This window comes from Streptacidiphilus alkalitolerans, from assembly GCF_042511045.1.
GTDB lineage: Bacteria > Actinomycetota > Actinomycetes > Streptomycetales > Streptomycetaceae > Streptacidiphilus > Streptacidiphilus alkalitolerans.
Map to the genome: position 1 here is coordinate 390,507 of NZ_JBHEZX010000007.1, position 51,375 is coordinate 441,881.

Sequence of the window (51,375 nt, forward strand, 5' to 3'; positions counted from 1 at the left end):
CCCTGGCCCTGCCGGTGCGCTCCGCCGTACTGGACGGGGAGGTGCTCGCGCTGGGGCCCGACGGCCGCCCGCGGCCGTTCCAGGAGACCGCCGCCCGCACCGCCTCCCGCCAGGACGTCCAGGCGCTGCGGGAGCGGGTGCCGCTGAGCGTCTTCTTCTTCGACCTGCTGCACCTGGACGGCGCGGACCTGCTGGACCGGCCCGGCGAGCAGCGCTTCGAGGCGCTGACCGCGCTGCTGCCCGCGGAGCTGCGGGTGCCGCGGCTGGTCACCGCCGAGGACGGGGCCGCCCTGGCCTTCTTCGGGGACGCCCTGGCCCACGGCCACGAGGGCGTGGTGGTCAAGGACCCGGCGACCCCCTACGCGGCCGGCCGGCGCGGGGCCGGATGGATCAAGGTGAAGCCCCGGCACACCCTGGACCTGGTGGTCCTCGCCGTCGAGTGGGGCAGCGGACGACGGCAGGGGCTGCTCAGCAATCTGCACCTCGGCGCGCGGGCGGACGGCGCCGAGGGGCTGCCGGACGGGCTGGGGGAGTGGGTGATGCTCGGCAAGACCTTCAAGGGCCTCACCGACGAGATGCTCGCCTTCCAGACCCGTGAGCTGCTGGAACGCGAGGTCGACCGGGACAGCTGGGTGGTCCGGGTCCGCCCCGAGCTGGTGGTGGAGGTCGCCTTCGACGGCCTGCAGCGCAGCCCGCGCTACCCGTCCGGGCTGGCCCTGCGCTTCGCCCGGGTGCTGCGCTACCGCGAGGACAAGGGGCCGGACGAGGCCGACACCATCACCACGGTCAGGGCGCTCGCGGCCCAGGAGGGGCTCTGAGCCCTGCCCGGCTCCTGTCCGGCTCCGGTCCGGCTCCGGTCCGGGTGCGTAGCACCGGCCCCAGGGGGAACGTATGTCCCATGAGCGACATTCCGATCGACGACGCCCCGCACTCCCCGCACACCGCCCATATCGTGGTCCGCCCGCCGGTACGGGACGAGAAGCCGCCCTACCGCCGGGTCGAGATCCTCGGCACCGTGGTCGGCAAGGCGTACGGCGTCGAGGACGTGACCGAATTCGCCCGCCGGGCGGGTCTGGACGACGTGGACCTCGCCAACACCGACTCGGTGCGCTGGGAGGGCGGTGGCCCCGGCTTCTGGGGCGGCGACGCCGGGGAGTGAGCCGCGCCCGCTCCCCGGGCCCCGACGTCGCCCGCGGCTCAGCCCTTCGCCAGCGCCGCGCGCAGTTCGGCGCTGTTCAGCCGCGGGCCGTAGGCGGGCTTGTCGCGGTCGTAGCGGGCCCCCTCGGACAGCGGCCCCACGTCCACCACGTCGAAGCCGAACTCCTCGATCAGGTCGGTGACCCGCTTCTTCGCCTCCTGGTCGTCGCCGGCGACGGGCAGCGCGCGCCGGTCGGCGGTGCCGGGCGGGGTGGCGTGGCCGAGGATGTCGGCCGAACCGATGTTGTTGAACGCCTTGACCACCTTGGAGTCGGGCAGGTGGGCCTGCAGCAGTCCGCTGACCGTGGCCCGGCCCTCGTCGATGGCCTCGTTGTGGCCGTCGCGTTCGAAGTAGTAGTTGTTGGTGTCGATGACGACCTTGCCGGCCAGCGGTTCGGCCGGGACCCGCTGGTACGCCTTGAACGGGACCGTCACCACCACGATGTCCCCGGCCGCGCCGGCCTCGGCCGGTGTCGCTGCGCTGGCCCGCGGCCCCAGCTCGGCGACCAGCTCGGCCAGGGTCTCCGGCCCGCGTGAGTTGCTGAGCACCACGTCGTAGCCGTGGGCGATGGCCTGGCGCGCGAGCGCCTGGCCGATGTGCCCGCTGCCGATGAGTCCGATGGTCACCATGGTCTGTCTGCCTCCGGGGTTGTCAGATAGCCGCTTCGATCAGCGTACGGGCGAGCTCCCCCGAGGAGGCCGGATTCTGGCCGGTGTACAGCGTACGGTCGCTGACGGTGTGTCCGGCGAAGGCCGGCCCCTCCTGGTAGTCGGCCCCGAGCTGCACCAGCCGGTCCTGGAGCAGCCACTTCGCCCGGTCGGCCAGCCCGGCGGCGCGCTCCTCGGCGTTGCTGAAGGCGGTCATCCGGTAGCCGGCGAAGGGCCAGCTGCCGTCCTCGCGGCGGGCGGCGAGCAGTGCGGCCGGGGCGTGGCAGAGGATGCCGATCGGCTTGCCTGCGTCCAGGGCCTCGGTCAGCAGCCGGCCGGACACCTCGTTGACGGCGAGGTCCTCCATCGGGCCGTGGCCGCCCGGGTAGAAGACCAGGTCGTAGTGGTCCAGCTCGACCTTCTCCAGGGCGTGCGGCTCCTCCAGCTCGAAGCGGATCGACTCCAGGTAGCCGGCGATCGCGTCGGCGCGCTCCTGGCCGCCGTTGGCCTGGGCGGACAGGCTGCCCTTGTCGACGGTGGGGACGACGCCGCCGGGGGTGGCCACGGTGATGTCGAAGTCCGCCTCGCGGAAGATCCGGTGCGGCTCGGCCAGCTCCTCGGCCCAGTAGCCGGTGGGGTGCTTGCTCCCGTCGGCCAGGGTCCACTCGGTGGCGCCGGTGACAACGAAGAGGACAGAGGTCATGGTGCTGCGCTCACTTCTCTCGACCGATTTCCTCCATCATGTCCTGCTGGTCAGTGATTGTCGCGGGCGCGCCGCCTGACCACGCCGCGGACGAAGGCGGCCTGCCCGACGTGCTGGAGGTCGTCGGAGACCACGCTGACCAGCCGGACGCCGAGGGTGACCGGAGGGTCCCAGGAGTCGTCCACCACCCGGTCCAGGTCCTCGTCCGCCAGGGTGTCCAGGTAGCGCAGGGTCTGTGCGTGCACGGCGCTGTGGTACTGCGCTAGCAGGTCGGCGGTGATGCCCCGGAAGGCGGCCACGTCGGCGCTGGACTGGCCGTAGCCGTGGGCGTCGCGGGGGTAGGGGAGGTCGAAGCGCTTCAGCCAGTCGTGCGTGTGCCAGACCTGGGTCAGGCCGGCCGCGTCGGCGATGTGGTCGTCCTGCACCCGGGTGAGGTGCCAGACGAGCCAGCCGATGGAGTTGGCGTCGGCGTCCACGCGGGCGGCGAGTTCCTCGGGGCTCAGGCCGTCGAGGGTGTCCTCGACGGTCTCCTTGATCCGGTCGAAGGCGTCGGCGAGCGGGACGATGCTGGGTGCGGTCATCCTTGGACCCTTCCCGGACGGGTCCGGATTCATACTCGTGTACTGTGACGGGCGTCGGCGCCGGTGCGGCGCCTGACACCGTGTCCGCAGAGCCGTTCCGAGGAGGTGAGACCCATTACCGCTGCAGCAGGCTGGGTGCCCTCACCCCGCGGTTCGTGTGCCACGACCGCGCGGTCCCACCGACCCGTGTGACCGGGAGGGCGCCCTCAGGCGTCCCGAAAGGCTCACCCCATGTCGGTCTCCCGCTCTCCCTCCCCCTCCTTCCCCGCCATCGTCACCAGGCTGCGCGCCGCCGGCTGCGTCTTCGCCGAGGACGAGGCGGAACTCCTCATCTCCACCGCCTCCGGCCCGGACGAACTCGCCGTGATGGTCGGGCGCCGGGCGGACGGCCTCCCGCTCGAGCAGGTCCTCGGCTGGGCCGAGTTCTGCGGGCTGCGGATCGCGGTGGAACCCGGGGTGTTCGTGCCCCGCCGCCGCACCGAGTTCCTGGTCGACCAGGCGGTCCGGCTGGGCCGGCCCGGCGCCGTGGTGGTCGACCTCTGCTGCGGCTCCGGCGCGATGGGCGCCGCCATCGCCTCGGCGCTCGACCGGATCGAACTGCACGCCGCCGATGTCGAACCGGCGGCGGTGCGCTGCGCCCGGCGCAATGTGCTGCCCCGCGGCGGGCGGGTGTACCAGGGCGACCTCTACCGGGCGCTGCCCGCGGACCTGCGCGGCCGGGTGGACATCCTGGTGGTCAACGCGCCCTACGTCCCCACCGAGGAGATCGGCCTGCTGCCGCCGGAGGCCCGGGAGCACGAGCCGCTGGTGGCCCTCGACGGCGGGGCGGACGGGCTCGACGTGCAGCGCCGGGTCGCCGCCGAGGCGGCGCAGTGGCTGGCGCCGGGCGGCCGTCTGCTGATCGAGACCAGTGAGCGTCAGGCGCGGCGCACGGTCGAGGCGTTCGCGCGCGGCGGTCTGGAATCCCGGGTGGTCGCCTGCGAGGAGCGGTACGCCACTGTCGTCATCGGGACGAAGCGGCCGGACAGGCTCTAGCATCGGGCGATGTCGTCCATACGCGTGGCTCGTGGGGCTGGTGCTGTTGTCGCCGGGGTGGTGTTCGGGCTGCTGCTGGCCGGGTGCGGTTCCGGAGGTCCGCCGTCGGGGACGGCGGCCGGTTCCGCTGCGGCCGGAGCCGGAGGCGTGGTGGGCACGGCGGTGGCGACGCCGCCCGACCCGGGCGCGAGCGCGGGGCAGAGCAGCGCCAGTGCCAGCGCCAAGCCGACCCCGAGTCCGAGTGCGAAGCGGAAGGTCGCGGCGCTGCCCCGGGCCGGCAACCCGGGCGGCGGAGCGTCCGTCCCGGCGGCGGCGCAGGCGGTGGACACCTCGCACCCGACCCGTACCGTCGGCAGGGGAACGGCCGCCAGTTGCACCTCGGCGGCGGTGGTCGCGGCGGTCGCGGCCGGGGGAGTCATCACCTTCTCCTGCGGCCCCGACCCGGTGGTGATCACCATGGCGGCCACCGCCAAGGTCAGGAACGCGTCCTCCCGGGTGGTCCTCGACGGCGGCGGCAAGGTCACCCTCAGCGGGGGCGGGCAGCGGCGGATCCTCTACCTGGATACCTGCGACCAGGCCCAGGGCTGGACCACCTCGCACTGCAACGACCAGAGCACACCCCAACTGACGGTGCAGAACCTGACCTTCGCCGACGGCGACTCCACCGGGGACACCGCCGAGGGCGGCGGCGGGGGCGCCATCCTGGACCGCGGCGGACGCCTGAAGGTGATCAACTCCCGCTTTGTGCGCAACCGTTGTGACCGCACCGGGCCGGATCTCGGCGGAGCGGCGATCCGGGCGCTGGACCAGTCCGGCGGCCTGCCGGTCTACGTGGTGGACAGCACCTTCGGCGGGGCCCCGGGCCAGGGCGGCGTCTGCTCCAACGGCGGTGCACTGAGCAGCATCGGCGTGTCCTGGGTGGTGCTCAACAGCGTGCTGAGCTACAACTCCGCCGTCGGCAACGGCGCCAACCCCGCGCGCAGCGGCACGCCCGGCGGCGGCAGCGGCGGGGCGGTCTACACCGACGGCAACCGCTATACCGTCACCGTGGCCGGCTCGGTGATCGAGCACAACACGGCCAAGGAGGGCGGCGGCGCGATGTTCTTCGTCAGCAACGACCGCACCGGGACCCTGACTCTGCAGGGCTCCACCCTGAAGTCCAACCCGAGCGCGGGATTTGAGACGGCCGGCTACCCGGGCATCTTCTTCCTCGGCTCCGGCCGGCCGAGCGTCCAGCACTCCACGCTCGGCTGAGGACGACGGGATGATGGCTATCGGGGATCCCTGACGGTATGTCTGATCATCCTGACAACTTCGCTGACGAACCAGTATGATGACAGGCATGGACGTCCTCGCCAATGCGCTCGCCGCGATGCGGGTCGGGCCGACCCGCATCGCGCGCACCGGGGCCTGCGCGCCCTGGGGTCTCGGTTTTCCCGCGGTCACCGGGGCGACCTTCCACGTACTGCTGAAAGGCAGTTGCTGGCTGCTCCCGGCGGGCCCCGTGGCCACCGGAGTCGCCCCGGTCCGGCTGGGTGCGGGCGACGTGCTGTTCCTGCGCGACGGCAATCCGCACGCCCTCGCCGACGACCCGGCCAGCCCGGTCGTCCCGTTCGCCCCGAGCGACTGGTCCGCCTCCTCGACCATCAGCCGGGTGGAGATCGACGGGCCCGGGCCGCGCTCGCTGCTGCTGTGCGGCGCCTACCAGCTCGGCCGGACCCGCCCGCACCCGCTGATGGCCGAACTGCCCGAGGTGCTGCACCTCCCCGCGCAGCCCACCCGGCATCCCGAACTGCGGGCGATGACCGAGCTGTTGGCGGCGGAGCTGTCCGCCGAACTCGACCAGGCCCGACCGGGCCGGGACGGCATCGTCCCCGCGCTGGTGGACGCGATGCTGCTCTACATCCTGCGGGCCTGGGTGGTCGACCGGGCCGCCGAGGCCGCGCTGGGGCTCGGACCGGCCGGCTGGCCCAGCGCGATCACCGACCGGGCGGTCGGCCGCGCCCTCCAGGTCATCTACGACGACCCGGCCCGGCCGTGGACGGTGCAGCAGTTGGGCGCGCACGGCGGGCTGTCCCGGTCGGTTTTCGCCCAGCGGTTCACCGCGATGGTCGGCGAACCGCCGCTGACCTGCCTGACCTGGTGGCGGATGACCATGGCCGGACGGCTGCTCAGGGACTCCGACATGCCGCTCTCCGTGGTGGCCCAACGGGTGGGCTACTCCTCGGAGTTCGCCTTCTCCAAGGCCTTCAGGCGGGAGTTCGGCACCGCGCCGGGACGCTACCGCCGCGAGCCCGCCGTCGAGATCTGAATGGGACGGTTCGTGGACCGGATCGGAACAAACCGATGGAACCCGTGCGGAACCGTCCGGGTTCGCTATTCTGTCTGAGCGGATGTCAGCAGCCGCTCGTTCGGGCGGCGCGGTGTGCGCGAACACATGGGGGGACCATGGACAGCTGGGACGACTACCTCGCACCGGGCGACGGCGACGTCAGCACCGAGCAGATCGTCGAGGCACAGAGCGACCTCGGCGAGGCGGCCCTGCAGGAGAACTTCGCCGAGCAGGACGCCGGAATGTCAGATTTCTACGCCAACTGGGCCTCCGAGGACGTCCAGGAGGCCAACTTCGACTCCTACATCACCGGTGACGAGCCCGACTACTCGGCCGCCATCGAGGACGCGAGCACCTCGCTCGACTACGCGGACTCCTCGCTGGACGAGTCCGCCGCAGCCGACGGCTACGTCGCCGACGCCGCGGACGACCTCTCGTCCTGACGCCGCCCGGTCCTGCTGAATCCGTATGGTTGGAGCGGCTGTGCCCTCGATCACCCTCGACGCCGAACGCCGGGTCGCCGCCGACGCCGGACGGGTCCGCACCGCGGCCGTCGACGTGCTGCGGCGGCTCGGATTCCGGGTCACCTCGGAGATGGCCACGGTGGTGGAGGCACAGCGGGGTTCCGCGGTCCGCTCGGCGATGCTGATGCCGGATCAGGTTCCGGTGGGCGCCAGGCTGCAGTTCACCCCCGAGGCGGGCGGCAGTTCCTGTGCGGTGCATCTGACGGACCGTTCGGTGTCGGCCGTGGTGCTCGGGGTGCAGGGCCCCTACCAGGCGGCCTTCCAGGCGCTGCTGCTGGCGCTGGACCAGGCGCTGGCCCAGCTCGACCCGAAGGCCGCGGCGCTCGGGTTCGCGGAACCGCGCTGGTGGGTCCGCGGCCCCAACGTCGAGGCGCTGGAGCGCGGCCACGCGGTGGGCCAGCGCCTGGTCGGCGGGGCGGCGGCGCGGATCTCCGAGCGGCTGTCCGGTGGACCCCGGTCCACCGGGCCCTCGTCCTGGAGCGGCTACGACCAACTGGTCGTCAGCTCCTCGGCCGGCACCGTGACCATGGACATGAACACCGCGCGGACGCTGCTGGCGATCCCGGTGATGATCAGCTCCCGGCCGGGGTCGCTGCCGCCGCCGCTGGCCGCGAAGGTGGAGCAGCTCGCCGCGCTGGTCGAGAGCCGGCTGGGCGCCGGCGGGCGGGGCACCCTGCTGGTGGAACTGCCCGAGGACCAGCGCAAGACCTTCGAGTTCCTGCACCAGCAGTTGGGCATCCGCTCGCAGCTGCCGGTCCGGACGCTGTGCGTCTGCCGGGACTGCCGGCACCCCAAGGTGGTGAACCTCGACCTGCAGCGGCTGCGCGAGAAGAACCGCAATCTGAAGATGCTGGCCTCGGTGGTCAGCATGTCCGCGGGGCGCGGGGAGCCCAACCCGTTCATGGTCTTCGGCACGGTGTTCCGGCAGGCCAAGCTCGACCCCGACTTCATCTGCGGGCGCTGCGAGAGCACCGAGGCAGACGAGCAGCCGGTCACCTTCTGCCCCGACTGCGGGGACCTGCGGAAGGAGCCGGTGCTGGTCAGCTGCGCCAAGTGCAGCCACGACTTCCGGCTGTTGGTGAAGGGGGCCCCGATCTGGCAGAAGGCGGCGGGGTCGGCTGCGCCTGTGCCTGCGCTTCCGCCGCCGCCCCCGGTACTGCCGGCGACGCCGCCGGGCGTGGGCATCGGCAAGCGCTTGGCAGCCCTGTCCCGCCCCGCCGCGCTGCCGCCGGCGCCACGGCCCGCATGGAACCGCCGACCTGAGGCCGCGCCTGCACCTCCGCCAGCGCAGCGCCCCTCACCTGCGGTGCACCCCGCACCTGTGCCGCACCCTGCGCCCATACAGCGCCCCGCGTCCGTTCCGCCGCACCCTGCACCTGCGGTGCAACCTGCGCGGGACCCGCGACTTGAGGCTGCGCCTCCGGCCGCGCCGGTACCCGCGCCCGCGCAGCACCCCGCGCCCGCGCAGCACCCCGCGCCCGCGCAGCACCCCGCGCCCGCGCAGCACCCCGCGCCTGCGCAGCACCCCGCGCAGCGACCGGCGTCCGCGCAGCGTCCCACGCCCTCGCCGCAACCCATGCCCGCACCCCACCCCGGGCCCGCCCCGCACCCCGCTCCGCGGAAGGTTTGTGCTGTCTGCGGGGGGAGTTTCCCCACCCTCTGGTGGGTTCAGGTCGCCGAAGGCCCCTCGCGGCGGACTCTGGCCGTCTGTGCGACCTCGCCGCGCTGCTCGCCGCCGTCCCTCGTACCGCCGGTCCGCACATCGCCGTGACGTGAGGACCAGCGGCCGGGAACCAGAACAGTGTTAGAGAACGACCTCGTCCAGCTTCCCGGTGGCCACGTCGAAGACGAACCCGCGGACCTGGTCGGTGTGCGGGACGAACGGGCTGGACTTGATCCGGGCCGCGGACTGCCGTACGTCCGTCTCCAGGTCGGCGAACGCCTCTGCGGCCCACGGCGGCTTGATGCCAGTCTCCTCGCGGATGGACTCGCGGAAGCCGTCGTCGCTGAAGGTCAGCATCCCGCAGTCGGTGTGGTGGATCAGGATGATCTCGCGGGTGCCGAGCAGGCGCTGGCTGATGGCCAGCGACCGGATGGCGTCGTCGGTGGCGACGCCACCGGCGTTGCGGATCACATGCGAGTCGCCCTCGGCCAGGCCGAGCACGCCGTAGACGTTCAGCCGCGCGTCCATGCAGGCCAGCACCGCGGTGTGGCGCGCGGGCGGCAGCGGCAGCGGACCCTCGAAGGTGGCTGCGTAGGCGGAGTTGTTGGCGAGGTACTGCTCGGTTTCCGTACGGGTTTGTGACATGAGTGTCTCCAGATGCTCGCTCGGGAGGCGCGCGGGGAGCGCGCTGTCGCTGCCGGTCCTGCCAAGCCAGAGGGTTCAGCGATGGCGAAGAGGGCGACACGCGGCACTGGAGATGCGTCCGAAGTCGACATGCCGACGGCGCACGAGCACGTTCATCCACCCAGAGTAGTGCCAATCGGACAGGATGGAGCCGGTTTCGACACGGTCTCGTCGCGGTTCAGCCGACGACCGGCCCGAGGCCGGTGGACGTCCCTCCAGCTTCCGCGGGGCGGCTACGCCACCACCGGCCGCCGAGGCGGAGGGTGAGGCCGGCCAGCGGCAGGGCCGCGAAGAAGGCCAGGCCGAGGATCCAGAGGTAGGGGTCCTCCGCGCCGAGCCGGTTGTTCTCCAGGCGGTCGGCCGCCGCGACATTGGCCGGGCTGGTGTCCGGTACCCAGTGCGCGGAGAACTGCAGCAGACCCTCGACCGTCGTCGCGAGCAGCAGTCCGGTGAGGACGACCGCGCACAGCACCGCGACCCCGAACTGTCGCGGTTGGTCTAGCCACTTGACCGAGATCAGGAACGCCGCAAACCCCCCGGCGAACAGGGCGAGCAGCGCCCAGCCGGGTGTCCTGGGCAGCGGCGGGGCCAGCAGCACCGGCGTCAGCACGGCCGCGCCGGTCACCACCGCGACCCCGCCGCCGACGATCAGGGCGCGACCGCCGACCGCGGCCCGACGCGAGGTCGCCGCGGCGAGGGCGACGGTGCAGCAGACCAGTACGGCGCCGAAGAGCGGCACCCCGTGGACGGTCTTCTCATGCAACTGGTCGTTTCCGGTCGCAGAGTCGAAGCTGTGGGCCAGGAACAGGCCCTCGGCCAGCACCATCCCGTAGCCGACCGCGCGCAGCAGTCGCGCGGGCCACTGCTCGGCCACCCGGCCGACCAGCACCGAGGCCGCCACCCCGACCGCGATCACGGCGATCACGCCGAACCGCAGCGGCGCATAGTGCAGCCGCAGGGCGAACCCCACCCCGGCGACGGTCATCGCCACCGCGAGCAGGTTCCAGACAGACCGTCCGAGCGCAAGCAGGCGTCGCAGCATGGCCGGACTCTAGCGCCCGCCGCCCGCCCTGGCCATGGATAGGGTCTCGGGCATGAGATCACCTGAGGAACTGGACACCCTCGACTGGGCTTCGCTCACTCATGCCTACGGCCCCGCGGAGGACGTGCCCGAGCAGGTGCGTTCGCTGTACTCAGACGATCCCGAGGAGGTGGACGAGGCGCTCTACGAGCTCTACGGCAATGTGTGGCACCAGGGCTCGGTCTATCCCGCCAGTGTCGAGGCCGTCCCGTTCCTTGCCCATGCCGCCGTCAATGCCCGGTTCAAGCCGGCCTGGGTGCTGATGCTGTTGTCCGAGATGGCCGCGCACGAAGCGCCGGACGGGTCGGTCGAGCAGCGGGTGCGGGCACAGGTCGCGGCAGTGGTGCCGGACCTGCTGCCGTGTCTGCGCGATCCCGACCGTGCGGTGCGGCGGGCCGCCGTGCGGGTGGCGGTCGCGGAGACGAGTCCGAGCCCGCAGGTGGTGGAAGAACTGCTGCGCCTACTGCGGCAGGACCCGGTGGCGGAGGTCCGCGCGGACGCGCTCACCGCCCTGGCCCGGACTGACCCCGATCCGACGGCGTTGGCCGCGCGGGAGGCTGATGCCCTGGGTTCCGGGGACCCGGTTCTGCGCAGGGAAGCCGCGCTGCTCGGCCTGGAGCGCCTCGGACAAGGGCCCTACCCGCCGCACCTGGTAAGGATCCTGGCCGAGGCCGAGGCCGACTCCGGCGAGGACGGCTTCCCCTTCCCCGGCCTCGGGACCGGCGACGAGCGCGTCAGCGCGGTGCTGGACACCGACGCGGACACGGCCCTGACCGTTGCCCGGCACTGGATCGCGCAGGGCGATGTGGCGGCCCGCGGCTCCTTCCGCGCGGACCGGATCGCATGCGACTGGCGCGACCGCGAGCACGACGTCGTCGCCCTCCTCGTCGAGGCACTCCCGTTGCTGGACGATCCGCAGCACCTGGCGCTGCGTCTGGAGGCGATAGCACGCTGGCTGCCCAAGGCAGCGGAGCCCGATGCCGCGCTCCGCGACACCCTGCTGCGCCACGCCACCGGCGCGCACGAACGGGCCGCAACCGCCGCCCGGCTGGCGCTGGCGCGCTGCGGCGACGACCGCTTCCTGCAACAACCCGCCCTGCGCGACGCCGAGACCCGGCACCTCGGCGAACTGCTCTCGGCCCTCACCGCGCAGGACGCCGCCTCGCTCCTCCCCGAGCTCAAGGACCTGCTGCGCACCCGTCGCGCCCCGGTCCTGGTCGCCCGCCGCCTCGGCGACTGGGGTGTCCACGACCAGGAACTGCTCGACCTGCTGACCGAGGCGTCGACCGGCAGCGACGAACTGCTAGGCGTCAACGCGGCCGTCGCCCTGGTCCGGTTGGGCGGCGGTGACCCCGCCGAGCCGCTGGAACTGCTGCGCCGCCGCCTGGAGAGCGGCAAGCAGGTGCACTGGTACCTGGACGAGTGCGGGCGGCTGGCCGACCGCGGCCTCCCACTCGTCCCGCGGATCGAGGAGCTCTGCCACAGCTCGCACAGTTGGACCAGAATGGCCGCGGCCGAGGCCCATTGGCGCATCACCGGCGACCCGGCGCGGGCCACCCCGATCCTGGTCGCGCTCGCCGACGCCACCCCGGTCGGCCTGCGCGCACTGCTCGCGCTCGCGGAGATCGGTGCCACCATCCCGGAGCAGCTGCGGCCCCGGCTACGGCACTGGGCCTTCTCCCCGCGCCGCCTGCTGGCCACGCACTGGCCCCCGGACCTCCCACATCCCGACGACCAACTGCGGGACACCTGCCTGCAGTTGCTGAGTCGCTGAGCGAAAAGGCCGCCGCCCCGGGGCAGTGATCGCCCCGGGGCGGCGTCAGGTCAGCTCGGGTCAGCTCAGGGCAGGGTCCACTTCTGGGCGTTGGTGCTGTTGCAGGTGTAGATCTGGAGCTGGGTGCCGATGACGGTGGTCGAGCCGGGGTCGTCGAGGCACTTGCCGGACTGGGGGTTGACCAGCGAGCCGGACGAGCCGACCGTCCACTGCTGGGCGCCGGTGTTGTTGCAGGTGTACCACTGGACCTTGGTGCCGTCCGCGGTGCCGCTGTTGCTGACGTCCAGGCAGCCGCCGAGGACCTTCAGCGTGCCGTCCGTCCCCACCGTCCACTGCTGGGCGCTGCTGCTGTTGCAGGTGTAGAGGTCGATCGGGTTGCCGTTGCTGGTGGCGGCGTTGAAGTCGTCGGCGCACAGTCCGGTGCCGACGCCCGAGGTGATCTGGCCGATGTGCGGGGTGCTGCTGCCGCCTCCGGCGCTGAAGCCGATGGCGAAGACGTGCAGCGCGCCGGTGTTGGTGTCCGAGGGGAGTCGGACACTGGCGACGGTCTTTCCCGCCGTCAGGGTGACCGGGGCGCTTGCGAAGAGGTAGGTCTTGACGGTGTCGGAGGTGGTGCCGGCCTGGTTGCGGTAGGCCAGGGTGGCCGCCACCGTGCTGCCGGAAAGGGCGGTCGCCGAGCCGCCGTTGAGGGTCCAGTCGGAGAGGGCCAGCGGGAAGGACTGGGTGCTGCCGTCGGTGTAGTTGACGGTCGCGGTCCCGGAGGACGGGCCATTGCTGGAGGAGCCGAGGAAGGAGATCGCCCCGGAGCCGGAGGCGGCCACGGTCTGACCGTTCGCCAGGTAGTTGTTGCGCTGCCCGGGTGCGGGCGAGGGCCAGCTGAAGGTGGTCCCGCCGGCGCTGACCGCGCCGCCCGGGTTGATCCCGGCGTTGGACAGTGCGGTGGCCGAGTAGCTCCAGCCGCCGCCGTCGAAGTTGGCGGTGGAGGAGGCGTTGTCGGCGGAGGTGCCGACGTCGGTGTAGGTCGGGTTGCCGGGGTAGGAGGGCGGGGCGGCCGAGGCGGCCGAGGCCCAGGAGGTGTTGGCGGTGGTGCCCAGGGTGAAGCCGAGGGTGCCGCCGCCGCTGATCGCACCGGCTGGTGCGTAGGCGTTGTTCCAGGCCGCGCCGTTCCAGGTGGCGGACTGGACGTAGGGGGCGTTGTCGGCGGCGCCGCTGCCGTTGATGGTCAGCGTTCCGCCGGCCGGCAGGGTGACCACGGCCTGGGTGAACATCGGCGAACCGAGCGCCAGGTCGTTGGTGCCCGGGGTCTCCGGGTACAGGCCGAGCGCGGACCAGACGTACCAGGAGCTCATCTCGCCGAGGTCGTCGTTGCCGGCCAGCCCGCCGGGGGCGTCGGTCCAGATCTGGTCCTGGACCTGCCGGACCACCTTCTGGGTCTTGTACGGCTGGCCGATGTAGTCGTACTCCCAGGGGATGTTGAGGCTGGGCTCATTGCCCAGGTCGGTGTGCCCGCTGCCGCCGGTGAGCGAGGACAGGTCGGTGTCCAGGAAGGCGGCGAGCTTGCTGTCGCCGCCCATCGCGGTGGCCAGGCCGTGCACATTGAACGGCACCATCGGGGTGTACTGCCAGGAGTCGCCCTCGACGAAATTGCTGCCGGAGGTCGCCGAGAACCCGGAGGTCCATGGGCCGCGCAGGTCGCGCGGCTGGACGAAGCCGCTGCCGTAGCCGAACAGGTTGCGCCAGTCCTGGGCCCGGTTGGCGAAGGAGGCCTGGTGGGCGGTGTCGCCGAGCGCGCCGGCCAGGGCGGAGATGGCGAAGTCGGCGGAGTTGTACTCCAGCGTGGTGGAGGCCGGGCCGTAGAAGTTGCAGCAGCCGTAGCTGCCGTCGCTGGGCAGATAGCCCAGCTGCTCAAGGTAGTTGAGGCCGGGACGGTTGTTGTTGGCGTTGGTGCCCTCGGCGACCATGTCGGTCAGTGCGGTGGCGGTGTCGAAGTTGGTGGCGCCGAAGGCGTGGTAGTCGGCGATGATCTCGTCGGCCGGGTCGCCGACCATGACGTAGCTCTCGCCGTTGTCCTCGGACCACTTGGGGAACTGGCCGGTCTGGGCGTAGTCGTCGACCATGGACTGGGCGGTGTCCGAGGCGGCCTGCGGGGCGACCAGTGCCTCCAGTTGGGCCTGGGAGCGGTAGATGTCCCAGCCCGAGTAGTTGGCGTAGGCGGCGCTGTGGCCGGCGTCGACGGTGTGGGTCTTGGCGTCGAAGCCGTAGTACTGGCCGTTGCTGTCGCTGATCACATTGGGGTGCAGCAGCGAGTGGTACAGCGCGGTGTAGAAGACCGCCTGCTGGGCGGCGGTCCCGCCGTCGGTCCGCACCCGGCCGAGCAGCGAGTTCCAGGCGCCGAGCCCGGCGCTCTTGACGCTGTCGAAGTCCCAGTTGGGGTTCTCGGTCGTGCGGTTGGCCACCGCGTTGGCGGTGGAGACGTAGGAGATGCCGACCTTGGCCTGCACCACCGCGTTGCTGGTGGTGTTGAAGGTGACATAGCCGTCGTTGGCCGCGACCTGCGGAGTGACCGCCTTGGCCGCGGGCGCGGCGCCGTGCAGGGTGGGCTTGTTCTTCGGCTCCGGCGCGCTGGGCTTGGCCTTGGCGGCCGGCGTGGTGGCCGGGGATGCCTTGACGGCCGCGGTCCCGTTGGTGGCGAAGGGGTGGTCGAAGACCATGTCGAAGTAGACGGTGTAGCTGTTGCCCGCGCCGCAGAACTTCCCGCTGGTGACCTGGCCGCTCACCTCGGTGCTGCTGACCACGTTGAACTGGGTGTTGGAGTCCCCGTTCTGACTGTTCGCCAGTTTGAAGACCAGGTTGGACTGGGTGGAGGACGGGAAGGTGAACCGGGCCATCCCGCTGCGGGTGGTGGCGGTGAGCTCGGTCTTCACCCCGTTGTTGAGGGTGACCGCGTAGGACCCGGGTGTCGCCGACTCATTGCTGTGCGAGAAGGCGTCGGTCGCGCTGGTGCTGACGGCGCCGACGGTCGGCAGCACGGGTATGTCGCCCCCGGCGCCGCAGCCGGGCCCGGCGATATGGGTGAGGCTGAAGCCGGTGATCGAGGTGTCCTTGTACTCGTAGCCGCCGCCGTCCGGACGGGACGGGGTGTCCGGGCTCCACTGCACCATGCCGAACGGTGCGTCCGCGCCGGGGAAGTCGTCCGCCGCGTTGGAGGTGCCGATGAACGGGTTCACCAGCGAGGCCGGTGCGGTGACGAGTGCGGCCGGCTTCGCCGCGGCGAGGGCGGGGGCCGCGGTGGCGCCCCAGGCGAGCAGCGTGCCCGCCGTCAGCAGGGCTAAGGCGGACCGGTGCGTTCCACGGAGTCGTGGCATCTGGTCGTCCCTTCATGACAACGTTGTCTACGTTCGGAACATGCCAATAAGCTGAACCCAACGTGTCGCGCTGTCAAGACACCGGACAGCAGTGGCCGGCATCAGTACGGCCCGGGGATCTCGCCGGAGCCCCGTTGCACCAGTTCGGTGGGCAGCACCACGGTGCGGGTCGGCGAACTGTCGCCGTGGATCCGGGCGAACAGCAGGTGCGCGGCGGTGCTGCCCATGGTGACCGGGTCCTGGGCGATCACGGTCACCGGCGGGTCGAGTTGCGGTGCGAGCTGGAAGTCGTCGAAGCCGACCAGGGCGGTGCCGGGCGGCAGCGCGGCCCGCACGCCGAGCCCGACGATGCCGTTGCTGGCCAGCACGGCTGTCGGCGGATCCGGGTGGGCCAGCATGCCGGTGACGGCCTCGGCGGCGTCGGTGCCGACCCGCAGCCCGTGCCGGACCACGGCCGGGTCGGCCGGGATCCCGGCCTCGGCCAGCGCGGCCAGGTAGCCGGCGTAGCGGTCCTCGATGGTGGAGATGTCCAACCGGTCGCCCAGGTAGGCGATCCGGCGGTGGCCGTGGGCGATCAGGTGCTGGATCGCCCTGCGGGCCGAGCCCTGGTTGTCGACCACCACGGCGTCGGTCCGCAGCCCGGCGGCCGGGCGGTCCGCGCAGACCACCCGGGTGCCGGTGGTCATGGCGTTGCGCAGGAAGCGGTGGCTGCCCGCCACCGGGATCAGGATCAGCCCGTCGATCCGGCGCGAGGTGAACGCCGAGACCACTTCGCGCTCCCGGTGCAGGTCGTCGCGGGAGGAGCCGATCAGCACCACGCTGCCGTGCTGCCGGGCGACGTCCTCGGCGGCGGAGGCGAGGCCGGCCATGAACGGGTCGGCGACATTGTCGACCAGGATGCCGATGGTCTGGCTGAGCTGCCCCTTGCGCCGCAACTGCCGTGCCACGTCGTCGCGTTGGTAGCCCAGCACGCGGATGGCGCGGTGCACCTTGGCGGCGGTCTCCGGCATCACCCCGGGCTCGCCGTTGACGACCCGGGACACGGTCATGGTGCTGACGCCGGCCCGCTGGGCCACGTCCTTCATCGTAGGCCGGGCGATCACGCTCCGGGCCCCCCTCCGGAGCAGTCGGCGTCCGTCGAGTGGTAACGATACAACGCGGAACAGCTCTTGCAAGCCTCTTGACGTCGCCTCAGATCAGGGTTGACCATCGGAGCGCTGTTAACGATACCAAGCGAATCAGACACCGATGGGATGGCAAGGATGCCGATACCGGAACGCGAGCCGCTGCTCGCGGCCCGTGCGGTGGTGAAGCGGTTCGGGCAGGTCCAGGCGTTGCAGGGGGCGGACTTCACCGCCTATGCGGGCGAGGTGGTCGCGCTGATCGGCGACAACGGTGCGGGCAAGTCGACGCTGGTGAACGTGCTGTCGGGGGTGGTTGCGCCGGACGGCGGCGAGATCACCATCGACGGGGTGCCGGTCAGCTTCGACGGGCCGATGGCCGCCCAGCGGCACGGGGTGGAGACGGTCTACCAGGACCTCTCGCTGGCCCCGCACCTGGACGCCGCGGCCAACCTCTACCTGGGCCGGGAGTTGTTCCGGGGCGGGCTGCTGCGCCCGTTCCACGTCCTGGACCGCCCCGCCATGCGGAAGGCGGCGGTCCAGGCGTTCGCCGAGCTCGGGGTGACCCTGCTGGACGTGGACGCCCCGATCGGCTCGCTCTCCGGCGGGCAGCGGCAGTCGGTGGCGGTGGCGAGGGCGGTGGCCTTCGCCGACAAGGTGATCTTCATGGACGAACCGACCGCCGCGCTGGGCGTGGTGCAGCGCGGCCGGGTGCTCGACACCGTGCGCCGGGTCCGGGACCGGGGCGTCAGCGTGGTGCTGATCAGCCACAACATGCCGGAGGTGCTGTCGGTGGCGGACCGGGTCGAAGTGCTGCGGCTGGGCCGCAGGGTGGCCTCGTTCACGGCGGCGGACACCTCGATCGAGGAGCTGGTCGGCGCCATGACCGGGTCGCTGGACGAGCAGAGGAGCGCCTGATGACCTCCGTGGAGGAGCAGACCACCGTCCCGGCCGCGAAGGACTCCTCGCGCCGACTGCCGGACTGGGCCCGGCGGGTGCTGCGCCGCAACGAGGCGTGGACCTTCGCCATCCTGGTGGCGCTGGTCGCCTACTTCTCGATCTCCGCGCCGGGCAAGTTCTTCACCGTCTACGACATCACCCAGATCGCCGTCAACGCCGCGATCTACCTGGTGCTCGGGGTGGGGATGACCTATGTGATCATCACGGCCGGGATCGACCTGTCGATCGGCTCGGTGCTGGTGCTGGCGGCGGTGGCGGCCGGTGAGTACAACATCCACCACGGCGCGGCCGGCGCCGGCTGGGGCACCGTCGCCGTCTGCATCGTGATCGCGCTGGCGGTGGGCACGGCCTGGGGCGCGCTGCAGGGCGCCCTGGTCGCCACCGGGAAGATCCCGGCGCTGATCGTCACCCTGGGCGGGCTCGGCGCCGCGCTGGGCCTGGCCGAGATCGCCACCGGCGGACAGGACCCGTCCGGGGCGGTGGCGGCGCATCTGCAGAACAGCCTGGGCTACGGGAAGGTGCTGGGCATCCCCTGGCTGGTGGTGCTGGCCGCCGTGGTCACCGTGGTGTTCGGGCTGCTGCTCGGCGGCACCAGGTTCGGTGTGCACACCTTCGCCATCGGCTCCAACCCGGCCGCCGCGCGCCGGGCCGGCATCCCGGTCGGCCGGCACCTGGTGAAGGTCTACGCCCTGATGGGGCTGCTGGCCGGGCTCGGCGCGGTGATGTGGCTGGCCTCGTACGGGACCACCTCGATCGCCGGGCACTCCACGGACAACCTCAAGGTCATCACTGCCGTGGTGCTGGGCGGCACCAGCCTGTTCGGCGGGCGCGGCTCGGTGCTCGGCACCGTGATCGGCGTGTTCATCCCGGCGGTGCTGACCACCGGGCTGATCGTCGTCGGCGTCCAGCAGTACTGGCAGGACGTGGCGGTGGGGGCGGTGCTGGTCGGTGCGGTCTACCTGGACCAGATCAGAAAGCAAGGACGCGAGCGGATCTGACCCGCCCGGACACCTGGACACGGACACCTGGACGAAGGGAACGAACCATGAGGACGACGGCAAGAGCAGGACTGGTACTCGGTGTTGTGGTGCCGCTCGCGCTGGCGGGGTGCGGCAGTTCCGGCTCGGGCGGCTCGGGCGGCGGCTCCGGTACGGCCGGTAAGAGCATCACCCTGATCACCGGGGTGAAGAGCGACCCGTTCTACATCACCATGACCTGCGCGGCCCAGGCCGAGGCCAAGGCCAAGGGGGTCTCCTTCAAGGCCGACGGCTCGGCCCAGTGGGACGTCTCGGTGCAGAAGCCGCTGATCGACTCGGTGGGCGCGGCCAAGCCGTCCGGGCTGATGATCTCGCCGGTCGACACCGCGGCGCTGACCCCCTCGCTGAAGCAGATCCAGTCCTCCGGCACCAAGGTCGCCCTGGTCGACACCTCGGTCACCGACCCCTCGATCGGCATCACCCGGATCTCCTCCGACAATGTGAAGGGCGGTCAGGTCGCGGCGGACGCGCTGGCCAAGGAGATGGGCGAGAAGGGCTCGGTGATCGTGATCAGCGTCAAGCCGGGCGTCTCCACCACCGACGACCGGATCAAGGGCTTCACCCAGGAGATGGCGAAGTACCCGAACATCAAGGTGATTCCGACCCTCTACGACAACGACCTGCCGGCCACGGCGGCCTCGCAGATCCAGTCCACCCTGGCCGCCCACCCGGACCTGGGCGGGGTCTTCGCCGGGAACACCAACACCGCGCAGGGCATCGCCACCGGGCTCAAGCAGGCGAACAAGGAGGGCGCGGTCAAGGTGGTCGCCTTCGACGCCGAGCCGGACGAGGTGACCGCGCTCAAGGCGAACACCATCCAGGTGCTGGTGGCCCAGGACCCGGCCGCGATCGGCACCCAGGCGGTGGACCAGCTGGTGGACGCGTTCAACGGCAAGCCGGTCACCGCGTCGATCGGTACCACCATGGTCGCCATCACCGCGCAGAACATCAATGACCCCGCCGTGGCCAAGTACCTCTACAAGGGCGGCTGCTGACGCGGGCCGGCCCCGGCCGGGCTCCGCCCACGAGGGGGGCGGGCCCGGCCGGGGCCGGTGCGGTCACCGGGACCGGCTGCGGGGGCTACCAGCCCACGGCCACCTCCAGCCACTGCGGGTCGCTGTGCGAGATGAACGAGGACTGGCCGGCCACGTCGTCGTACGGGAAGCCGTAGGCGAGGTTGTTGATGTCGTTGTCGTGCCAGAACTTCGCGTAGTAGTTGGCCGGGGCAGCCTTGTAGTACTGGGTCGGGTCGGCCTGCTGGGCCGCGGTGAGACCGGCCACGTGGCGGTTCAGCGCCGCGCAGTCGTTGGGGTCGTTGGCCAGGACGCCGGCGCATCCGAAGATGTCCGAGGTCGGGGCGTTGATGCCGATCGTGCTGGCGTAGGAGGTGAAGTAGTTGGCGTTGACGCCGCCGGTCCGGAAGCTGGGGTCGCTGCCGGGGGCGATGATCCGGTACGGCGCCTGGGTCTGTGCCAGCACCTGGAACGGCTGCGGCACGGCGTTGATGAACCGCTGGAAGGTGACCGCGCGGTCCTCGGCGAAGGTCGACTGGTTCTCGCCGACCTGGACGTCGTAGCCGTCCTTGGCGTGCAGCCGCATCGCGAGCTTCAGGCCGAAGGCGTCCACCCGGGTGGTGTTGCCGTTGAAGACGTTGGCGCCGACGGTGAACTCGATGAAGTCGTAGTACAGACTGGTCGGCGAGCCGAGGTAGAAGTACATCCGGCCGGCCGAGTTGGCGGGCATGTCCAGGTAGGGCTGGTCGGCGATGGAGTGGGTCTGGCCGTTGAAGCTCCAGTACACCTGGCTGTCCGGGTACTTGCCGTTGGTGCGGTTGAGGATCTTGACCTCGACCACGTTCTGCGCGGCCGGGATGGTGCTGGTGTCGCCCCAGAAGCCGTTGGGGTCGGAGCTGGCCGTCGCGGTCGCGCTGGCGCTGGTGGTCGGGCCCGAGGTGCCGGTGTGCACCTGGAACTCCCACAGCGAGTAGCCGTAGGCGGTCCCGCGGGCGGTGCCGTTCATCCGGATGTAGCGTCCGGTGCCGGTGGTGTTGAGGGTCTGGGTACCGCCGGTTCCGGTGGTGGTGGAGTAGATGTTGGTCCACCCGCCGGTGCCGGTGTCGGAGACCTGGATCTGGAAGCTGCTCGCGTAGGCGGCCTCCCACTGCAGGACCACCTGGCAGATGCTCTGGCTGGAGCCGAGGTCCACCTGGACCCACTGCGGGTCGCTGAAGGCGCTGGACCAGCGGGTGCCGGTGTTGCCGTCGAACGCCGCGCTCGCCGGGGTGCCGGCGTTCTCGGTGGAGGAGGCGGTGGCGGTATGGTTCAGCGCGGCGTTGGTGGTGCCGCAGGTACCGGGCGTGGTGCCGCCCACCGTGCCGTAGACCTGGAACTCCCACAGCGAGTAGCCGTAGGCGGTGGCCCGGGCGGTGCCGTTCATCCTGACGTAGCGTCCGGTGCCGGTGACATTGAGGGTCTGGGTGCCGCCGGTTCCGGTGGTGGTGGAGTAGATGTTGGTCCAGCCGCCGGTGCCGGTGTCGGAGACCTGGATCTGGAAGCCGGTGGCGTAGGCCGCCTCCCACTGCAGCACGACCTGGCTGATGGACGCGCTGGCGCCGAGGTCCACCTGGATCCACTGCGGGTCGCTGAAGGCGCTGGACCAGCGGGTGCCGGTGTCGCCGTCGACCGCGGCGGAGGCCGGGAAGGTCGCGTTCTCAGTGGACGAGGCGGTGGCGGGCTTGCCCTGCGAGAGCAGCGTGCTGGCCGCTCCCGCCGGGGACTGGGTGACCACCAGGGCGAGCGCCGCGAGCAGCGCGCCGACCAGGACGACGATCAGCAAGGACCGGCGCCTGGCGTGGTGGTCGGGCTGTCGGAACGTCAGTAAAGGGGTATGACTGCTGGACACGAGGGTCTCCTGACCGTGGGTGGAGGGCCGCGCGGAGCTGGACATGCAAGTGTGAGAGCGCTCTCAGCGAATGATGTCTACGCTCTTGACTCCTTGCTGTCAACGGATCTGACCAAGAGTCCGGTCCCGGAACCGGGAGGGGCGGGGCTGCGCCCGCGAGGGCTGCTGTGCGAGGCTCGGCCCATGCGCTACATCATCATCGGAGCAGGGGCGATCGGCGGCGGCATCGGCGGGCGGCTGCACGAGAACGGGCACGAGGTGGTGCTGGTCGCCCGCGGCCCGCACCTCGCCGCGCTGCGCGAGGGCGGGCTGCGGTTGAGCACACCCGAGGGCACCAGGACGCTGCCGGTCCCGGCCGCCGGCGGGCCCGAGGAGCTGCGGCTGACCCCGGAGGACGTGCTGTTGCTGGCGGTCAAGTCCCAGCACACCGCCGGGGTCCTGGACACCTGGGCGGGCCTGCCGGTCACCGGCGGCGGAACCTCGGACGAGCTGCTGCCGCTGGTCTGCGCGCAGAACGGGGTGGAGAACGAGCGGCTCGCCCTGCGCCGGTTCCGGCAGGTCCACGGGATGTCGGTGTGGATGCCCGCCACCCATCTGGAACCCGGCCGGGTGGCCGTCCCCGGTGCCCCGTTCTCCGGCATCCTCACCCTGGGCCGCTATCCGCGCGGGAGCGACCGGACCGCCCGGGAGATCTCGGCCGACCTGGAGAAGTCGCGGTTCCAGGCCCCGGTCGACGAGGACGTGATGCGCTGGAAGTACGGCAAGCTGCTCGGCAATCTGGCCAACTCCGTGGACGCCCTGGCCGGGTCGCACCCGGACGGGCCGGGGGCGGAGCTCGCGCGCCGGGTCAGGGCCGAGGGCGAAGCGGTACTGACCGCCGCCGGGATCGACTACGCCGGTATCCCCGAGCAGTTGGAGCGCCGCGGCGAGCTGATCCGGGCGGTGCCGCTGGACGGGGTGGAGCGCGGCGGCAGCTCCTCCTGGCAGAGTCTGGCCCGGGGCACCGGATCGATCGAGGCGGACTACCTCAACGGCGAGATCGTGCTGCTGGCCCGGCAGCACGGGGTGCCGGCCCCGCTGAACGAGGCGCTGCAGCGCCTGGCCACCGCGTACGCGCGCCAGGGCCGCGCACCGGGAAGCCTCCCGGCGGCGGACCTGGCCGCGCTGCTCGCGCTCTGAACCGGCGTCAGGCCGCCGTGCCGGACTGCCCCCGGCGGTAGACGACCCAGGTCAGCGCCAGGCAGAAGGCGTAGCTGAGCAGGAAGGCCAGGTAGGCCGCGTTGCCGTTGTGGGCGCTGAGGAAGGACTGCCGGATGGCGAGGTTGACCAGCACCCCGCCGAAGGCGCCGATCGCCCCGGCGACGCCGATCAGCGCGGTGGCACTCCGCTGCGAGGTGCGTTCGGCCTCGGCCGGGTCGGCGCCGCCCAGCACCGCGGCCCGGGCCTTGGCCTGGAACACGGCCGGGATCATCTTGTAGGTGGAGCCGTTGCCGATGCCGCTGAAGACGAACAGGGCGATGAAGCCGGCCACGAACAGCGGTAGTGAGTGCTGCTCCGAGGCGGTCAGCACCACCCCCGCGCCGACCGCCATCGCGGCGAAGTTCCAGCAGGTCACCGTCGCCCCGCCCCAGCGGTCGGCCATCCTGCCGCCGACCGGGCGGACCAGTGAGCCGAGCAGTGGGCCGAGGAAGGTCAGATAGGCGGCCTTGATCGGGGTGTCGAACTGGTCGTGGAACTGCACCTGCAGCACCTGGCCGAAGGCGAAGCCGAAGCCGATGAACGAGCCGAAGGTGCCCACGTACAGCACCGACATCACCCAGGTGTGCGGTTCGCGGCAGATGTCGCGCAGCGCGTGCCTGCGGTTCGGCGGGGCCTCGAAGTTGTCCATCCGCAGCGCCGCGCCCAGTGCCGCCAGCACGATCAGCGGCAGGTACACCAGCGGCAGCAGCCGGGGGTGGGCGGCTCCGGCGGTGGCCAGCACCAGCAGGCCGACGAGTTGCACGGCGGCGACGCCGAGGTTGCCGCCGCCGGCGTTGATGCCCAGCGCCCAGCCCTTGAGCCGCTGCGGGTAGAAGGCGTTGATATTGGCCATCGAGGAGGCGAAGTTGCCCCCGCCCACCCCGGCCACCGCCGCCAGCAGCAGCAGGGTGCCGTAGGAGACGCCGGGCTTGAGCAGGATCCCGGCGAGCACGGTCGGGACCAGCAGCAGCAGGGCGCTGACGATGGTCCAGTTGCGTCCGCCGAAGCGGCCCACGGCGGTGGTGTAGGGCAGCCGCAGCACCGAGCCGACCGCGGTGGGGACCGCGGTGAGCAGGAACTTCCCGGCGGCGTCGATGTGGTACTGCGGCCCGAGGAAGAGCACCAGCACCGACCACAGGCTCCACACCGAGAAGCCGATGTGCTCGGAGAGCACCGAGAACACCAGGTTGCGCCGGGCCACGGCGGCTCCGGTGCGCTCCCAGAAGGCCGGGTCCTCGGGCTGCCACTCAGCGATACTGCGGGACCGCGGGCGGGGTGGGGCGGTGGCCGCCGTGGCCGGGTCGTGGACTGTCGCGCTCATACGGGCCTGCCTCAGGTGGGGGGATGCGGTGCTGACGACAACTCACGCTAGGGAGCCGAGATTTCGCCTCCCGTTCGGTGCGGACACCGGGGCGCTACGGCTTGCGCACGTCCGCCGCCGGGTCGTGTGAGGACCTGATCGGCCAGGTGCGCAGGGTGGAACTGCTGCCGTCGGGCGCGAAGTCCTCGTCCAGGCAGACCCCGTTGCGCAGGTCGAAGGCCTGTTTGTACATCGGGGAGATCAGCACCGGCACCGGGCCCCGGCTGCCGATCAGGCCGCGGGAGAGCACATAGGCGCCGCTGAACGGGTCGCGGTTGTCCAGGGCGTAGAGGGTGCCGGCCCGGTCCCGGAAGGCGGCGACCTGCTCGCCGCCCAGCAGCAGGGCCACGCCGCGGCCGGGTTGCAACCGGTCCAGGTCGCAGACCGGCACCCAGTGCTCGCCGTCGTGGATCTCGATCCGGGCGGCCGTGTGCTGCCGGGTCGGCCGCTCGGTCGTGGTCAGGGTCATCGGGTGCGTACCTCCAGGGAGGCGCCGGCGATCAGCGGCGCGGCGGTTGCTGCCGAGGGCAGGGTGTGGCCGTCCTCGTCCGGACGGGCCGGACGGATCTGGTCGCGCTCGGGAACGAAGCGCACGGTGGGGTCGGGGGTGCCCGGGGCGTTGGCGAAGGAGACGAAGCGGCTCAGCCGCTCCGGGTCGGCCAGGGTGGCAGCCCATTCGTCCTGGTAGGTCTCGACATGACGGGCCATCAGCTCGTCCAGGTCGGCGCAGATGCCGAGCGAGTCCTCCAGCAGCACCGCCCGCAGGTGGTCCAGGCCGCCCTCCAGCCGGGCCAGCCAGGGAGCGGTGCGCTCCAGCCGGTCGGCGGTGCGGATGTAGAACATCAGGAAGCGGTCGATGGTGCGGATCAGCGTGTCGTGGTCCAGGTCCTTGGCCAGCAGCTCGGCATGACGGGGCGTCATCCCGCCGTTGCCGCCCACGTAGAGGTTCCAGCCCTCGGCGGTGGCGATGATGCCGAAGTCCTTGCTCTGCGCCTCCGCGCACTCCCTGGCGCAGCCGGAGACCGCCGACTTGAGCTTGTGCGGTGCGCGCAGACCCCGGTAGCGAAGCTCCAACTCGATGGCGAGGGCCACCGAGTCCTGCACCCCGTAGCGGCACCAGGTCTCGCCCACACAGGACTTGACGGTGCGTAGGGCCTTTCCGTAGGCGTGGCCCGACTCGAATCCGGCGTCCACGAGCCGGGTCCAGATCAGCGGCAGCTGGTCCACCCGGGCGCCGAGCAGGTCGATCCGCTGGCCGCCGGTGATCTTGGTGTACAGGCCGAAGTCGCGGGCGATCTCGCCGATGGTGATCAGCCCGTCCGGGGTGATCTCGCCGCCGGGGATCCGCGGCACCACCGAGTAGGAGCCGTTGCGCTGGAGGTTGCCGAGGTGGTGGTCGTTGGTGTCCTGCAGCGCGCCCTGCTCGCCGTCCAGGATGTGCCCGCGGTCCAGGCTGGCCAGGATGGAGGCGGCCACCGGCTTGCAGACCTCGCAGCCCTCGCCGCTGCCGTGCTCGTCCAGCAGCCGGGAGAAGCTGCTGATGCCCTTGACCCGGACGATCTCGTACAGCTCGGTCCTGGTGTGGGCGAAGTGCTCGCAGAGGCCCTGTTCGACCTCGACCCCGGCCGCGGCCAGTTCCTCCTTGACGATGTTCTCGACCAGCTTCACACAACTGCCGCAGCCGGTACCGGCCCTGGTGCACTTCTTCACCTCGGGCACGGTGCCGCAGCCGCTGTCGCGCACCGCCCCGGCGATCACCGCCTTGGTGACGTTGTGGCAGGAGCAGACCACGGCCTGGTCCGGCAGCGCCAGCGGGCCGATCGGCGCACCGAGCCCGGCCGGCAGCACCAGCTGCTCGGGGCTGGCCGGCAGCGCGGCCCCGCTGAGCGCCAGCGGGCGCAGCACGTCGTAGGACTCGGTGTCGCCGACCAGGACCCCGCCGAGCAGCCGGCCGTCCGGGCCGACCACCAGCTTGCGGTAGATCCCGGACCGGCCGCTGGTGTAGACGACGTCCAGCGCGCCCGCGCCGCTGCCGTGGGCGTCGCCGAAGCTGGCCACGTCCACGCCGAGCAGCTTCAGCTTGGTGGAGGTGTCGGCGCCGGTGAAGCTGCCGAGACCGCCGCTGAGGTCCTTGGCCGCCGCCTCGGCCATCGCATAGCCGGGCGCGACCAGGCCGTAGACCCGGCCGTCGGCGGCCAGGGCGCATTCGCCGATGGCCCAGACGTGAGGGTCGGCGGTGCGGCAGCGCTGGTCCACCACGATCCCGCCGCGCTCGCCGACCGGCAGGCCGCAGTCGCGGGCCAGCTGGTCCCGGGGCCGGATCCCGGCCGAGAAGACCACCAGGCCGACGTCCAGCACGGTGCCGTCGGAGAGGGTCATGGTCCGCGCCGAGCCGTCCGGGCCGGTGTCGATCCGCTCGGTCGCGGCGCCGGTGTGCACCACCACGTCCAGTTCCTCGATCTTCCGGCGCAGCATCTCGCCGCCGCCCTGGTCCACCTGAAGCGCCATCAGCCGGGGCGCGAACTCCACCACATGGGTCTCCAGGCCCAGCGCCCGCAGCGCGCCCGCCGCCTCCAGGCCGAGCAGCCCGCCGCCGACCACCGCGCCGACCGAGGCTCCGGCGGCCCGGTCCCTGATCGCCTCCAGGTCCTCGATGGTGCGGTAGACGTGGCAGCCCTCGGCGTCGTGCCCGGGGATCGGCGGAACGAACGGGTACGAGCCGGTGGCCAGCACCAGGACGTCGTAGCCGATGCTGCGGCCGGACCGGGTGGCGACCGTGCGGGCGGAGCGGTCCACCGCGGTGGCCGGGTCGCCGAGGCACAGCTCCAGGCTGTGCCCCGCCTCCCGCAGCCCGTCCAGGAACCCGGCGGAGCAGAGCGACAGCTCGTCCGCCCCGGTGCCGGAGAACCAGGAGGTCAGATGCACCCGGTCGTACGCCGGACGCGGCTCCTCGGCGAGCACGGTGATCCGCCACGGGGTGCCCTGGCTGTGCTCGGCCAGGGCCTCCAGGAAGCGCTGGCCGACCATGCCGTGTCCGACCAGGACGAGGTGCTGCGGGGTCATCGGCGGACTCCTCGGGGAGCGGTGAGCGAGGTACGGGTACGAGCCATGTCACTCAGCGTCAACGGGCCCGGTTACGCGTCCGGGTCGCCGGTGTTGCCGCAGAGGTACAGGTGCCTCACAACGGCCCCTGGCCCGGGTGACCTGCCGGACATCTCGCGTAACCGGTGGCCTCGTCCGCTAACGGCGGTGTGATCACCGCGCAATGAGGGCGTAACGCCGCTGCTGGAGCCTTCACAGCATGGCAACTGGTCACACATCCGACACCGGGCCGCCGGGGCCCCGCGCCCCGGACGCCCCGTGCGGCGACATCCCGCTCGGCCCGCTCACCGGATTCACGGTCGGCGTGACCGCCGCGCGCCGCCGCGACGAGCTCACCGCGATGCTCAAACGGCGCGGAGCCCGCGTCGTCGAGGCACCCACGGTACGCATCCTCCCGCTGGAGGACGACAGCGCGCTGCGGCGGGCCACCGAGCGCTGCCTGGCCGGCCCGCTCGACTACGTGGTCGCCACCACCGGCGTCGGCTGGCGCGGCTGGATGAGTGCCGCCGACGGCTGGGGCCACGGCCGGCGGCTGGCCGAGGTCTGCCAGGACGCGGTGGTGATCAGCCGCGGCCCCAAGGCCACCGGTGCGGTCCGGGCCAGCGGCCTGGGCGAGAGCTTCTCGCCGGAGAGCGAGGCCAACGACGGCCTGCTCACCTGGCTGCTTGCCCGTGACCTGCGCGGACGCCGGATCGCGGTGCAGGAGCACGGCGCACCGCTGGACGCCTTCGTGGCCGCGCTGCGCGAACGCGGCGCGGACGTCACCGCCGTCCCGGTCTACCGCTGGGGACCGCCCGAGGACCCGGAAGCGGTACGGCGGCTGGTCGAGCAGACCGTCCGCCGCGAGATCCAGGCGATCGCCTTCACCAGCGCCCCCGCCATCACCGGCTTCCTCGACTCCGCCCGCAGCCAGGAACTGCACCGGGAGGTGCTGGACGCGATGCGGGTCGGCGCCGCGGGCGGGGGAGTGCTGCCGGTCTGCGTCGGCCCGGTCTGCGCCCGGCCGCTGGAGGAGCACGGGATCCACGCGGTGCAACCGGACCGGGGGCGGCTCGGCTCGATGGTCCGCACCATCGCCGAGACGCTGCCCAGCGGGAACCGCCGACTGCGGTTCGGCGAAGCCGAGTTGGTGCTGCAGGGCAGCGCCGTGCTGGTCGACGGGGAGTGCCTCTGGCTGTCCCCGATCCAGGCCGCGCTGCTGCGCGCCCTCTCCGACCGGCCGGGCCATGTGCTCAGCCGGGTCGAGCTGCTGCGCCGGGTGTGGGTCGGCAGCAGCGCCGACGAGCACGCCGTCGAGGTCGCCGTCGCCCGGCTGCGCGCGGTGCTCGGCCCGTACGCCGGGCTGGTGCACACCGTGCCCAAGCGCGGCTACCGGCTGGCGCTGACCTCCTGAGCTCCTGAGCTGCGCGCCCGCGGTGTTCACAGGCCGTTCCGGTGGCCGTGAGCCGGATGTAACCGCCGGTGGTCGGCCGGTGTGATCCAGCCGCAACGGGGTCTTCCTAGGGTGCGGACTGCATGTGGGAGCGGCCCACCTGTTCCAGAGAGGGGCCACCGGTGACCACCCAGGTGAGGACGGTCTGCTCGTACTGCGGAGTCGGCTGCGGCCTGGTCCTGGACGTCAGCACGGACGCCGCCACCGGCCGCCGCACCGTCACCGGCGCCGCCGGGGACAAGGCGCACCCGGCCAACGCCGGACGGCTCTGCACCAAGGGCGCCACCAGCGCCGACCTGCTCGCGGCGGGCGGCCGGCTGGACACCGCGCTGGTGCGGGCGGAGCGCGGCGCGGCGCCCGAGCCGACCGGCACCGACGCGGCGATCACCAGGACCGCCCGGCGGCTGCGGGAGATCCTCGACGCCCACGGGCCCGACGCGCTGTCCTTCTACGTCTCCGGCCAGATGACGCTGGAGGCCCAGTACCTGGCGAACAAACTGGCCAAGGGCTTTGTCGGGACCAACCAAATCGAGTCCAACTCCCGCCTGTGCATGGCCAGTGCGGGCAGCGGCTACAAGCTGTCGCTTGGCGCGGACGGCCCGCCCGGCTCGTACCAGGACTTCGAGCACGCGGACGTCTTCTTTGTCATCGGCGCCAATATGGCCGACTGCCACCCGATCCTCTTCCTGCGGATGATGGAGCGGGTCAGGGCGGGCGCCAAGCTGATCGTGGTCGACCCCAGGCGCACCGCCACCGCCGCCAGGGCCGACCTCTTCCTGCAGCTGAGGCCCGGCACCGACCTGGCCCTGCTGAACGGACTGCTGCACCTGCTGGTACGGGACGGCCGCACCGACCCCGGCTTCATCGCCGAGTGCACCGAGGGCTGGGAGGCCATGCCGGACTTCCTGGACGACTACCCGCCGGAGGCGGTGGCCGCGATCACCGGCATCCCCGAGGCGGACCTGCGCCGGGCCGCCGAGTGGATCGGCGCGGCGGGGGAGTGGATGAGCTGCTGGACCATGGGGCTGAACCAGAGCACCCACGGCACCTGGAACACCAACGCCCTGTGCAATCTGCACCTCGCGACCGGGGCGATCGGCCGTCCCGGCAGCGGCCCGTTCTCGCTCACCGGCCAGCCCAACGCCATGGGCGGACGGGAGATGGGCTACATGGGACCCGGCCTGCCCGGACAGCGGACCGCCCTGGTCGCCGAGGACCGCGCGTTCACCGAGCGGCTGTGGGGAGTGCCGTCCGGGACGCTGCGGGCCGAGGCCGGGCAGGGCACGGTGGAGCTGTTCGAGCGGATGGCCGGGGGCGGGATCAAGGCCTGCTGGATCATCTGCACCAACCCGGTGGCCTCGGTGGCCAACCGACGGACCGTCATCGCCGGTCTTGAGGCCGCCGAGTTCGTGGTCACCCAGGACGTCTTCGCCGAGACCGAGACCAACGCCTACGCCGATGTGGTCCTGCCCGCGACCATGTGGGCCGAGGCGGAGGGGGTGATGGTCAACTCCGAGCGCAGCCTCACCCTGCTCGAACCGGCGGCGGACCCGCCCGGCGAGGCGCTGCCGGACTGGCAGTTGATCGCCCGGGTGGCGAGCGAGATGGGCTTCGCCGAGGCGTTCGACTACAGCTGTGCCGAGGAGGTGTTCGAGGAGATCAAGCGGGCCTGGAACCCGAAGACCGGTTACGACCTGCGGGGAGTGAGCTACCAGCGGCTCCGCGGGGCGCCGGTGCAGTGGCCCAGCGCGACGGCGGAGGACAGCGGGCGCAACCCGATCCGCTACCTCAACGACGGTGTGCACCAGGCCCTGCGCGAGCACCCGGACGGGACCCGGCCGCGGCTGGCCTTCCCCACCGCGAGCGGCCGCGCGGCCTTTTTCCCCCGGCCGCACCTGGATCCGGCCGAACTGCCGGACGACGACTTCCCCTTTGTGCTGAACACCGGGCGGCTGCAGCACCAGTGGCACACCATGACCAAGACCGGGAAGGTCGCCAAGCTCAACAAGCTCAGCCCCGGCCCCTTCGTCGAGATCCATCCGGACGACGCGGCGGCGCTGGGCCTGGTGGAACGGGACGAGGTCGAGATCGCCTCCCGCCGGGGGAGAGCAGTGCTCCCGGTTGTGATCACCGATCGCGTCCGCCCCGGCAACTGCTTCGCGCCGTTCCACTGGAACGACCTCTTCGGCGAGTACCTGAGCGTCAACGCGGTCACCAGCGACGCGGTCGACCCGATCTCCTTCCAGCCGGGCTTCAAGTTCTGCGCGGTGTCGCTGACCAGGGTGGCCGCGCCGGTCCAGGCGGTGACCGCGTCGGGCCCCGCCGCCGAACTCGGCGGCCTGCTGGGCCTCGGCGAACCGGCGCCGCCGCAGTTCACCGGCGCGGAACGCCAGTACCTGTCGGGATTCCTCACCGGCCTCGGCGGCAGCCCGCCGGCCGGGACCGTCCCGGTGCTCCCGGCGCTGGCGCCGATCGCCCCGGACCGGGCGGTCTGGGTCAACGGCCTGCTGGCCGGCCTCTTCTCCCGGACCGGACCGGCCTCCGGCCCCGCAGCCGCCCCTGCGGCCGTTGCCTCCGCTGGCACCGGATCCGATGCCGGTTCCGGCCCTGCGGACGGACGGGAGGTGCTCGTCCTCTGGGCCTCGCAGACCGGCAACGCCGAGGAGGTCGCCGCAGCCGCCACCCAGCGGCTGTCCGAGGCGGGATGGCGTCCGCGCCTGGTCGACATGGCCGACTGCAGCCCGGAGTCGCTGCCGCCGGGCACCGTCGTCCTCTTCATCACCAGCACCTTCGGCGACGGCGGGGCGCCCGACAACGGCACCGCGTTCTGGGAGTCCCTCACCGCCCGCGACCACGCCGCCGTCAGCGGCCTGCGCTACTCCGTGCTCGCCCTCGGCGACTCCAGCTACGCCGACTTCTGCGGCCACGGCCGCCGGATCGACCAGCGGCTCGGCGAGCTGGGCGCCACCCGGCTGGCCCCGCGCACCGACTGCGAACCCGCCTACCAGCAGGCCGCCGAGCAGTGGCTCGACCAGGTCCTGGCCGCACTGGCCGGCCCGGCCGGGCCGGCCGGCACCACCGGGACCGCGGCGGCCCCGGTCCGCGCGAGGAGCGGGAGCGGCTACACCAAGACGTCCCCCTTCGCCACCCTGCTGGTCGGCAACCGGCTGCTCAGCCTCCCCGGGTCCGCCAAGGAGGTGCGCCAGTTCGCCTTCGACACCCGGGGCGGCGACCTCGGCGACCTCGGCTACGAGGCCGGTGACGCGCTGGGCGTGTGGCCCGCCAACTCCCGCCGCCTGGTGGAGGAGTGGCTGTCCGTCACCGGCCTCGACCCGGACCGGCCGGTCCCCGTGCCGGGCCTCGGCGACATTCCGCTGGGCGAGGCCCTGCGCACCCGCTTCGAGATCGCCAGGATCACCCCCGACCTGCTCCGCTTCGTCGCCGACCGTAGCGCGGACCGGGAGTTGCGGCAGCTGCTGCGCCCGGACAACAAGGGCGAGCTCGCCAAGTGGGCCTGGGGCCGCCAGGCCGTCGACCTGATCCGGGCCCGTCCGGTCCGGGCCTCCGCGGCGGACTGGTCCGGGGTGCTGAACGCCCTGCAGCCGCGGCTCTACTCGATCTCCTCCAGCCCGCTGGTGCACCCCGACCAGGTCCGGCTGACCGTCTCCGTGGTCCGCTACAGCGGTTACGACGGGGCGCCGCGGACGGGGGTCTGCTCCGGCTACCTGGCCGACGCGGCGGACGACGGGCCGGTCCCGGTCTTCCTCCGGCGCTCGCCCCGCTTCCGTCCGCCGGCCGACCCCAGGACGCCGATGGTGATGGTCGGCCCCGGCACCGGGGTGGCCCCCTTCATCGGCTTCCTGGAGCAGCGCCGGGCCCGTGGCGACACCGGCCGCAACTGGCTCTTCTTCGGCGAGCAGCGGCAGGCGACCGACTTCTACTACCGTGAGGAGCTCGCCGACTTCCAGCGGTCCGGCCACCTCGACCGGCTCGACCTGGCCTTCTCCCGGGACCAGCGGGCCAAGGTCTACGTCCAGGACCGGATGCGCGAGCACGGCCTCCGGCTCTGGGAGTGGCTGCAGGACGGCGCCCACTTCTACGTCTGCGGCGATGCGGCCCGGATGGCCACCGACGTGGACCGGGCCCTGCGCGACATCGCGGTCGCCCACGGCGGCCTGGACGAGGCCCGGGCCGCCGCCTACCTCAAGCAGCTGGCCGCCGACCGCCGCTACGTCCGCGACGTCTACTGATCCTCCGTCAATACGTCCCACACGTCACCGGGTCGGCGGCAGCCAGCCGTTCTGGACGGCGTGGACCCCTGCCTGGAACCGGCTGTGGGCCTCCAGGTCGTTCAGCAGCTCGGCGGCGATGCGACGGGCGGTGCGCGGGGAGACCCCGAGCCGCTTGGCGATGGCCTCGTCGGTGAGACCCTGGGCGAGCAGGCGCATGGTCTCGGCCTGCTGCGGGGGCATGCCGTGGATGTCCCGGGCAGGTGGCGCGCCCAGCGGGGTGGCGGAATCCCAGATGCTCTCGAACAGGGCGCACAGCGCGGTGACCGTGCCGACCCCCTCCAGTACCACCGCGCCGGCCCGGGCGTCCGCGGTGTCGATCGGCAGGACCGCGCGGCGCCGGTCCGAGATGATCATGCGGATCGGCAGGGTGGGCGCGGTGCGCACCTGGCCTCCGTGCCGACTCAGCCACTCGACGTGGTCCAGCGTGGTCTGGTGGTTGCGGGCGCTGTCGAGGTACACCGTGCGCATGGCCACGCCCCGCTCCAGCAGCGCCCGGTTGGGCTCGCGACTGGCGGCCAGATCGGCCTCGGTGTGGGCGCCGCCGGGGGCGAAGGTCATGATCTGCTGACAGGTCTCCGCGGCGATCCGCTCCAGCTGGGCCCGGATCTCCTCGGGCCCGTTGAGCCGCTGCGAGTCAGGGTCCGCGGCGCGCTGCGGCAGGTTGGAGCATTCGGCGATGAGCCGCGCGGCGGCGGCTCTGGAGGCCTCGACCCGCATCTGCTGGGCCGCCAGATCGACCTGCTGGCGGGTCAGCAGCACCTCCATCGCGGGCTCCGGGTCGATGGCCCGGAAGCCGATGTCCTCGTGGACCGAGGGCTGGATCAGCGCCAGCGCGTTCAGCTGGTACAGGTGCTGGTGCAGCTGGGTTTCCGGCATCTGCAGCCGCTGTCCCAGGGCTGCCACGTTCTCCTTGGGATGGGCGAGCATCGCCCGGTAGACCCGCTCGGCTTCCATGTCCAAGCCCAATACCTCAAGCACGAAGACCGCCCAATCATTCGCGTATGGCATATGTGAACGAATGGTAGGGGTGGGCGGGTTGTCCCGCTGCCGACCCTGGACGAAATATGCCATTGCATGATCCGTCCAGCAGCGTTCCCTTCCATCGGTACTGATTCGGAGTCAGGGTGGAGACGTGGAGGGGGGAATGAGACTTCTCGCTAAGGAGGAAACGCTGTGCCTGCCGTCCGAGCAGCCAGAAACCTCGCCGCCGCACTCGCCCTCAGCGCCGTACTTGTCGGCGGGGCCGCGATCCGGGCGAACTCCCCGCACTCCTCCGCACCGACCGGCGGAACCGCGGTCGCGGACGCCGGACCCGCGCCCGCCGGCTCGCCCGCACCGTCCGACTCGCCGACCCCCGGCGACGTCACCTGGGGCGGCTGACCGGACCTGAACGGCTCCCGGCCCATCGACCCCGCGAGACCCCGCGAGACCCTGAGAAGGAGGTGCTGCCGTGTTAGGACTCCACCACGTCTACGCCGGTGCTGACCCGGACTTCTACGACCATCCCGCGGGCCGTGCCGACGACCACCGCTTCGCCGCCGCGGACCGGTCGGCTCCGGCCGGCTGGAAGCTCAGCGAGAGCGGGACCTGGGTGTACCTCACCCGCCCCGGCACCCGCCTCCCGGACCAGGGCTGGAAGGTGCACGTCTCGGCGACCACCGAGGGCGCCGAGCAGACGGTCGAGCTGGTCAGCGACTACTGCCTGCGGACCGGCGTGGCCCACAAGTTCCTGCCGAACCGGCGGATCCACCTGCTCAACAACAGCAAGTACGCCCGGCGCGGCAGCAGCGGCAAGCTGCTGACCCTCTACCCGGCGGACGACCGGCAGCTGCGGCAGGTGCTCGACGAGCTGTCACCACTGCTGAAGGACCGTCAGGGGCCCTACATCCTGGGCGATCTGCGCTGGGCCGACGGACCGCTGTATCTGCGCTACGGCGGATTCGTGCAGCGCTGGTGCACGGCCGAGGACGGCAGCCGGGTGCTCGCCCTGGCCGATCCGGACGGGGTGCTGGTACCCGACCGCCGCGACCCCTGCTTCCGGGTGCCGCCGTGGCTGACCCCGCCCGACTTCGTCTCCGAGCAGATGCGCGCGGCCGACGCGACCGGCGCCGGCGTTTCGCTGCCCTACACCGTCGAACGGGCGCTGCACTTCTCCAACGGCGGCGGCATCTACCTGGCCCGCGATCCGCTCGGCGGGGAGCAGGTGGTGCTGCGCGAGGCCCGTCCGCTGGCCGGGCTCGACGGCGCGGGAGTGGACGCGGTGACCCGACTGCGCCAGGAGGCCGCCGCGCTGCGGCAGTTGGCCGGACTGGACTGCGTCCCGAAGCTGCTCCGGGAGTTCACCGTCTGGGAGCACCACTACCTGGCCGTGGAGTACATCGAGGGAGAGCCCCTCTGGCAGTTCATGGTCCGCAACAACCCGCTGACCCGGCCCGGGGCCGACCGGGCCGCGATCGACGACTACACCGCCCGGGTGCTGGACATCGTCGACTGGCTGCAGCAGGCCGTCGACGCCGTCCACGCCCGTGGGCTGGTCTTCGGCGATCTGCACCCGGCCAATGTGATGCTGCGCCCGGACGGGCGAATCTGCCTGGTGGACTTCGAGGTCGCCCACCGTCCGGAGGTCGACCGGGCGCCTAGCATGGGATGCCCCGGCTTCGTCGCCGCACACGCCGCCACCGGTACCGCCCGCGACCAGTACGCCCTGGACAGCCTGCGGCTGGCCCTGTTCCTCCCGCTGACCGTGCTGCTCGACCTCGACCCGGCGAAGTTGGACGAACTGGTGGACGCGATGGCCGGGTTGTTCCCGGTGCCGTCCTCCTACACCGAGGGCGTCCGGCGCGGACTGCGACGCCCGCAGCAGCCCCGGCCCCGGCCTTCGGAGCCGTTCACCGGCGCGGCCGGTCCGGAACTGCGGCAGGCCCTGGTCCGGGCCATCAGCTCCAGCGCCACCCCGGGCCGTTCCGACCGGCTGTTCCCCGGCGACCCGGCCGGCCTGCACGACGGCGGCTACACCCTGGCCCACGGCGCGGCCGGCGTGCTGCACACCCTTGCCGTCGCCGGCTGTCCGGTCGACGAGGAGCACCTCGAGTGGCTCTGGCAGGCCGCCCGGCGCTCCCCTGATCCGCGCCCCGGGCTCTACGGAGGACTGCACGGGGCCGCACTGACCCTGCAGGCCCTCGGCCGTCCGCAGCAGGGCCTGGAACTGTTGGACCGGGCCGCCGGTACCCGCAGCGCCTCGCTCCACGACGGCCTGGCCGGAATCGGCCTGACCCTTCGTCAACTCCTGTCCAATACAGGCGATGCCGGATTGCGCGAACCGCTCGCCGCAGTCGCCGACCGGCTCGTCCAACAGCTGGAGCGGCCGACGGAGCCCTGCGGCAGACCCGGGCTGATGCACGGAGCCGCCGGCATCGCCGCCTTCTTCCTGAACTGCTACCAGCAGGACCGTGATCCGGCCCAGTTGGACCTGGCGGCGACGGCCCTGCGGGCGGAGCTGACCCACTGCCGGACCAGCCCGCAGGGTGCGGTCAACCTCCAGGACGGCAGCAGGCTGCTGCCCTACCTCGGCGGCGGCAGCGGCGGGGTGGGCCTGGTCATCGGCCAGTACCTGCGGTACCGCCATGACGAGCAGTTCGCGCAGGCCCTGCAGGGCACCCTGCTGGCCGCCCGGGCCCCCTTCGTCATCCACAGCAACCTCTTCAACGGCCGGGCCGGCCTGATCGCCCTGCTGGCGCGGCACCGTGCGGACCCCGCCGCCGAGGCGGCGCTGCAACGGCACCTGCGCCTGCTGTCCTGGCACGCCATTCCGCACCGGGACGGACTGGCCTTCCCCGGCGAGCAGTTGCTGCGGCTCTCCATGGACGTCGCCACCGGAACCGCGGGTGTGCTGCTCGCCCTGTGCGCGGCCGACGGGCCCGACCTGGAACTGCCGGGACTGGCGGATCCACCTGAGCAGCAACGCATCGAGCAGTACCCACGGCTGAGCGCGGTCCACTGACCCCCGGCCCCACCGACTCTCCCGGGCGACCGTCCGGGAGCCGCAGAAGCACCACCGACACCAGGAGGTTTCCCATGTCCGAAATCCTGAACCTGCAGGACCTGTCCGTCACCGAGCCCGAGGGCGGCGAGATCGCCGAGTGGAGCACCCTCAGCGGCGTCTGCCACACCATCAACGCCGAGTAACAGCGCTCCCGCTGCGAACCGTGAGGCGGCCGGTACCCGACCAGAGTCCGGGTACCGGCCGCCTCGGCCGCAGGCCGCCGCCGCGCCAGGGAGGGATCCTCGTGGAAGAACGCCCGCTCGTCCCGCTGCACCGCAACCGTGACTACCAGCGCCTGTGGATCGCCCACGCGTTGTCCGGCTTCGGATCCCAGGCCTCGTACATCGCGCTCCCGCTGGTGCTGCTGGCGGCCACCCACTCGGCCACCGACTTCGGCCTGGTGACCTTCGCCGAGGTCTTCGCCTCGGTGTTCGCGGGACTGCCGGCCGGTCTGCTGGTGGACCGGCTGCCCCGCAAGGCGGTGCTGGTGTGCTGCGACCTGGCCCGCACGCTGGTCTTCGCCCTGTTCACCCTCGCGGTCGTGTCCCATCGGGTCTCTCTACCGCTCGCGCTCGCCGTCGCCGTGCTGAACAGCGTCTTCAGCGCCCCGTTCAGCCCGGCCGCCTCCGCCGCACTGCGGCACGTGGTCCCCAGGGAGCAGCTGACCGCTGCCGTCTCGCTGAGCCAGGCCAGGGCCGCCGCCGCCACCCTGGCCGGCCCGCTGCTCGGCGCCGCGCTCTACACCATCGCCCCCGCGCTGCCCTTCCTGGTCGACGCCGGCTCCTACCTGGCCTCCGCCGCCTGCCTGAGCCTGGTGCTGCTGCCGACCGGGCCACCCGCGAAAACGAAAGCAGGGACGGCGGCGGAACCGGGGCCCGGGCTGCTGCGGGATCTCACCGCCGGCCTGGCGGAGGTGCGCCGGAGTCCGTTCCTGCGCTACACGCTGGTCAACGCCGCCCTGGTCAACCTTGCCTTCGCCGGCATCGTGCTGACCCTGATGACCGAGGGGGCTTCCAGTTCCTCCGGCGGGCTGCACAACGGCCTGCTGATCGCCGTCTCCGGCGCGGGCAACCTGGTCGGCTCGCTGTTCTGCGCCCGGGCCGGGCGCGCCTTCTCTCCCCGCACCCTGGTACTGGCCGTCTGCTGGAGCACCGCGCTGCTGACCCCGCTGCTCGCCCTGGACACCGGCCTCGCCCCCGCCGCTGTAGTGATCGCGCTGTGCTGCCTGGCCACCCCCGCCGCCAACGCGGTCATCTCCGCCGCCCGGCTGCACACCGTCCCGGACCACCTCCAGGGCCGGGTGCAGGCCGCTTGCGGCTTCATCCCGCTGCTGGTGGTCCCGTTCGGACCGCTGGCCACCGGAATCCTGCTGGACCATGTGCCGGTCGGCGTGGTGCTGCTGCTGAACGCCGGCCTGCTGCTCGCCCTCGCGCTCTACAGCACTCTCAGCAGCGGCCTGCGGAACATCCCGGACCTGCGCCCGCCCCCCGCGCCCGCCGTCCCGTCGGACGGTCCTAGCGCGGCAGCCAGGCCTCGGGGGATTCGGCCAGCTTCCGCACATGGGCGGGCAGCCGACCGCTGAGGGCCTGGGCCAGCGAGGTCTCGTCCAGCACCCGGCGCAGGCTGGCCCGGGCCGCGACCCAGACGTCGGGGAGGTGCTCGGCCGCCCCCGAGTAGGCGGTCTCGTGCGGGCGCAGGCCGCGGACCTCGGCCAGCGGCCCGTCCACCGCCCGGATGATCGAGCCGAGCGAGATCTCGGTGGCCGGACGGGCCAGCGTGTAGCCGCCGTCGGCGCCGCGCTGGCTGCAGACCAGCCCGGCCCGGCGGAGGTCGACCAGGATGGTCTCCACGAACTTGCGCGGCAGCCCCTGGTGGTCGATCAGGATGGTGGCCTTGACCAGCTCGGGCCCGTGGGCAGCCAGCTCCAGCATCGCGCGTACCGCGTAGTCCGCCTTGGCTGAAATCTGCACACCTGGGATGCTACAGCCCGGGGGCCTGCGGCTGCTGCCCGTGACTACGGCTTGCGGGCGAGCGCGCAGATCTGCGGCAGCGGATCGGGGTCCTCGCCGTCCTCGGGGTCGGGGTGCCACTGGGTGCAGTAGACGATTCCGGGCTCGACCAGCTCGAATCCCTGCAGCAGCTCGGCGACCTGCTCCAGCGAGCGCAGCTTCATCGGCGCCACCGTGCGGGAGTACTGCTCGGCGGCCCGGCCGACCCGCTCGGCCGACTCCCGCTCCTGGCGGTGGCTGGCGTGGGAGAGCGCCAGATAGCTCCCGGAGGGCATCGCGTCGCGGTAGGCGGCGACCAGGGCCGCGGCCTCGGCGTCGTCGGGGACGAAGTGCAGCACGGCGCTCATCAGCACCGCCAGCGGCTCGCCCAGGCCCAGCAGCAGCAGCCGGTCGACCTCCGGGTTGCCGAGCACCGCCCCGGCGTCGCGCAGGTCGGCGGCGACGATCAGCGCCCGGTCGTTCCCGGCCAGGATCTCCTGGCTGTGCGCGACGGCGACCGGGTCGCTGTCCACGTAGACGATGCGCGCGGTGGGGTCGACGGCCTGGGCGATCTCGTGCACATTGCCGGCGGTGGGGATGCCCGACCCCAGGTCGAGGAAGTTGCCGATGCCGGAGTCGACCAGGTAGCGCACGCAGCGCCGCAGGAAGGCCCGGTTGATCCGCATGATCTCGGGGAGTTCCGGCATGGTCTCGATGACCTCGCGCGCCGCCTCCCGGTCGGCGGGCAGATTGTGGTTCCCGCCGAGGTAGAAGTCGTAGATCCGGGCGATGCTCGGTCGTTCCGGGTCGACTCCCTCGGGAATCCACTTCTGGTCGGTCATGTCGTCCTCTCCGTCGGCCTGCCGACAGGTCACTCGTCGGCGGCCGAGGGCTCGGGATCGAGCTCGAACCAGACGATCTTCCCGGTGTCGGTGCGGTTGGTGCCCCAGCGCTGCGCCAGCGTACTGATGATCGACAGCCCGCGCCCTGACTCATTGAGATGATGCGCGGTCCGCGGTACCGGGAGGGTGTGCGAGTCGTCGTGGACCTCGCAGGTCAGCGTGTCGGTGTAGAGCAGGCGCACACCGATCGGACGGGAGGCGAACCGCACGCTGTTGCTGATCAGCTCACTGACCAGCAGTTCGGCGGTGTCGGCGAGGTGCCCGAGGCCCCAGCCGCCCAGGGTGCGCCGCAGCAGCCGCCGGGCCTGGCCGGCCGCCCGCGGCACCGGCTCCAGCGCCCAGGAGGCCACATGGCGGGCCGGGATCCCGTGGAACCTGGCCATGAGCAGCGCGGCGTCGTCCTCGCGCGGGGTGCTGCCCAGCGCGTCGACCACGGCGCTGCAGGCCAGGTCGAGCGGCACCGGGTGGTTCGGCACGGCGGCGCGGAGGATCTCCAGGCCCTCGTCGATGTCCCGTCCCGGGGTCTCGACCAGGCCGTCGGTGTAGAGCGCCATGGTCTCGCCGTCGGCGATCTGGAAGTCCACGGAGTCGAAGGCATGGCCGCCGACGCCGATCGGCACGCCGGTGGGGATCTTCAGCAGCCGTCCCGGTTCGCCGGGACGGGCCAGCACCGGCGGCAGATGGCCGGCGTTGGCGAGGGTGCAGCGCCCGGTCACCGGGTCGTAGACCGCGTACAGGCAGGTCGCCAGGTGGGTGTCGGAGAGCCGCCGGGCGGTCTCGTCCAGGTGCCGCAGCAGTTCGTGCGGGGGCAGGCCGAGCATGGCGAGGGTCTGCACGGCGGTGCGGAGCTGGCCCATCATGACCGCCGACGCGACGCCGTGGCCCATCACATCGCCGACGACGAGGCCTATCCGCTTGCCGGGCAGCACCATCGCGTCGAACCAGTCCCCGCCGACCTGGATCACGTCATTGCTGGGCAGGTAGCGGTAGGCGATGTCGACGCCGGGGAGTCGCGGGGCGAGCCGGGGGAGCAGGCTGCGCTGCAGTTCCACCGCGAGTTCGAGCACCGACTCGCCGGTCCGGTCCGGGCCGTTCTCGTCGGGCCGCGCGTGCTGCAGTTCGTCCGCGGCGGGCTCCGCGGGCTGCGGGAACAGTTCGAGCATCGCCGGAACTCCTCCCGATCGCGTTCTGGCTGCGCCCTGTAAGTAGCACCTTACGTTCCACTCAGGCCGAACGGGGAGCCAGTTCTGATCAGATCACATCAGATTTTAGCAAATATGACGACGCGCCCCGGCCGCCGATGGCGGCCGGGGCGCGGTCCCCGGATGGGGGTCGGGTCAGGCCGCGTAGGCCTGCAGTTCGGACAGCTGACCGGCCGGCCAGCCGCTGTTGGCGGTGAAGGTTACCCGCAGGTAGCGGTTGCTGCTCGCCGGGAAGGTGATGGTGACGGTGTTCCCGGTGGCGGGGTCGAAGGTGTACGCGGCGGATGCCTTGAGTGTGGTCCAGGACGAACCGTCGGTCGAGCCCTGGACGGTGAGGGTCTGGCTGCGGGCTGCCCAGGCGGTGGCCGGGGGCAGCTTCAGTACCACCCGGCCGATGCTGGTGGAGCAGCCGAGGTCGGTCTGGATCCACTGCGGGAAGGCGTTGTTGTTGCTCTCCCAGTAGCTGTTGGCGTCACCGTCGACGGCGTTGCCGGGACCGTAGTTCTGGGTGTTGCTGGAGGCCGTGGCCGTCTTGCCCTGGGCGACGTTGCCGCTGCCCGCGGAGCAGGTCGGGGTGGGCGTCGGTGTGGGGGTCGGCGTCGGTGTGGGCGTGGGGGTCGGTGTGGGCGTCGGGGTCGGGGTCGGGGTGCTGGTCGCGCCGTTGCCGAAGATCTGGAAGTCGGACAGCTGCGCGGCCGGCCACGCCGTGTTGCCGGTGAAGGTGAGCCGCAGGAAGCGGACGGTGCTGGCCGGGAGGGTGATGGTGGCGGTGTTCCCGCTGGCCGGGTCGAAGGCGTAGTCGGCCGGCGCGCTGATCGCGCTGAAGTTGCTTCCGTCGGTGGAGCCCTGGACCGAGACGGTCTCGGTACGGGCGTTCCACGCGGTGGCCGGGGGCAGCTTCAGGACGACCTTGTTGACGCTGGTGGAGCAGCCGAGATCGGCCTGGATCCACTGCGGGAAGGCGTTGTTGGCGCTCTCCCAGTAGCTGCTGGCGTCAGCGTCGACGGCGTTGCCCGCACCGTAGTTCTGGGTGCTGCTCGACGCGATGGCGGTCTTGCCCGAGGCCAGGTTGCCGCTGCCGGTGGGGCAGGTGGGCGTGGTCGTCGGGGTCGGCGTCGGGGTCGGCGTGCTGGTCGGGGTCGGGGTGGGAGTCGGCGTCGGGGTGGGCGTGGGGGTCGGGGTGGGCGTCGGGGTGCCGTTGCCGCCACCGCCGGTGGGCACGCCGCCGTAGGTCCAGACCGGGGCGGGCCAGTTGCCGGAGCAGGTGGTCCCGGTGTTCCAGCCGGAGTTGCCGCCGCCGTCGGTGATCACAAAGCTGGAGCCGACGCAGTTCTGGATCGGGGTGGCGGCCTGGGCGATGTTCTTGGCCTTCACATTGGTGAAGGTCATGTTCGCCGCGACCTGGGCCTGGACGGCGTAGGTGCCGGCCCCGTCGATGTTCACATTGGTGAGGTTGATGCCGCTGACCGGGCCCTCGATGGTCTGGATCGCCTCGTAGGAACTGTCCAGGATGTCGGTGTCGGTGACATTGATGGTGGCCCCGGAGATGGGCCCGTTCAAGCCGTCGAACCAGATCGCGCCGACTCCGAACTGCCAGTTGAAGTCGCTGTTGCCGGTGCGTATCAGGGTATTTCGAGCAGCGGTGATGGTTCCGGCGACGGCTGTGCCGTTGCCTGCCGTGACCCCCGGGTAGCGGTTGGCGATGTGCAGGCCGCCGCCGTTGGTGATGGTGTCCGCCATCACGTTGTCGGAGATGGTGAAGTTCTTCCCGCCGTAGGTGACGATGTTGTTCGCCAGGATCGGCAGCACCATGGTGTTGTGGGTGAAGCTGTCGCCCACGTTGGGCACCCGCTCCGGCCAGGACGCCAGGCCGTCGTCACCGGTGTTGCGCAGGAAGGTGTTGGTGACAGTCGAGTTGGTGACGCCGGTGTGGAAGTTCACGCCGTCGGCGGTCTGGTCCAGGATCCGGCTGTTCTCGATCTTGAAATTGTCCATCGGGCCGTCCATCCAGGCGCCGACCTTGGTGTGCTGGATCCACAGGTCGTCGATCACCGAGTTGGACATGGCCCCGCCGATGGCGTTGACTTGGTCGTCGTCCACCCGCTCCTGGATGTCGCCGATGATGGCGAAGTCCTTGAGCACCACGTTCTTGCTGGGGCCGCCGGCCTCCTGCGGCCGGATCGCGCCGCCGTAGCCGCCGCCGGCCACGTACTTGCCGTAGATGCCGGCCGCGCGGTTGCGGTTCACCGGGTCACGGCCGCCGAGCACGGTGTACCAGGGACCGGCGCCGGCCAGCGTCACCCCGTCCACGATCACATGGTCGTAGAGGGTGTAGTTGCCCTGCGGCAGGTACACCGTACGGCCCTGCGCCTGACCGGCGTTGACGGCGGCCTGGATGTCGGCGGTGGAGTCGGTGGCCCCGGTCGGGTCCGCGCCGAAGTCCGCCACCGCGTCAATGGCCCCCGCGGGCTTGGCGATCGCGGGCGCGACGTTCTCGAAGTCGGCCAGGTCGATGGTGAAGGTGGGGGACTGGGCGGTCGAGGACACCTGCAGCCGGATCTTGGTCCCGATCGGCAGGGTCGAGCCGAACATGGTCCGGGTCTCGTCGAAGAAGTGGTGCGGGTTGGTGTCGCCCGGGTTGTTGTTGAACGGGTAACCCCCGTAGTACCAGCTGTACTTGGAGGTGACCGGAACGCTCTTGAGCAGGTTGCCGTTGGCCAGCAGGTCGATCGAGGCATTGCGCCCCTTGCCGTCCGCCGAGTCCGGCAGGCTGTACCGGAAGTCGATCGAGTTGGCCGGTGCGGTCAGGGTGAACTCGACGTACTGCCCGGTCGCGCTGAGGGTGACCGCCTGCCGGCCCGAAGCCTCGGAGGCGAGGTGCCCGTACAGCCGGTCGGGACCGATCACGGTCCCATTGGTGGCGGCGTACTCGGCCTCCTGTTCGATGAACGGCACTGTCGCACCACGGCCGCTGACGGCCAGTGGGGAGAGGGTAGGAACACCTGCGGCGTGAGCGGGGGCGGCGGTGGCGATCACTCCGGTCACCAGGCCCGCGCAGGCGAGCGCGGCCGTGGTGAGCAGCGCGATGCCGCGCGAGAGGTGCGGACGTCTCAGGGGCGTCTGCATGGCTGATCCACATCCTTATGGGCAGCGGGGTGGGGGTGGGGCTGCCGGTACGGAGGCTTCCGTCGCGTGACAGTAAGGTTTCCGCCGGGTGAAGTGAGAGTAGGGGCTACGTTTCATTAAGTCCATGGTGCAGTGCAAAAACGAGACGTAACGTCAGTAAGTTTGCGACTTGTGCAAGTTGCTTGCAGTGTGCAGTCCCTGGTGAGGGTGGGGTCGACCCCTCTGCGGCCTGCTTCCTCGCCGTTTGGGCCCGGCCAAAAGTCGTCCCCGACGCCACCTCTTGCACAGGCCTCCCGCGCATCAAATGTGAGCCTGCTCTGTGCGATCCATTGACGCAACCAGGTCAGCTCTGTAACTTCCTGATCGCCGGATGCAAAATACTCGCAGTCATACGCTAACCACCAAGCCGCCACCTGCAATTAGCGATGCGTAGCGCAAGTCCCCGGACTCCGCGCCCTGCCTTCTCCGCCCCACCCGGAGAGCCATGTGATGCCGACCCCGCCTGCGCACGGTCGCTCGCCACCCCCGTGCGTGCGCCTGCGTCCGTACTACCCACCCGTCGAACAAGCAGCTGAAGTCACGCAAATGCAGAGGATGAGCATGCGAAGTAGTGGAAGGTCCTCAAGAGCCAGGACCGTGGTCCTGGCCCTGATCGGGCTGCTGGTCGCCATGGTGCCGGTGCTGAACATGGCATCGGCCTCGGCAGCGGGCACCAACCTGGCGTCCGGCAAGACCATGAGTTCCAGCAGCAGCACCCAGTCGTATGGCGCAGGCAATGCCAATGACGGAGACCAGTCGAGCTACTGGGAGAGCGCCAACAACGCGTTCCCGCAGTGGCTGCAGGTCGACCTCGGCGCATCGGTCAGCGTCAACCAGCTGGTGCTGAAGCTCCCGCCGGCCACGGCCTGGAGCACCCGGTCGGAGACCCTGACGGTCCAGGGCAGCTCGGACAACAGCAACTTCTCCACCCTGGTCGCCTCGGCGGCCTACACCTTCAACCCGTCCACGGCGAACACCGTGACCGTCACCGTTCCGACGGTGACGACACGCTACGTACGGCTGCTGATCACCGCCAACACGGGCTGGCCGGCCGGCCAGATCTCCGAGTTCGAGGTCTACGGTCCCGCCGCCGGCGACACGACTCCGCCGTCCGCGCCGACCGGTCTTGCGTACACCTCGCCCGCCTCGGGTCAGATCAAGCTGACCTGGAACGCGTCCACCGACAATGTCGGGGTGACCGGGTACGACCTGTACCGCAACGGCGTGCTGGCCACCACGGTGACCGGGCTGACCTACACCGACTCGCAGCCGGACACGGCGACGGTCTCGTACTACGTGCGGGCCCATGACGCGGCGGGCAACCAGTCGGGCAACAGCAACACGGTCACCCGTACCGGCAGCGCCCCGGTGGACACCACTCCGCCGACCGCCCCCGGCAACCTGGCCTACACCTCCCCGGCCTCCGGCCAGATCAAGCTGACCTGGACCGCGTCCACCGACGACACCGGGGTGACCGGGTACGACGTGTACCGCAACGGCGCCCTGGCGACCACGGTGACCGGGCTGACCTACACCGACTCGCAGCCGGACACCGCCACGGTCTCGTACTACGTGCGGGCCCATGACGCGGCGGGCAACCAGTCGGCCAACAGCAACACCGTCACCCGCACCGGCTCCGGCGGCGGCACGGGCACCAACCTGGCGGTCGGCAAGCCGATCACCGGCACCCCGGCCACCTTCACCTTCGTGGCCACCAACGCCAACGACGACAACACCGCGACCTACTTCGAGGGCGCGTCCTACCCCAGCCAGCTCACCGTGCAGCTCGGCTCCAACGCCGATGTCAGCTCCGTGGTGGTCAAGCTGAACCCGGACTCCTCGTGGGGCACCCGGACCCAGACCATCCAGGTGCTGGGCCGTGAGCAGAGCGCGACCGGCTTCACCACCATCGCCGCCGCGCAGAGCTACACCTTCAACCCGGCCACCGGCAACACCGTCACCATCCCGGTGACCGCGCGGGTGGCGGACGTCGAGCTGTCGATCACCAGCAACAGCGGAGCCCCCGGCGGCCAGGCCGCCGAGTTCCAGGTGATCGGCGTGCCCGCGCCCAACCCCGACCTGACCGTCACCAGCTCCACCTGGAGCCCCACCGCACCGGTCGAGACCGACCCGGTGACCGTGTCGGCGACGGTCAAGAACAGCGGCACCGCGGCTGCGGGCGCCACCAACGTCAACTTCTACCTGGGCACCACCAAGGTGGGCACCGCGGCGGTCGCGGGCCTCGCTGCGGGTGCGTCCAGCACCGTCAGCGCCAACATCGGCACCCAGACGGCCGGCAGCTACGCGCTGACGGCGAAGGTCGACGAGGCGAACGCGGTCATCGAGACCAATGACGCCAACAACTCCTACACCAACCCGACCAACCTGGTCGTGGCCCCGGTGCAGAGCTCGGACCTGGTGTCCGGTGCCGTCACCTCCAGCCCGAGCACTCCCTCGGCCGGAAACGCCGTCAACTTCGCGGTCACGCTGAAGAACCAGGGCACGGTCGCCACCGCCTCCGGGGCGCACGCGATCACACTCACCCTGCTCGACAGCAACAACAGCGTGGTCAAGACCCTGACCGGCAGCTACTCCGGCAGCCTGGCTCCGGGTGCCTCCAGCACCCCGGTCGCCATGGGCTCCTGGACCGCCGTCAACGGCAAGTACACCCTGCACACGCAGATCGCCGTGGACGCCAACGAACTGCCGATCAAGCAGGGCAACAACACCTCCGACACCTCGTTCTTCGTCGGTCGTGGCGCCAACATGCCCTACGACTCCTACGAGGCCGAGGACGGCATGATCGGCGGCGGGGCGGCCGTGGTCGGTCCCAACCGCACCATCGGCGACCTGGCCGGCGAGGCCTCCGGCCGCAAGGCCGTCACCCTCAACTCCACCGGCTCCTACGTCCAGTGGAACACCACCGACCCGACCAACACCCTGGTCACCCGCTTCTCCATCCCCGACGCGGCGGGCGGCGGCGGCACCACCGCCACCCTGGACGTCTACGTCAACGGCACCTTCGCCCAGACCATCACCCTCAACTCCAAGTACGCCTGGCTCTACGGGGCCGAGACCGGGCCCGGCAACGACCCGTCGGCCGCCGGACCGCGCCACATCTACGACGAGGCCCATGTCATCCTGAACACCCCGGTTCCCGCCAACAGCGTGATCCGGCTGCAGAAGGACGCCGCCAACACCTCGCAGTACGCGATCGACTACATCAACACCGAGCAGGTCGCCCCGGTCGCCAACCCGGACCCGACCAAGTACCTGGTGCCGGCCGGCTTCGGCCAGCAGGACGTGCAGAACGCCCTGACCACCGTCGCCAACTCCAGCACCTACACCGGCGTCTACCTGCCCGCCGGGCAGTACCAGACCACCGGCAAGTTCCAGATCGGCCAGAAGGCCATCAAGGTCGTCGGCGCCGGACCCTGGTACACCCAGTTCAGCACCGACCAGACCCAGGCCAACACCGACGCCGGATTCTCGGTCCAGACCACCGCGAGCGGATCCACGCTCTCCGGGTTCGCCTTCTTCGGGAACTACACCTCCCGCATCGACGGCCCGGGCAAGGTCTTCGACCTGACCGACGTCACCAACCTGACGGTCGACAACGTGTGGATCGAGCACACGGTGGTCGGGATCTGGGGCACCCACGTCAGTGGCCTGACCGCCACCAACATGCGCATCCGCGACACCTTCGCGGACGGCATCAACCTCACCAACGGCAGCCAGAACAACCTGGTCAGCAATGACGAGGCGCGGTCCACCGGTGACGACAGCTTCGCGCTGTTCGCCGCCACCGACCACAACAGCTCGGACCTGTCCGGGAACACCTTCCAGAACCTGACCGCGGTCACCCCGTGGCGGGCGGCAGGCATCGCCGTCTACGGCGGCGAGAACAACACCCTGCAGAACCTGTACGTGGCGGACACGCTGACCTACGCGGGCATCACCATCAGCTCGCTGAACTTCGGCTACCCCTTCCAGGGCTTCGGCACCCAGCCCACCACCATCCAGAACGCCTCGCTGGTACGTGACGGCGGGCACTTCTGGGGCGGGCAGGTCTTCCCGGCGATCTGGGTCTTCTCCGCGACCCAGCCGTTCCAGGGGATCAGGGTCAACAACGTGGACATCACCGACCCGACGTACTCCGGCATCATGTTCCAGACGGACTACTCGGGCAGCACTCCGCTCAACCCGGTGACCGACACCATCTTCACCAATGTGTCCATCACCGGCGCCCAGCAGAGCGGTGACGCCTACAACGCCAAGTCCGGCTACGGCATCTGGGCCAACCAGCAGCCCGAGTCGGGCCAGGGACCTGCGGTCGGCACGGCGGTGTTCAACCACCTGACGGAGAGCAACAACTTCGTCAACATCCAGAACACCACCTCCACGTTCACGATCACTGTGAACCCGTAGGTATCCAGCAGTAGCAGAACGCAGCAGTAGCAGAACACAGTGGTGCCCCGGAGGCCGTCGGCTTCCGGGGCACCACCGCGTTGCGGTGTCAGGCGGGCAGCGCGACGGTGAGCGCCGCGACCGTGGCCGTGACCAGCGCCAGGGTGTCGGTGACCAGAGAGGTCAGGGCGGCGGTGACCCCGGCGACGTTGGCCGCCGTTACGGCGGCGACCAGCGCGGCGGCGTCCTTCTGGACCGTCGCCAGCGCGTCCGGCACGCTCACCGGCACCGGAACCGGCACGGGCAGCGGCGGAACCGGAGCGGGCACCGGCGGCACCGGTACCGGCAGCGGCGGCGCGGGGACCGGCAGGAGGTCGGACGGACCGGCCTTGGGCGGGGTCTTCGTCGGAGTCTTCACCGGGGGCTTCACCGGCGCGGCGGGCAGTGCGGCGGTGAGCGCCTTTCCGGCGTCGGTCAGTGCGGTGATCTTGGCCTGCAGATCAGCCGGGGACGGAGCCGGCGAGGTCGCGGTGGCACTCGACACGAGGCTCGACACCGCCTGGGTCACGCCGCCCAGCGCACCCAGTGCGCCCAGGGCCGCGGCCGGATCGGGGGCCGCGGGCAGGGCAGCGTGGTGATGAGCGGAGTTACCGGGAGTGACTACGGTCGCGGACGCGCTGGGGACGGAAGCCCCCGCGACCACCGCCGAGGCGAGAACGGCGCAGGCGAGCGTAGTGCGAATGCGAACGGTACGCATGGAAAAACCCTCACTTCGAAACAGAGACGGACAGTCACCACCGTCACCCCGCTCGCTACGGACGGCAACCGGATGCACCCAGACGGTGGTCGCGGCGGCTTGCGGGCGGGGGCGGAGGCCGCGGTGCGGCCCACGTCACATCGGCGCGCTGCGATTGCGCCGGATCAAAGATCATCAGTGACCGGCGGGTGATTGACGTTGACTGTGTGTCGACTGTGTGGGGCAGCTCACTCGGCGGATATGTGGTCTAGACCACAGGGTGGGGTCCTGGGGTGCCCGATTCCGCCCTGTTGGGGTCGGAATGGGGTCTGGATACCGGCGGTAACGGGGTTCTGAGCTGGGTCTTTGTCGGGTTCGTTGATCTGGTGGGGTTTGTTGCCTACGGTCGGAGACGTGCACTGAGCACCCCCCGGGTTTGCCCGTTCCGGCTGTTGTTGCGCGCCTCTACCTGTCCGGTAGGCGCCCCGGCCGGCGGGCCCCCTGTCCGAACCGCTGCTGGCCGCTGTTGGCCGCGTGGTGCCCGGGGCCTGTCGAGAGGATCTGTATGAACCTGCGCCACGCCACCTCCACCCTGACCGCTGCTGCTGTGTCTTCGCGTCGTAACCGGCTGCGGGCCGTGCTGGCGGTGGGTGCGGTCGCCGCGGTGCCGGTGGTCGGCCTGGTCACGGCGACCGGGGCGTCGGCCGCGGACAGTTCCACCTGGAACGCGGTCGCGTCCTGTGAGAGCACCAACGACTGGTCGGCGAACACCGGCAACGGTTTCTACGGCGGTCTGCAGTTCACCCCGTCCACCTGGGCCGCCTACGGCGGGACGGCGTACGCGTCCTCGGCCGACCAGGCCACCCAGGGGCAGCAGATCGCGGTGGCCGAGAACGTCCTGGCCTCCCAGGGCCCCGGCGCCTGGCCCGTGTGCGGCCCCCAGGCCGGCCTGACCGCAGGCGGCACCCCCGCCAGCACCGACACCACCAGCAACAGTGCCAGCACCGCCACCCAGGACAGCAGCAGCCAGGACACCACCACGTCCACCGACACCGCTGCCCCTGCCGCCACCACCCCGGTCGCCACCGGCGGCGGTAGCTACACCGTGCAGGCCGGCGACACCCTTGGTGCCATCGCCGCCGCCCACGGCACCACCTGGCAGGACCTGTACGCCGCCAACCAGACCACCATCGGCGCCGACGCCGACACCATCTACCCCGGCCAGACCCTCACCATCGGCTGACCCAAGCCACCCCCTGCCCGCGCCCGCGCAGGTATCGACCGTGCAGGACCTAGGTCCGCGGCCCGATGCCTGCGCGGGCGCAGTCGTGTGAGGGTGGGCAGATGACCACACCCTCACTGAGTGACAGCGAACTGGCCTATCTGCGGAGCCAGCGGCTCGGTCGCCTCGCGACCGTGGACGCCCAGGGCCGACCGCAGGCCAACCCGGTCGGTTTCTTCCTGCGGGAGGACGGGACGATCGACATCGGCGGTTATGCGATGGCCACGACGAAAAAATGGCGCAACGTCGCCGGCAACCGCTATGTCTCCCTGGTGGTCGACGACATTGCGAGCCTGAACCCGTGGACTGTGCGCGGGGTTGAGATCCGTGGGGAAGCGGTGCAGGTCGTCGGTCCACATGACCATGGCCGCCATATGAGCGAGGAACTCATCAGGATCCAGCCCTACAAAGTGATCAGTTGGGGGCTGGAAACCCCGGTGGGCTGACACAGCTGGGACATAGTAAGGCACGTTCAAACGTGACGCATGTCATGGTGAGTTGTGGTTTGTGGTGTGGTGTGCGTATGTTTCTGGCGCCGCGCTTATGCGGAACAGATGCCTCCGGAACGCCGAGTCCTGCCGCCGGAGGCCTCGAAGACCCACACACCGCACCACGGCAGG

37 protein-coding genes (1 of these 37 cut by a window edge) are annotated in these 51,375 nt (G+C 71.4%); 20 read left to right on the forward strand and 17 right to left on the reverse strand.

All coding sequences use genetic code 11. The features are described 5' to 3' along the window. On the forward strand, positions 1-818 hold the 3' portion of the coding sequence (locus ACEZDG_RS19100) for an ATP-dependent DNA ligase (RefSeq protein ID WP_380510854.1). Its footprint begins 733 nt before the window's first position; 818 of the gene's 1,551 nt are visible here — the last part of the coding sequence; its start codon lies beyond the left edge, outside the window; its stop codon occupies positions 816-818. 80 nt (positions 819-898) lie between these two features. After that, entirely contained in the window at positions 899-1,159 is a 261-nt protein-coding gene (locus ACEZDG_RS19105) for a hypothetical protein (protein ID WP_380510857.1), read from the forward strand. A 38-nt stretch (positions 1,160-1,197) separates the two neighbouring features. Here the strand turns inward: ACEZDG_RS19105 and ACEZDG_RS19110 are convergent, their stop codons facing one another. The 3 genes from ACEZDG_RS19110 to ACEZDG_RS19120 are packed head-to-tail and all read right to left on the reverse strand — an operon-like array spanning position 1,198 to position 3,129. Further along, the gene (locus ACEZDG_RS19110; RefSeq protein WP_380510860.1) at positions 1,198-1,827 is read right to left on the reverse strand and encodes an NADPH-dependent F420 reductase; all 630 of its coding nucleotides are present in this window, start codon (positions 1,825-1,827) and stop codon (positions 1,198-1,200) included. A 22-nt stretch (positions 1,828-1,849) separates the two neighbouring features. Then, positions 1,850-2,548: a type 1 glutamine amidotransferase domain-containing protein gene (locus ACEZDG_RS19115; RefSeq protein ID WP_380510863.1), complete on the reverse strand. Its 699-nt coding sequence runs from the start codon at positions 2,546-2,548 to the stop codon at positions 1,850-1,852. A 50-nt stretch (positions 2,549-2,598) separates the two neighbouring features. Beyond that, a complete protein-coding gene (locus ACEZDG_RS19120; RefSeq protein WP_380510866.1) occupies positions 2,599-3,129 on the reverse strand; it encodes a mycothiol transferase in 531 nt (176 codons plus the stop codon). 231 nt (positions 3,130-3,360) lie between these two features. Between ACEZDG_RS19120 and ACEZDG_RS19125 the strand changes: the two genes are divergently transcribed. The 5 genes from ACEZDG_RS19125 (at position 3,361) to ACEZDG_RS19145 (ending at position 8,791) form a co-directional block, all read left to right on the forward strand. After that, the gene (locus ACEZDG_RS19125) at positions 3,361-4,164 is read left to right on the forward strand and encodes a putative protein N(5)-glutamine methyltransferase (protein WP_380510869.1); all 804 of its coding nucleotides are present in this window, start codon (positions 3,361-3,363) and stop codon (positions 4,162-4,164) included. Between the two features lie 9 nt (positions 4,165-4,173). Then, positions 4,174-5,418, forward strand: a complete 1,245-nt coding sequence (locus ACEZDG_RS19130) for a hypothetical protein (RefSeq protein WP_380510872.1) — start codon at positions 4,174-4,176, stop codon at positions 5,416-5,418. Positions 5,419-5,506: 88 nt separating this feature from the next. Beyond that, the gene (locus tag ACEZDG_RS19135; RefSeq protein ID WP_380510874.1) at positions 5,507-6,475 is read left to right on the forward strand and encodes an AraC family transcriptional regulator; all 969 of its coding nucleotides are present in this window, start codon (positions 5,507-5,509) and stop codon (positions 6,473-6,475) included. A 137-nt stretch (positions 6,476-6,612) separates the two neighbouring features. Further along, the gene (locus ACEZDG_RS19140) at positions 6,613-6,939 is read left to right on the forward strand and encodes a hypothetical protein (RefSeq protein ID WP_380510877.1); all 327 of its coding nucleotides are present in this window, start codon (positions 6,613-6,615) and stop codon (positions 6,937-6,939) included. Between the two features lie 40 nt (positions 6,940-6,979). Continuing rightward, positions 6,980-8,791, forward strand: a complete 1,812-nt coding sequence (locus ACEZDG_RS19145) for a hypothetical protein (RefSeq protein ID WP_380510880.1) — start codon at positions 6,980-6,982, stop codon at positions 8,789-8,791. Positions 8,792-8,824: 33 nt separating this feature from the next. Here ACEZDG_RS19145 and ACEZDG_RS19150 read toward each other — a convergent pair whose 3' ends face one another. Together ACEZDG_RS19150 and ACEZDG_RS19155 are read right to left on the reverse strand one after the other, a co-directional pair. Next, positions 8,825-9,328 carry a beta-class carbonic anhydrase gene (locus ACEZDG_RS19150; RefSeq protein WP_380510883.1) on the reverse strand — a complete coding sequence of 168 codons (504 nt, stop codon included), beginning with the start codon at positions 9,326-9,328 and terminating at the stop codon, positions 8,825-8,827. Between the two features lie 217 nt (positions 9,329-9,545). After that, complete coding sequence (locus ACEZDG_RS19155; RefSeq protein ID WP_380510886.1) at positions 9,546-10,409, reverse strand: hypothetical protein; 864 nt, start codon at positions 10,407-10,409, stop codon at positions 9,546-9,548. A 52-nt stretch (positions 10,410-10,461) separates the two neighbouring features. Here ACEZDG_RS19155 and ACEZDG_RS19160 point away from each other — a divergent pair, with 52 nt between their 5' ends. Next, on the forward strand, positions 10,462-12,222 hold the full coding sequence (locus ACEZDG_RS19160; protein ID WP_380510889.1) for a HEAT repeat domain-containing protein: 1,761 nt from the start codon (positions 10,462-10,464) through the stop codon (positions 12,220-12,222). 65 nt (positions 12,223-12,287) lie between these two features. On the opposite strand, the gene ACEZDG_RS19165 is transcribed toward ACEZDG_RS19160, so the two are convergent. Together ACEZDG_RS19165 and ACEZDG_RS19170 are read right to left on the reverse strand one after the other, a co-directional pair. After that, complete coding sequence (locus tag ACEZDG_RS19165) at positions 12,288-15,587, reverse strand: lectin (protein ID WP_380510892.1); 3,300 nt, start codon at positions 15,585-15,587, stop codon at positions 12,288-12,290. A gap of 101 nt (positions 15,588-15,688) precedes the next feature. Then, positions 15,689-16,690: a LacI family DNA-binding transcriptional regulator gene (locus tag ACEZDG_RS19170; RefSeq protein WP_380510894.1), complete on the reverse strand. Its 1,002-nt coding sequence runs from the start codon at positions 16,688-16,690 to the stop codon at positions 15,689-15,691. A gap of 159 nt (positions 16,691-16,849) precedes the next feature. Between ACEZDG_RS19170 and ACEZDG_RS19175 the strand changes: the two genes are divergently transcribed. Genes ACEZDG_RS19175 through ACEZDG_RS19185 form a run of 3 tightly spaced genes read left to right on the forward strand, consistent with a single transcriptional unit; the run spans position 16,850 to position 19,700 of the window. Further along, entirely contained in the window at positions 16,850-17,626 is a 777-nt protein-coding gene (locus ACEZDG_RS19175; RefSeq protein WP_380510897.1) for an ATP-binding cassette domain-containing protein, read from the forward strand. Beyond that, positions 17,626-18,666 (forward strand): ABC transporter permease, encoded by a 1,041-nt coding sequence (locus ACEZDG_RS19180; RefSeq protein WP_380510900.1) that lies wholly within the window; start codon positions 17,626-17,628, stop codon positions 18,664-18,666. The genes ACEZDG_RS19175 and ACEZDG_RS19180 overlap by 1 nt, the downstream gene beginning before the upstream one ends. A gap of 47 nt (positions 18,667-18,713) precedes the next feature. Continuing rightward, positions 18,714-19,700: an ABC transporter substrate-binding protein gene (locus tag ACEZDG_RS19185; RefSeq protein ID WP_380510903.1), complete on the forward strand. Its 987-nt coding sequence runs from the start codon at positions 18,714-18,716 to the stop codon at positions 19,698-19,700. Between the two features lie 85 nt (positions 19,701-19,785). On the opposite strand, the gene ACEZDG_RS19190 is transcribed toward ACEZDG_RS19185, so the two are convergent. Further along, a complete protein-coding gene (locus tag ACEZDG_RS19190) occupies positions 19,786-21,540 on the reverse strand; it encodes a discoidin domain-containing protein (protein WP_380510906.1) in 1,755 nt (584 codons plus the stop codon). A gap of 249 nt (positions 21,541-21,789) precedes the next feature. Here ACEZDG_RS19190 and ACEZDG_RS19195 point away from each other — a divergent pair, with 249 nt between their 5' ends. Continuing rightward, positions 21,790-22,785 carry a ketopantoate reductase family protein gene (locus ACEZDG_RS19195; RefSeq protein WP_380510909.1) on the forward strand — a complete coding sequence of 332 codons (996 nt, stop codon included), beginning with the start codon at positions 21,790-21,792 and terminating at the stop codon, positions 22,783-22,785. Between the two features lie 7 nt (positions 22,786-22,792). Here ACEZDG_RS19195 and ACEZDG_RS19200 read toward each other — a convergent pair whose 3' ends face one another. From ACEZDG_RS19200 to nirB, 3 genes are all read right to left on the reverse strand, one after another. Next, the gene (locus ACEZDG_RS19200) at positions 22,793-24,166 is read right to left on the reverse strand and encodes a nitrate/nitrite transporter (protein ID WP_380510911.1); all 1,374 of its coding nucleotides are present in this window, start codon (positions 24,164-24,166) and stop codon (positions 22,793-22,795) included. A 94-nt stretch (positions 24,167-24,260) separates the two neighbouring features. After that, positions 24,261-24,668 (reverse strand): nitrite reductase small subunit NirD, encoded by a 408-nt coding sequence (gene nirD / locus ACEZDG_RS19205; RefSeq protein WP_380510997.1) that lies wholly within the window; start codon positions 24,666-24,668, stop codon positions 24,261-24,263. 2 nt (positions 24,669-24,670) lie between these two features. Further along, positions 24,671-27,268 (reverse strand): nitrite reductase large subunit NirB, encoded by a 2,598-nt coding sequence (gene nirB, locus ACEZDG_RS19210; protein ID WP_380510913.1) that lies wholly within the window; start codon positions 27,266-27,268, stop codon positions 24,671-24,673. Between the two features lie 238 nt (positions 27,269-27,506). Here nirB and ACEZDG_RS19215 point away from each other — a divergent pair, with 238 nt between their 5' ends. Both ACEZDG_RS19215 and ACEZDG_RS19220 read left to right on the forward strand, forming a co-directional pair. Then, entirely contained in the window at positions 27,507-28,700 is a 1,194-nt protein-coding gene (locus ACEZDG_RS19215; RefSeq protein ID WP_380510916.1) for a uroporphyrinogen-III synthase, read from the forward strand. A 122-nt stretch (positions 28,701-28,822) separates the two neighbouring features. Further along, positions 28,823-32,989 carry a molybdopterin-dependent oxidoreductase gene (locus ACEZDG_RS19220; RefSeq protein WP_380510919.1) on the forward strand — a complete coding sequence of 1,389 codons (4,167 nt, stop codon included), beginning with the start codon at positions 28,823-28,825 and terminating at the stop codon, positions 32,987-32,989. A gap of 24 nt (positions 32,990-33,013) precedes the next feature. On the opposite strand, the gene ACEZDG_RS19225 is transcribed toward ACEZDG_RS19220, so the two are convergent. Continuing rightward, on the reverse strand, positions 33,014-33,985 hold the full coding sequence (locus tag ACEZDG_RS19225) for a helix-turn-helix transcriptional regulator (protein ID WP_380511000.1): 972 nt from the start codon (positions 33,983-33,985) through the stop codon (positions 33,014-33,016). 219 nt (positions 33,986-34,204) lie between these two features. On the opposite strand from ACEZDG_RS19225, the gene ACEZDG_RS19230 reads away from it, so the two are divergent. The 3 genes from ACEZDG_RS19230 to ACEZDG_RS19240 all read left to right on the forward strand — a co-directional run bounded on the left by ACEZDG_RS19230 (position 34,205) and on the right by ACEZDG_RS19240 (position 38,655). Continuing rightward, complete coding sequence (locus tag ACEZDG_RS19230; protein ID WP_380510922.1) at positions 34,205-34,411, forward strand: hypothetical protein; 207 nt, start codon at positions 34,205-34,207, stop codon at positions 34,409-34,411. Positions 34,412-34,481: 70 nt separating this feature from the next. Further along, positions 34,482-37,031: a class III lanthionine synthetase LanKC gene (gene lanKC / locus ACEZDG_RS19235; protein WP_380510925.1), complete on the forward strand. Its 2,550-nt coding sequence runs from the start codon at positions 34,482-34,484 to the stop codon at positions 37,029-37,031. Between the two features lie 286 nt (positions 37,032-37,317). Further along, positions 37,318-38,655 carry an MFS transporter gene (locus tag ACEZDG_RS19240; RefSeq protein WP_380510928.1) on the forward strand — a complete coding sequence of 446 codons (1,338 nt, stop codon included), beginning with the start codon at positions 37,318-37,320 and terminating at the stop codon, positions 38,653-38,655. On the opposite strand, the gene ACEZDG_RS19245 is transcribed toward ACEZDG_RS19240, so the two are convergent. The 4 genes from ACEZDG_RS19245 to ACEZDG_RS19265 all read right to left on the reverse strand — a co-directional run bounded on the left by ACEZDG_RS19245 (position 38,588) and on the right by ACEZDG_RS19265 (position 44,291). Further along, positions 38,588-39,043, reverse strand: a complete 456-nt coding sequence (locus ACEZDG_RS19245) for an RrF2 family transcriptional regulator (RefSeq protein WP_380510931.1) — start codon at positions 39,041-39,043, stop codon at positions 38,588-38,590. The genes ACEZDG_RS19240 and ACEZDG_RS19245 overlap by 68 nt on opposite strands. Positions 39,044-39,087: 44 nt before the next feature. Next, complete coding sequence (locus ACEZDG_RS19250; RefSeq protein WP_380510934.1) at positions 39,088-39,903, reverse strand: SAM-dependent methyltransferase; 816 nt, start codon at positions 39,901-39,903, stop codon at positions 39,088-39,090. A gap of 29 nt (positions 39,904-39,932) precedes the next feature. Continuing rightward, positions 39,933-41,126: an ATP-binding SpoIIE family protein phosphatase gene (locus ACEZDG_RS19255; protein WP_380510936.1), complete on the reverse strand. Its 1,194-nt coding sequence runs from the start codon at positions 41,124-41,126 to the stop codon at positions 39,933-39,935. A 174-nt stretch (positions 41,127-41,300) separates the two neighbouring features. Beyond that, positions 41,301-44,291 (reverse strand): discoidin domain-containing protein, encoded by a 2,991-nt coding sequence (locus tag ACEZDG_RS19265; protein ID WP_415860278.1) that lies wholly within the window; start codon positions 44,289-44,291, stop codon positions 41,301-41,303. A gap of 600 nt (positions 44,292-44,891) precedes the next feature. On the opposite strand from ACEZDG_RS19265, the gene ACEZDG_RS19270 reads away from it, so the two are divergent. Further along, on the forward strand, positions 44,892-48,758 hold the full coding sequence (locus tag ACEZDG_RS19270; protein WP_380510939.1) for a discoidin domain-containing protein: 3,867 nt from the start codon (positions 44,892-44,894) through the stop codon (positions 48,756-48,758). An 88-nt stretch (positions 48,759-48,846) separates the two neighbouring features. Here the strand turns inward: ACEZDG_RS19270 and ACEZDG_RS19275 are convergent, their stop codons facing one another. Beyond that, positions 48,847-49,494, reverse strand: a complete 648-nt coding sequence (locus tag ACEZDG_RS19275) for a hypothetical protein (RefSeq protein WP_380510942.1) — start codon at positions 49,492-49,494, stop codon at positions 48,847-48,849. A gap of 544 nt (positions 49,495-50,038) precedes the next feature. On the opposite strand from ACEZDG_RS19275, the gene ACEZDG_RS19280 reads away from it, so the two are divergent. Continuing rightward, positions 50,039-50,716 (forward strand): transglycosylase family protein, encoded by a 678-nt coding sequence (locus tag ACEZDG_RS19280; RefSeq protein WP_380510945.1) that lies wholly within the window; start codon positions 50,039-50,041, stop codon positions 50,714-50,716. A 101-nt stretch (positions 50,717-50,817) separates the two neighbouring features. Then, on the forward strand, positions 50,818-51,201 hold the full coding sequence (locus ACEZDG_RS19285) for a PPOX class F420-dependent oxidoreductase (RefSeq protein WP_380510948.1): 384 nt from the start codon (positions 50,818-50,820) through the stop codon (positions 51,199-51,201). The last annotated feature ends 174 nt before the right edge of the window (positions 51,202-51,375 follow it).

What these genes read in the sequence shown, in the direction of transcription:
- ACEZDG_RS19105 (WP_380510857.1), top strand. Translation starts at nt 899, where the DNA reads ATGAGCGACATTCCGATCGACGACGCCCCGCACTCCCCGCACACCGCC.
- ACEZDG_RS19110 (WP_380510860.1), bottom strand. Translation starts at nt 1,827, where the DNA reads ATGGTGACCATCGGACTCATCGGCAGCGGGCACATCGGCCAGGCGCTC.
- ACEZDG_RS19115 (WP_380510863.1), bottom strand. Translation starts at nt 2,548, where the DNA reads ATGACCTCTGTCCTCTTCGTTGTCACCGGCGCCACCGAGTGGACCCTG.
- ACEZDG_RS19120 (WP_380510866.1), bottom strand. Translation starts at nt 3,129, where the DNA reads ATGACCGCACCCAGCATCGTCCCGCTCGCCGACGCCTTCGACCGGATC.
- ACEZDG_RS19125 (WP_380510869.1), top strand. Translation starts at nt 3,361, where the DNA reads ATGTCGGTCTCCCGCTCTCCCTCCCCCTCCTTCCCCGCCATCGTCACC.
- ACEZDG_RS19130 (WP_380510872.1), top strand. Translation starts at nt 4,174, where the DNA reads ATGTCGTCCATACGCGTGGCTCGTGGGGCTGGTGCTGTTGTCGCCGGG.
- ACEZDG_RS19135 (WP_380510874.1), top strand. Translation starts at nt 5,507, where the DNA reads ATGGACGTCCTCGCCAATGCGCTCGCCGCGATGCGGGTCGGGCCGACC.
- ACEZDG_RS19140 (WP_380510877.1), top strand. Translation starts at nt 6,613, where the DNA reads ATGGACAGCTGGGACGACTACCTCGCACCGGGCGACGGCGACGTCAGC.
- ACEZDG_RS19150 (WP_380510883.1), bottom strand. Translation starts at nt 9,328, where the DNA reads ATGTCACAAACCCGTACGGAAACCGAGCAGTACCTCGCCAACAACTCC.
- ACEZDG_RS19155 (WP_380510886.1), bottom strand. Translation starts at nt 10,409, where the DNA reads ATGCTGCGACGCCTGCTTGCGCTCGGACGGTCTGTCTGGAACCTGCTC.
- ACEZDG_RS19160 (WP_380510889.1), top strand. Translation starts at nt 10,462, where the DNA reads ATGAGATCACCTGAGGAACTGGACACCCTCGACTGGGCTTCGCTCACT.
- ACEZDG_RS19165 (WP_380510892.1), bottom strand. Translation starts at nt 15,587, where the DNA reads ATGCCACGACTCCGTGGAACGCACCGGTCCGCCTTAGCCCTGCTGACG.
- ACEZDG_RS19175 (WP_380510897.1), top strand. Translation starts at nt 16,850, where the DNA reads ATGCCGATACCGGAACGCGAGCCGCTGCTCGCGGCCCGTGCGGTGGTG.
- ACEZDG_RS19180 (WP_380510900.1), top strand. Translation starts at nt 17,626, where the DNA reads ATGACCTCCGTGGAGGAGCAGACCACCGTCCCGGCCGCGAAGGACTCC.
- ACEZDG_RS19185 (WP_380510903.1), top strand. Translation starts at nt 18,714, where the DNA reads ATGAGGACGACGGCAAGAGCAGGACTGGTACTCGGTGTTGTGGTGCCG.
- ACEZDG_RS19195 (WP_380510909.1), top strand. Translation starts at nt 21,790, where the DNA reads ATGCGCTACATCATCATCGGAGCAGGGGCGATCGGCGGCGGCATCGGC.
- ACEZDG_RS19200 (WP_380510911.1), bottom strand. Translation starts at nt 24,166, where the DNA reads ATGAGCGCGACAGTCCACGACCCGGCCACGGCGGCCACCGCCCCACCC.
- nirB (WP_380510913.1), bottom strand. Translation starts at nt 27,268, where the DNA reads ATGACCCCGCAGCACCTCGTCCTGGTCGGACACGGCATGGTCGGCCAG.
- ACEZDG_RS19215 (WP_380510916.1), top strand. Translation starts at nt 27,507, where the DNA reads ATGGCAACTGGTCACACATCCGACACCGGGCCGCCGGGGCCCCGCGCC.
- ACEZDG_RS19220 (WP_380510919.1), top strand. Translation starts at nt 28,823, where the DNA reads ATGTGGGAGCGGCCCACCTGTTCCAGAGAGGGGCCACCGGTGACCACC.
- ACEZDG_RS19225 (WP_380511000.1), bottom strand. Translation starts at nt 33,985, where the DNA reads ATGGAAGCCGAGCGGGTCTACCGGGCGATGCTCGCCCATCCCAAGGAG.
- ACEZDG_RS19250 (WP_380510934.1), bottom strand. Translation starts at nt 39,903, where the DNA reads ATGACCGACCAGAAGTGGATTCCCGAGGGAGTCGACCCGGAACGACCG.
- ACEZDG_RS19255 (WP_380510936.1), bottom strand. Translation starts at nt 41,126, where the DNA reads ATGCTCGAACTGTTCCCGCAGCCCGCGGAGCCCGCCGCGGACGAACTG.
- ACEZDG_RS19265 (WP_415860278.1), bottom strand. Translation starts at nt 44,291, where the DNA reads ATGCAGACGCCCCTGAGACGTCCGCACCTCTCGCGCGGCATCGCGCTG.
- ACEZDG_RS19270 (WP_380510939.1), top strand. Translation starts at nt 44,892, where the DNA reads ATGCGAAGTAGTGGAAGGTCCTCAAGAGCCAGGACCGTGGTCCTGGCC.
- ACEZDG_RS19275 (WP_380510942.1), bottom strand. Translation starts at nt 49,494, where the DNA reads ATGCGTACCGTTCGCATTCGCACTACGCTCGCCTGCGCCGTTCTCGCC.
- ACEZDG_RS19280 (WP_380510945.1), top strand. Translation starts at nt 50,039, where the DNA reads ATGAACCTGCGCCACGCCACCTCCACCCTGACCGCTGCTGCTGTGTCT.
- ACEZDG_RS19285 (WP_380510948.1), top strand. Translation starts at nt 50,818, where the DNA reads ATGACCACACCCTCACTGAGTGACAGCGAACTGGCCTATCTGCGGAGC.